The sequence below is a fragment of the Streptacidiphilus fuscans genome (assembly GCF_015690355.1).
GTDB lineage: Bacteria > Actinomycetota > Actinomycetes > Streptomycetales > Streptomycetaceae > Streptacidiphilus > Streptacidiphilus fuscans.
Map to the genome: position 1 here is coordinate 210,662 of NZ_JADPRT010000011.1, position 54,775 is coordinate 265,436.

A 54,775-nucleotide genomic window follows, 5' to 3' on the forward strand; every position below is an offset into this window, starting at 1 on the left:
CGTTCACCGCGGTGGCGCATGGAGTGGTCGCCGGGGTCCCAGCCGATGCCGAGCACCGGACAGCCACCGACCTCGGCGACGCCCGACAGCAGAGGGTGGCTCCAGCCGGCCCGGTTCAATCGGTGGTAGTCGGTGTGGGCGTTGACCGCGATCATCAGGCCCTTCCCGGGGCCGTCGCGAAGCCACGTCCGGAGCTTCTCTGCGAGTGCCTCCGCCTGGGGCAGCGGCAGGTCCAGCCACCCGCGCGGGCCGTATCCACCGTGGTGCCGAGGGACGCGTTCACCGCCGAACTCGGCGTGAACATCGCCTTCGTACTTGCCCCAGTAGGTGACGTCGGCCAGGCCGTCGATGGACTCTCTGTCCAGCCCGCTGAAGCCGTCGAGGGCCCGCGCGTCGCCGAGCACCATGCCGCACCGGTCCACCGGCAGGTCGCCCAGCACGAGCGGACCCGCCCCACGGTCCTCGGGCCACGGCAGACCCAGGTCGACCTCGAGGACCGAGATCGTCGGCTCGCCGTCGAACGGCGAGGGTGAGGTGAGTGCCCGTATCTGGAGCGGCTGATGCACGGCTGCTCGCACGACGATCGCCTCACCGCTCCACGGGCGGGGCTCTCCGTCCGCAGGCTCGTAGAGATGGGCGCCACCCGACTCCACAGCCGCGAAGGCGCGCTCGGACAGCGATCGGCCGGTCTCGGGCCAGAAATCGACCCAGGCCGCCATGCCCAGCACAAGCACACCCGAGGGAGCCGCCACGGCCCCGAGATCGACATAGCTCTCAGTCACCCGCCGATTGAAGCCGTCTCAGGCTCCGCGATCAAGCCGGCCAGGAGCCCTGTGTGCCACTGGTAGTCACCGACACCCGGCTCGATCCAGTTCAGGGGCAGCAAGTTGGGAAGTGCTACGGCGCGAACGGTCGAAGGTCGGCGCCCGGTCGCGTCGGCGCTTTGAATCGGCTCTCGAACCACCCGAAGCCGATTGGGGCATCCGGGCAGGCCGCCCGGAACTAACACGTTGTCGGTCCGTCCGATGTAGGTAAACCGTTCGCGGATGGGCGTCGGCGGCCTTCCCTCATGGGGTCTTTGTGGGGGCGGGCTGTCGGCGGACTGCTCGTGCGTGGGTCATCAGGGTGAGCGTGCTGTGGGGAGCCTGGTCGTCGATCACAGGTGTCGGCCCTGTGGACGCGGTGGGCCACGGCTTCGCATGCAGTGCCGAGGGTCTACGGGCGGTAAGGGGGTTCGAGGTGGCCGGGGTTGGCGAGGGTCTCGTCGGCGATGGCGTCGATGAAGGCCGCGGTGATGGGGTCGGGTCGGGTTCGGGTGTAGACGCTGAGCGGCCGAAGCACCGGCGGGCTTGGTTCGGCGAGCGATCCGTCGAAGTGTGCGGGGATGACGTTGCCGGGCACGAGGGTGATGCCGAGGCCTGCTCGGGCGAGGTTGAGTGCGGAGCTGGACTGCTCGGTGCGTACGGCGGCGTGCGGGGTGAAGCCGGCGGACTGGCAGGCCGCGTCGAGGATGTCGGCGAGTCCGCTGGGCGGGGTGAAGTGGACCCAGGGGGAGTCGGCGAGTTCGCCTAGTTCGACGGTGCGGCGAGGTTCCGGGAAGGCGCCGGGCGGGCCGGCGAGCCAAAATGCCTCGGCGCCGATCTCGCGCAGTGGCCCCGTCCAGTCGGGGGGTGTTGGTCCGACCGCGACATCGGCGCGGCCCGCTTCCATGGCGGCGATGAGGTCGTCGGTGTGCCGGAACTCGACGAGGCGGACGGCGACATCGGGGTAGGTGGTGCGCCACGCTTTCAGGGCGGCGGGGAGGATGCCCACGCTGAGGGAGTAGAGGGTGCCGACGTGCAGTTCGCCGGCGTCGACGCCGGCGGCGCGCAGGCCGGCGGTGCGGGCGCGTTCGGCGTGGGCGAGGCTGGCGCGGGCGTGTGGAAGGACGATGCGGCCGGCTGGGGTGAGTCGCACGCCGCGGGTGAGGCGTTCCAGCAGCGGCCCGCCGAGCTGGCGTTCCAGGCTCTGGATCTGGTTGGACAGGCCCGGTTGGCTCACGTGCAGGTCGGCGGCGGCCTGGGTGAAGGATCCGGTGTCGACGACGGCGACGAAGTACTCCAGCTGGCGCAGCGAGACTGTCATTCATCCAAGTTATCGGAGTCAGACTAGACATTTCTTGGACTGATGGCTTCCTGCTGGTCACGCTTGAGCCATGGATACCGAACAGACCCGGATTCTCGCTCACCCCCGGCCCGTCCGCCCGTTCGCGCGCGCCGCCGTCGGCATCGCCCTCATCGCCGCGGTCACGGCCGGGGCCGCTGCCTGCGGTACCGGCACGACCGCCGCCGCTGCGCCCGGCAGCTCGGCCGCGCCCGTCGGCTTGAGCTCCTCGCAGACTTCCCTGCGCGGGCCCGACCCCTATGCCTACCTTCCGAAGGTGCCCGCCTTCCGTCTCACGAGCACGACGGTGCGCAACGGACAGCCGCTCCCGGCCGCACAGCTGTCGAAGATGTTCAAGGTGCCCGGCGGCCAGGACATCTCGCCGCAGTTGACCTGGTCGGGCTTCCCGAAGGCCACGAAGAGCTTCGTGGTCTCGATGTACGACCCGCAGGCACCCACCGGCAGCGGCTTCTGGCACTGGGTCGTCATCGACATCCCCGCCACGACGACCTCGCTGCTGCTCGATGCGGGCGCGCCGAGCAGCCGGACCCTGCCGCCCGGCGCTGTGCAGCTGGCGGACGACGCGGGTGTCCACCAGTACGTCGGCGGCGCCCCGCCCGCCGGCAGCGGCACGCACGACTACTACATCACCGTCACGGCCCTGGACGTGTCCGCGACCGGCCTGCCCAGCACGGCCAGCCCCGCCTACGCCGGCTTCGCCATCGGCCCGCACACCCTCGCCCGCGCCACCATCGTCTGCCCGACCCGAGCGTCGGGCAGCTGACTCCTCTTCACGAAGGCATGACCATGGACGCGATCAACGTTCTCGCGCTGCACGGCTACCACGGCAGCGCCCAGATCCTGCGCCGCCAGCTCCACCCCGTGGCCGCCGCCCTGCCGGCCACGATCAACCTCACCTACGTCGACGCACCCTCCCTCTCGCGCGGTGACTTCGGCTGGTGGCACGAGGGATTCAGCGGGTGGGAGCGCACCCGCGACTGGGTGATCGACCTCGCCGCCCGTCAGCACTTCCACGGCGTCATCGGGTTCAGCCAGGGCGCCGCCCTGGCTGGCCTGCTGACGGCCGTCCAGGAGACGGCCCCGGACCCCGGCGCGGAGGAAGCAGGCAGGAGGCTGGGATTCGGCTTTGCCGTCATGATCGGCGGGTTCACCAGCGACGCCCCTCAGCACGGACAGCTCTTCACCCGGCCGCTGACCACTGCCTCGCTGCACGTGACCGGCGCGGCGGACTCGATCGTGCCGATGCGCGACTCGCTGCGCCTGGCCGACCGGTTCGCGGACCCGGTCGTGCTGCGGCACGGCGGCGGCCACGTCATCCCCGCCGATCGCGAGGTCGTCGGCCGCATCGTGGACTTCGTCTCCGGGCAGGCCGCCTCTCGGCTTGGCGCGTCGGCCCGGAGCGGTGGGCGGGGCGATGCATGAGGAGTGGGTCGAGACCCCGGTCGGGCGGGCGCGCGTGGACTGGTTCCCCGCCGCTCACCACCGGGCGACGCTGGTGCTCGGCCACGGCACCGCCACCGGCGTGGAGGCGGCCGACCTCCAGGCCCTGGCGCACGCATTGCCCGCGCGCGGCGTCACGGTCGCACTGGTGACCCAGCCCTACCGGATCGAGCACAACCCGTCGGTGGCCGATCCCGCCTCCCTCGACCGGGCGTGGGCGGCGGTGTGGGCCCGAATCACCGCGGTGACCAGTCCAGGGCCCGTCATCGCGGGCGGGCGCAGTGCGGGATCGCAGGTGGTGTGCCGGACCGCCAAGGAATTGGGTGCCGCCGCTGCCCTGGTGCTGGCCTATCCGGTGCGCGGTCCCGGCAGTCCTGGTGAACTGGCCTCGGTCACACTGCCGACACTGGTGGTGCAAGGGGGCCGCGATCCGTTCGGCACCGCGGCCGAACTACCGGCGCTGCCCGGGCACATGACGGTGGTCGAAATCCCCCGGGCGGATCACATGTTCCTCGCGTCCTCGGACTCGGCCTCGCGAGGCAACCTTGAGGCGGTCGTGACCTCGGTCGCAGTCTGGCTCGATGCCGTCCTTGGCACCGCAGGAGGACAAAGGTAGGAAGGGCTACGTTCCGTCCGGTGAGACCTCGACCACCGTGTAGGTGAAGGTGGCCGCCGACATCTGGTCGAAAGACGGAAGGATCAAGGCGGTCGCCACCGCCAGCGGCCTCCACGACTGCGTGCAACCATCCAGGCCGCGGGCGACTGGCGCGCGATCATTGCTAGAAGGCGTGACGCGGCGATCTGCGGCACCCGGGTCCGGCCAGGTCGAGGGACAGAACACGAGAGTCAAGCTTCTCAAGCGCGCCGGATACGGCCGCGCCAGCTTCGACCTCCTACGCAAACGCATCCTGCACAGGACCTGAACCCGATCACAAGATCAGCGACAGAGCCCGTAATTCCCCGCAGGGAGCGCCAACTTCCCCGCCCACACGTTCGAGGGAGGTGCGGATTGCCTTCCCGCAGCACCGCCATGCGCTCATCCAGCAGGGCAATCCCCGACTGACGGCGCCCTCCGTCACAGATCAAGGGATCTCGCCCAGTTGCTTAGCAGCTCACGCGTGCAGGGTGCCGTCCAAGATCGTGACGGCGTTTCCGGTGAGGTGGACGCGGTCGCCGCGGAGAGCCGTGCGTACCAGGCCGCTGCGTGTGGACGTCTGGAGGCCGGTGAGCTCTTGGCGGCCGAGTCGTGCCGACCAGTACGGGGCGAGCGTGGTGTGGGCGCTGCCGGTGACCGGGTCCTCGGGGATGCCTCTGGCCGGTGCGAAGAAGCGGGAGACGAAGTCGTGGCCCTGGGTGTCCTTGGCGGCGGGGGCAGTGACGATGATGCCGCGTAGTGCGTTTCGGGTGGTCAGGTCGGCCACGGCGTCGAGGTCCGGCGTGAGGACCCGGACCGTGCTCTCGTCGGCGAAGATCGCGAGCAGGTCGCCGAGGCCAGCGGAGTGGAGGGCGGCCTCGGGGATGGCCCCCAGGGCCGTCGCGAGCCCGTCCGGTATGGGCACCGCGGTGGCGGGGACCGCCGGGAAGTCGAGTGTGATCGCGCCCTCCGCGTCGGCGTGAGCGGCCAGGACCCCGTGGTTCCGGCTCTGGAATCGGACGGTTCCCACGAGGCCCTTCTCCGCGCGCAGCGCGTGCGCGGTGGCGAGCGTGGCGTGGCCGCACAGGCCGGCCTCGACCCGCGGGGTGAACCAGCGGATCGCCCACTCGGCCTCGGCGGAATCGGGCAACGGAAGGGCGAAGGCTGTCTCGGAGTGGTTCATCTCGGCCGCGATCCGCTGCATCCAGGCGTCGTCCGGCCACTGCCCGGTCGGCAGCAGGCACACGGCGGCCGGGTTCCCGGAGAAGGGACGATCAGTGAAGGCATCAACGACGAAAAGGCGCATGTCAGGACCTTAACGGTGCCAGGACCTAGGCCACCAAAGGCGATCCAAAGCCGGCGGACTCACGTGGCCTCGGCACGGCGCGGGGGGCGCGTCCATCCTCGCGATGAGCGTGGGACTCCCGAGTTTTGGTTTGCCCGTGCGAGCCCGGCGATGAGGTTCGCTCGCCCGGCCGTCTCCTCGATTACCACGTGCTCCCGGTCGGCGTGCGCGCCACCGCCGGCCGTTCCCAGGCCATCGAGCGTCGGTACCCGAGCACGGCGGTGAAGTTGCCGTCGCTGCCACCGTTGACCACCTGGCCACCCCGCAGCACCCACGAGACGGCCGATCACGCGCCAGCCACAAGCGCGCACGGCACCGCGACCGGCGGCCGGTGGTGCCACAGGAAGTTCAAGAACCCCTTCATGTCCCGCGCGATGGCCAGCTTCGTATTCACTGAGAGGCTCACTGTGCCCGGCGACAGTACGTAGCCGTTCAGGTCAACGTCGTACTCCCCGGAAGGACTGATCAAGAACGGCGTATCCTCCTGGATCCCCTCACGGTCCAGCCACGTCCGCACGTCCAGCGACGTCAGCGCGACCAGTAGCGGCCGAGGCTCTGCAGGCATGGGCCGCTGACGCTACGTCACCCCAAGCTGCCATGGAAGCTCCACACCAGAAGAAACGACCTTCAAGCGCTTCTGGTCACTGTCCGGCTACGCATAATGCAAGACCAGGAGGTTGTTGACCGCGCGGAGCACGGCCAGACTCCCGCTCCCGCATGGTGACCTTCGTGATGGCCACGAGGCCGGCGTCCCGCATCACGTCCCGCAGCAGCGCGTAGGGCTTCGTTCTTTGGGGCAAATCGCTGTCGCGGCCCGTTGGGCGGCTGGTTTTCACAGCTCAGTGCCGGTGCTCGCAACTCTACTCAATGCAACAGGTGTTGTGCGATCGCCGGGTCGAGTGGACCGGGGCGCGCGATGCTAGGGTCGCGGCCGTGACTGAGCCGGGCACGGGTTCTGGAATGAGCGAGCGTGACTGCGTCATGAGCGCGCTCGGGCTGCGCGCCGTGCTGGCTTACCTCGATCGCGACGCCGTGTCGCTCGCCGCCGTTCTCGAACAGGTGGGGGCGTGGGACGATCTTCCCGAGGTGCCCCCGTTCCCGGCGGACGCACCCCGGTACCTCGTCGCAGTCGCCCGTGTGCACCAGTTGACCGAGCACTGGAGGCACGCGGGGGCCCAGGCCGGGCGGACCGCGCCCGGCCCCTCACCGCTTGCTGTGTTCAACGTGGGCCGCCTTGCCAGCCGGCTCGCGCCCGCGCCCTATCGGGACGGAGCCCAGTGGATGTGTTCGGACTCGGGTCGTGCCCGGCTCGCTCAAGACTTCGCTGGAACAGTCGCGGAGTTCGGCCCACAATCGCTCCTGGGCGCCTCAGCACTGGCCGCACGTACGGCCAATCGGCTCTTCGCCACCGAGCACGTGGTCTGTCTCAAGCTGGTCGAGATGATCCGCGCCTACGAGGCCGAGGCCAGCCGGACTCCCCGCAGTGAGCGGAGCGGCGCGGCCAGCGAGAACGAAGCGAGGGCATATCTCGGGGTCCTCTTCCCCAATGACGCGTTGATGTCTGCACCCGGGCACCTGCCGCCGCACGAGGCCGACATCATCGCCTTGCTCCAGCGCCACCTGAGTGAAACCCGCGCAGCAGGCACCACTACAGAGCAAGCTGATCTCCTGCGTACCTGGGTCAAGTCGATCCGCGGATTCCATGCGCTCCAGGCCGGTACCGGCGGCGCCTACCACACACCGCCCACCTCGCATCCACCTCGCTCACCGATCCCGACCTGACGCCGTTACGCGGCCCGGCGCACCAACCGCGCTAGGCAATCAAGATCGACTCCGACTATCGCTCGGTGGCGGCTTCCTCTGCGGTGCTCTCTGTTCACCGCCAGGACGGGTTGCGGCTCGGCAGCCAGGGGCCGAAGAGGGATTCGTAGTCTCCGGCCTCGCTCGTGAGGACGAAGTCAGGCGTCGTGGCGGACACCGCGGCGGTCATCGAGATGGCGAGGACCGCCGCGAAGGGCGCACTCCTGCGCCGGGGCCGGTGAACCCTGGACGTCTTCAACCGCCTGCTCCTGTTGTTGTGCACGCGCCAGCTGACTGTTCATCAGTTCAGCACGGTCATGAGGTTAAGCAGCAGAAGCTCGGCCGGAAGGGCCCCGTACGGACCAAAGCGGACTCCGTCGCTGCGCTGCACTGGGACGCTCTTCGCCGTGGCGATCAAGCCTTGGTGGCGCGTCGGCGGGCGGGCCGTCCCCGGGGCGCCGGGTTTTCGTCGCCTGCCCGAAAACTGCTCAGAACTGGCGTGGCCCGCCGTTCCCAGATGGGATGGCGGGCCACAGCTCCGGGGCAAGAGACCGGGAATTCCTCGCTCTTCACTGCGTAGAACGTCGCCTTGGCGGGCCTGGCGGTGGCCCACTCGACGGTGTCGGCCATCGTGGGGCGGCGCGCACCTACCGGGTCTGACGTCGCCTGGCATTCGGCGTGAGTGTTTCCCCGGTTGCCCTCACTCAGAATTGGATTGGCGGACTTTCTCCGCCGTACCAGTAGGTGGGGCTGGTGAAGTAGGCAATGGCGTAATAGGTCCCCGAGGGGAGGTTCCACATCTCAGGGGTTTCCTGGAAACCGCCGTCACCAAAACCAAGGCCGTTCCCTTGTTGGACTGAACATGAGCGGCTGTTGGGGACCAGATTCTGGTTGGCGTCGACGAGTTCCACGCACAGGTTGATGGACGTGTTGTTAGTGCCCCATGTATGGACCTCGCCCCAGGTGCCAGGGTCCTCGTCGTGGCTGACGCATGTCTCGACTTGGAGACCGTCGGCAGAGATCGGACTGCGGCAAAAGCGGCCGTCCGTGGCGCTGGCGGTGCCGGATGCGAAGAGGCTGGCACTGAGGGCGAGCGTAAGCACTGCCAGTAACGCAGCTAGGCGTTTCTTCAAGACCACTCCTTTTCAGTCAGGGCTTGTCGATCTAGGCCCGTGAGCGGCGCAGTGCGGGGGATTTCCCACAGACCCGCTCAGACCCTCACTAATCTAGGGTCGGCGACGCATCGTGTGGAGTGACAAATTGCACGGTGAAGCGGGGGTTCCGGTGCTGGATTGCACAGCGAGCCGACGCAAGGGGTTAGCTCGGGGACCTCGTGGTGATTCCGTGACCGCAGAGAGTTCGCTGTCGACCCGGGTACCGCCTCTGATGTGTCCGCTGGCGCACTGGCGGGCACAACCTGCGGATACACGACTCGGCCTCGTGTCGGGCGGCTCGGACAGGGCGGAGCCTTGGGGTGGCGGCCGGTCGCAGGTGCGGACAGCAGCAACGGGGTGGGGATGAGTTGGTCGGGCGGCCCGGACACGCGGCGGGTGCAGACGGCGATGTTGGGGGACGAGTACTCGGATGTGACGGTGGTGCTGCCGTTCGACGCGATCTAGGTGGACGTTTGTGAAGGCGCGCCTGGGGGCGTCGTTCTGGTGCGGAGTCCTGCTTGGTGGCTGCGGTCACCGCCTGACGGTCAAGCACTACACCGACCTTCTCTGAACTACTGAGCCGTGGTGTCCTCTGCCGAAGATCCTGGGCTGCCTGACAGGTCGGTGTCAGCAGCCGCGACCGCACCTGAGATCATCCCAGGCCATGTTCATAGCGAAGCGGAGACAACAGGCCATCGCTGGCGTCGAATCGCACGTGCGCGACTTCTTCGCAGGTCACGGACAGGTTCAAGCGCACGACTATGACCTTGGGCCCGGCCGTCGCGAAGCCGTTCCTGGGCTGCGCGTCATCGCGGCTAGTCCAGGGCCACGTGCCAATGCCTGGACATACGTCACCGCCGGGTGCTGGTCAATGGTCGAGAAGAATGGGCACGGTTTGGAGTTCGCACTGACCGCTCCGGCCGGCGACGTGAGCTTCGTCGACCTGCTCGCGAAGATCGCCTACTACCACGCGGGACACCACCTCGATCTTGAACACAGCATGCCCATCGGCGAGCCGTGGATGCCTGGTTCATCCTGCGACCATCTGCTCATCAGCCTGCCCTATATGCATGGCCCTGACCTGGAACGCTGTCCGCTTCCGAACGGACATGCGCGAATCCTCTGGGCCCTCCCGGTGACAGCGGCCGAGATCGCGTATCGCCGTGAGCACGGGCATGAAGCGCTGGAACAGCTCTTCGACGAGCACGAGATCGAGCCCACGGATCCCAAGCGCGCGTCAGTCGTCTGAGGCGCACGCCGTCGGGGCCATCCCCGTGCCCGCGGGGATGGTCCCAGGGCACGCAACGCCAACTACCTCACCAACACCGGCCGCACCGTGCCCCCGGGAAATGCCCGACGACGCACCCAGACCCGTATGCGGCTGCTCGGCTGCGGCTCAGTCCGCGTGACGTGGTGGCGACCTGGTGGCGACTTTGAGGGTCCCGCCGCTCTCGGTCGTGGACGGCGGGACCCTTGTGCGAATTGGCCTGTGGGGGTTGCGGTTGGGCGCGTTTTGCCGTCTGTGCAGTGAACATCGTGCGGAACTGGATACCTCGGCCTCGCCTCAGGAGCGGCCGGACTCTTGGGCGGTGTTGAGGACGTTGACCCCACGGAACAGCGCGGAGGGACAACCGTGGGAGACAGCAGCGACCTGGCCCGGCTGGGCCTTGCCACAGTTAAAAGCCCCACCCAGTACGTAAGTTGACGGTCCGCCAACCGCTTCCATGGAACTCCAGAACTCGGTTGTGCTGCCCTGGTAAGCCACGTCCTTGACCTGTCCTGCGAGCCGGCCGCTCCGGATCCTGTACGCCCGTTGTTGAGTAAACTGGAAGTTGTAGCGCTGCATGTCGATCGACCAGGACCGGTCGCCGACGATGTAGATGCCGTCCTCGACGCCCGCGATCAGGCCCTCGGTGTCCGGGCCGCCCTCGGCCGGTCGGAGGGAGACGTTGGCCATCCGCTGCACCGGCACGTGCGCGGGGGAGTCGGCGAAGGCGCAGCCGTTGGAGCGGCCGAGGCCCTTCATCCTCGCCATCCGCCGGTCCAGCTGGTAGCCGACCAGGGTGCCGTCCTTGACCAGGTCCCACTGCTGGGTCCGCACGCCCTCGTCGTCGTAGCCGATCGTGGCCAGCCCGTGCTCCACGGTGCGGTCGCCGGTGACGTGCATGACGTCGGAGCCGTAACGCAGCGAGCCGAGCTTGTCGAAGGTCGCGAACGAGGTGCCCGCGTAGGCGGCCTCGTACCCGAGCGCGCGGTCCAGCTCGGTGGCGTGGCCGATCGACTCGTGGATGGTCAGCCACAGGTTGGACGGGTCGACGACCAGGTCGTAGCGGCCCGCCTCGACGCTCGGCGCCTTCATCTTCTCGGCCAGCAGCTCCGGCAGCTGGGCGAGTTCGGCGTCCCAGTCCCAGCCGGTGCCGCGCAGGTACTCGAAGCCGCGGCCGACCGGCGGGGCCAGCGTCCGCATCGAGTCGAACGCGCCTGACGCCTCGTCGACCGAGACCGCCTCCAGCTCCGGGTGCAGCCGGACCCGCTGCTGGGTGGTGGTGGTCCCGGCGGTGTCCGCGTAGAACTTGTTCTCCTGGACGGCCAGCAGCGACGCCGTCACGTGCGAGACGCCCTGGGCGTCCAGCAGCCTGCGGCTCCAGTCCGCCAGCAGCGCCGCCTTCTCCGCGTCCGGGACGTCGAACGGGTTCTCCTCGTACGCGGAGACCCAGCTGACGTCGCCGTAGGACGGCTCCTCGGCCAGCTCCACGGTCTCCTCGCTGAGCCCGCCGGACAACCGCGCCACGGCGACCGCCTGTTCCGCGACCCGGGCCGCCGCCTCCGGCGTCAGGTCCACGCCCGCGGCGAAGCCCCAGGCGCCGTCGACGACCACGCGCACCGCGTAGCCGAGCTGCAACGCGTCCGAACCGCCCGCGGGCCGCGCGTCCCGCAGCCGCAGCGAGGCGCTGCGCACCCGCTCCAGACGGAAGTCCGCGTGGGCGGCGCCCAGCGCCTGCGCCCTGGTCAGGGCCGCCTCGGCGAGCCGCCGCAGCGGCAGCGCGAGGAACGCGCCGTCCACGCCCGGCGGGGTCGGAGTCTGCGACATGGGTCTCCTCGGTGAGGTGGGATCAACCGCTAACAGCATCCTGCCCTGATTCGGGGTCGGAGGTGCTTGTAACTGTCGGAAGCCGACAGTTACCCGCGCGCCGCGCTGTGGAGGGTCGATTCGCTCCCGCCCGCGCTCAGCGGATAGCGTCGCACTGTCCGCCCTTGGAGTGGACAGTCCCCGCAGCGCGGAGAGTCCCGCAGTTGAGAGAGGTATGCCTGTGAGCCGGTCGGTTCTGGTCACCGGAGGCAATCGGGGCATCGGCCTCGCCATCGCCCGGGCTTTCGCCGAGGCGGGCGACAAGGTCGCCGTCACCTACCGTTCCGGCGAGCCGCCGGAGGGTCTGCTGGGCGTCAGGTGCGACATCACCGACGGCGAGCAGGTCGACCAGGCGTTCAAGGAGATCGAGGCCGCCCACGGCCCGGTCGAGGTCCTGGTCGCCAACGCCGGCATCACCCGCGACACCCTGCTGCTGCGCATGTCCGAGGACGACTTCACCTCCGTCCTGGACACCAACCTCACCGGCACCTTCCGGGTGGTCAAGCGCGCCAGCAAGGCCATGCTCCGCGCCCGCAAGGGCCGGGTCGTGCTGATCTCCTCGGTCGTCGGCCTGCTGGGCTCGGCGGGCCAGGCCAACTACGCCGCGTCCAAGGCCGGCCTGGTCGGCTTCGCCCGTTCGCTCGCCCGCGAGCTGGGTTCGCGCAACATCACCGTCAACGTCGTCGCCCCGGGCTTCGTGGACACCGACATGACGGCGGTGCTCGGCGAGGAGCGCCGCGCCGAGATCGTCTCGCAGGTGCCGCTGGCCCGCTACGCCCAGCCGGAGGAGATCGCCGCCGCGGTGCGCTTCCTCTCCTCCGACGACGCCGCATACATCACCGGAGCCGTCATCCCCGTGGACGGCGGATTGGGAATGGGTCACTGAACACCATGAGTGGAATCCTCGAGGGCAAGCGCATCCTGATCACCGGGGTGCTGATGGAGTCCTCCATCGCCTTCCACGCCGCGAAGCTGGCGCAGGAGCAGGGCGCCGAGATCATCCTGACCGCGTTCCCGCGTCCCAGCCTGACCGAGCGCATCGCCAAGAAGCTGCCGAAGCCCGCGAAGGTGCTGGAGCTGGACGTCTCCAACGACGAGCAGCTGGCCGGCCTGGCCGAGAAGGTCCGCGCCGAGCTCGGCGACCGCCTGGACGGCGTCGTCCACTCCATCGGCTTCGCGCCGCAGGACGCCCTGGGCGGCAACTTCCTGAACACGCCGTGGGAGTCCGTCGCCACCGCGATGCAGGTCTCGGCGTTCTCGCTGAAGTCGCTGACCACGGCGCTGCTCCCGCTGATGACCGAGGGCGGCTCGGTCGTCGGCCTCACCTTCGACGCGCAGTTCGCGTGGCCGCAGTACGACTGGATGGGCCCGGCGAAGGCCGCGCTGGAGGCGACGTCGCGCTACCTGGCCAAGGAGCTGGGCAAGCAGGACATCCGCTGCAACCTGATCTCCGCCGGCCCGATCGGCTCGATGGCCGCGAAGTCCATCCCCGGTTTCGCCGACCTGGCGAAGACCTGGGACACCCGCTCCCCGATGACCTGGGACATGTCCGACCCGGAGCCGGCCGGCCGCGGGATCGTCGCCCTGCTCTCGGACTGGTTCCCGAAGACCACCGGCGAGATCATCCACGTCGACGGCGGCCTCCACGCCATCGGCGCGTAAGCGCTGTCAGGGGCGCGAGGAACTGCGCGAGCAACCACCCAGTGCGGATGGCCCTGCTCTCCCCCAGCCTTCGGCCGGGGGTACCCCCATGGCGAGTCACCACACAGGGTGGCTTGTCGCGCAGTTCCTCGCGCCCCTGACGTTTGCAACGAGCCCTCCGTGCAAAGGCCTACCGGCACGACTGGAGCGCGGACGCCGCCTCCGCTGACGCGCGGTCGCCGTCGCCGGCGCGGATCGCGTCCAGGATGCCGTCGTGGCTGACGTACCGGCTCTCCTCCAGGACCGGGCCCACGACCGAGCGCAGCTCCTCCCGCATCACCTCGCCGAGGTCGGCGTAGAGCGCGGAGAGGACCTCGTTGTGGGACGCGGCCGTCACCGCCTGGTGGAACGCCGCGTCGTTGAGCACGAACGCCTCCACGTCGCCTGAGCGCCAAGCGTCCTCGCGGCGCCGCAGCGCCGTCTCCAGCAGCCGGAGATCCTGCGCCGAGCGGCGCGACGCCGCCAGCCGGGCCGCGGACGCCTCCAGCGCCTGGCGGAGCTCGGTGACCTCCGCCTTGTCCGCGTCGGCGAAGCGCCGGTGCATGACGCCGGCCAGCTCGCTGGTGGCGAGCACGTACGTGCCCGAGCCCTGACGGATGTCGAGCAGGCCGTTGTGGGCCAGTGCCCGGACCGCCTCGCGGACGGTGTTGCGGGCCACGCCGAGGCGTTCCACCAGCTCGGCCTCGGTGGGAATGCGGGAGCCCACGGGCCACTCACCCGAGGTGATCTGGCTGCGCAACTGCGCGATCACCTGGTCGGCCAGCGGCTCGCGCCGGGGCGAGGTCAGTGCCATGTCGCTCCTGTCGGCTCGTTCTGAGTGCGGAACATCATCCCGCGTTCGGGAGGGGAGCAAAACCCGCTCCCCAGATTCATCCCATCATTGTATGATCCAGCCATGCCTGCCGACCAGACAGCCGCTCCCGCATTGCCGAACGTCGAGCCCACCACCACGGCCCGCACCACCACCTTCACCCCCGCCCCCGCACCGGTGCGCGTCAAGGCGCGCTGGCTGTTGGCGCTCGCGCTCGCCGTCGCCGCGTTCAACCTGCGGCCCGCCGTCGCCTCGCTCGGGCCGCAGCTGGACACGGTGCGGACCAGCCTGCACATGAGCGCCGGGCTCGCCGGACTGCTGACGGCCCTGCCGTCGCTCTGCTTCGCGCTGTTCGGGCTGGCGGCGCCCAAACTGGCCCGGCGGCTCGGTCCAGCGGTGACGGTCTGCCTGGGCATGGCGGCCGTGACGCTCGGGGTCGCCGCCCGCTCGTTCGCCCCGAACAGCGCGGTGTTCCTGCTGCTCAGCGCGCTCGCCCTGGCAGGCATCGCGGTGTCGAACGTGCTGATGCCGGTGCTGGTCAAGCGGTACTTCCCGGACCGGCTCGGACCGGTCACCGGCCTCTACTCGATGTCGCTGGCGCTCGGCACCTCGGTCGCGGCGGCCCTGGCGGTGCCGCTGACCACCGCGCTGGGCGGCGGCTGGCGGGTCGGGCTCGGCGTCTGGGCGCTGGCGGGCGGGGTCGCGCTGGCGCTCTGGCTGTTCCAGGCGGCGACGCTGCGCCGCGACGGCGCGGGCGCCCCGGCCGCGGGCACGGCGACGGTTCGGATCACCCGGAGCCGGACCGCCTGGCTGCTCGGCGTCTTCTTCGGTCTTCAGGCCACCGCCGCCTACGTCACCATGGGCTGGCTGCCGCAGATCTTCCAGGACGCCGGGGTCTCCGCGACGCAGTCGGGCGTGCTGCTCGCCGTCACCATGGCCGTCGGCGCCCCGCTCTCCTTCGTGATCCCCTCGCTGGCGACGCGGATGCCGCACCAGGGGCCGATCGCGGCCGTCCTCGCCGCCTGCGGGCTCGCCGCCTACGCGGGCCTCGGCTTCGCCCCGGCGGCCGCGCCGTACGTCTGGGCGCTGCTGCTCGGCATCGCCAACTGCACCTTCCCGCTGGCGCTGACCATGATCGGCCTGCGCTCGCGGACCAGCGAGGGCGTGGCCCGGCTCTCCGCCTTCGTCCAGGGCATCGGATACCTGATCTCGGTGCCGGGCCCGGTGCTGATCGGCGTGCTGTACCAGCACGAGCACGGCTGGGGCCACGCGTTGATCCTGATGGCCGTGCTGATGACGGTCCAGCTGTTCCTCGGACTCGCCGCGGGACGACCCCGGCAGATCGAGGACGAGGGGTGAGTGGCAGACTTCTGGCCATGCCTGTTCTCGAACCGAATCCCACCGGTGGCAACAAGAAGCTCCTGCAGATGTTCGGGCTGATCGGCCTGATCATGGTGGTCATCGCGATCATCGCCACCATCGGCGCGAACTTCGGGTGAGCTCCTGCCGCTTCGTCCGCTTTCTGCGAAGCTGACAGACATGAGCGTCGACACGTCCCGCACGATCATCGTCCTCCGCCACGCCAAGGCCGACTGGCCCTCGGGGGTGGCCGACCACGACCGGCCGCTGGCCGACCGTGGACGCAAGGACGCCCCCAACGCCGGCCGCTGGCTGGCCGTTGCGGGTATCGTCCCTGACCTGGCCCTCTGCTCGACCGCCGCACGTACCAGGGAGACCTGGAAGCTCTTCGCCCACGAGCTGCCGGAGCGCCCGCGCACGGTCTACGAGGACCGCCTCTACGAGGCCGCCCCGGGTCAGCTGATCGAGGTGCTGCAGGAGCTTCCGGAGGACGTCCGGACGGTGCTGCTGGTCGGCCACAACCCCGGCGTGCAGGGCCTGGCGGAGATCCTCTCCGGCGAGTTCGAGGAGGACACCCTCGGCCGCCTGCGCTCGACCGGCTTCCCGACCTCGGCGGTCGCCGTGATCGACGCGCCGTCCCCGTGGAAGGGCCTCGAACCCGGCATCGGCAAGCTCCGCGCGTTCTACGCGCCGGCGGAGGTGGACTGAGCTGCACGCCCGGCGTATGCCGGTCGCACCTGTGAAGGCCCCCGGCTCCGGCTGGGGGCCTTCGCGGCTCCGCCGTGCTCCGCCGTGCTCCGGGTTCACCCGTGCGGCAGAACGCGTCCGGCCTACCGCGCGGCGGCCAGCTCGTTGATCTCGGGGCTGGCCAGCACGCGCGGACCGGCGCCGTGCAGGTCGACGACGGCGAGCATGGCGCGGCCCAGGTTCTCCGTCGTGGTGACGTGTCTCGGCGCCAGCCGGGAGACCAGCGGGTAGGCGGGCCGGAAGGCCGCGTACGCGGCCCGGTACCAGCCGGTTTTCGCCCGTTCGCCGTGCATCGGCTGGATCCAGCCGGGCCGGAACAGGTACGCGATCAGCCCCTCCTGCGCCAGCAGCGCGTTCTCCGTGGCGCCCTTGACGCGCGCCCAGGCCACCCGGCCGCGCTCGGTCGCGTCGGTGCCTTCACCGGAGACGTAGGTGAAGGTCAACCCGGGGCTGGCGAAGGCGAGTTCGCGGGCCGCGGCCATGGTGAAGTCGTAGGTGATCCGCCGGTAGGTGTCCGCGTTCTGGCCCACGCTGGAGACGCCGAGGCAGAAGAAGCAGGCCGCGGCGTGCTCGAAGTGGTCGTGCAGCGCGGAGAAGTCGGTGAAGTCGTCGTGCACGACCTCGGTCAGCTTCGCAGCGCCCTGCGGGACGGGCTGCGTGAGCGGCCTGCGGACCACGGCGACGACCTCGCCCACCCGCTCGTCCCGCAGGCACTCGCGCAGCACGCCCTGCCCGACCATCCCCGAGGCGCCGAACAGGACCAGCTTCATGCTCATACAGGAACGCTACAGCGCGCCCTTGCCGTCGGCGTCCGTCCCGGCCGGACGCGGTTCCAGCACGGTCACGTCGGCGGGCCGCTCGCGCAGCGCGTCGAGCTCCGGGCCCAGCTTCGCCAGGACCGCTCCGGAGGCGTGGGCGTCGAGGTGGGCGCGGGTGGCCCACTTCTCCAGCACCACGATCGAGGTGCCGTCGGTGTGCAGGGCGTAGAGCTCGCAGCCGGGCTCGGCGTGGACGGCGTCGATGTGGCGCGCGTACGCGGCGAGCGCCTCCTCCAGCTTGCCGGGCTTCGGGTGGACCACGGCGGTGACGACCACGGACATCTGCGGCTCCTTCGCTTTCGCTGTGCGACTTCGCTGATCGGTGCTCTCCCTGGCCAACCCTGCCGCCCCGGGACGTGTTCCCGTGCCGACTACTGTGGCCGCATGGAGATCTGGATCAACCCCCGCTGCAGCAAGTGCCGCGTCGCCGTCGACCTGCTCGACGAGGCCGGGGCGGAGTACACGGTGCGCCGCTACCTGGAGGAGCCGCCGACCGTGGCCGAGCTGGAGGCGGTGCTCGGGCGGCTCGGTCTGGAGCCGTGGGACATCACCCGCACCGACGAGGCGGTGGCCAAGGAGCTGGGCATGAAGGACCGTCAGGTCTGGCCCCGGGAGGCGGAGTCACGCGGCAGGTGGGTCGCCGCGCTGGCGGAGCACCCGGTGCTGATCCAGCGCCCGATCATCACCGCCGACGACGGCACCACGGTCGTCGGCCGCACCGAGGAGGCCCTGGCCAAGGTCGTACCGGGCAAGTAAGCCGGGGAGGAAGCCGGGGGAAGTAGGCCGGGGCGGTGCCAGGAAAAGTAATCCGTGGCGGTCGCTCCCGGCCGCTGGCAGGATCGCCCGATGACCACCTCCTTGCCGTCGGACCTCCCGTCCTCGGACACCTGCCTCGCACCGGACGGAACCCACCTCGCCTTCCACCGGGAGGGCAGCGGCCCGCCGCTCGTCTGCCTCCCGGGCGGGCCGATGACCGCCTCCGCCTATCTCGGTGATCTGGGCGGCCTCGCCGCCCACCGCACCCTGGTCCGGCTGGACCTGCGCGGGACGGGCGCGTCGGCGAAGCCCGTCGACAAGGCCAGCTACCGCGTCGACCGGCAGGTCGCCGACGTGGAGGCGCTGCGCGAGCGGCTGGCCGAGGAGGATCCGGCAGCGGAGCGGATCGACCTGCTGGCCCACTCCGCCGCCGGTGACCTCGCGCTCCACTACGCCGCCCATCATCCGCAGCGGGTGCGCTCGCTGGTGCTGGTCACCGCCCGGGCGCGCGCGGCTGGGATCGACTTCCCGGTCGAGCAGCGCCGCGAGGCACTGCCGCTGCGCAGCGGCGAGCCCTGGTACGGCGAGGCGGTGGCCGCCTTCGAACGGGCCATGACGGGAGCGGCGACCGACGCCGACTGGTCGGTGCTCGACCGTCTCGTCTACGGCCGTTGGGACGCCGCCGCCCAGGCCCACGCCGCCCTGGTGGCCGAGCTGTTCGACGAGGAGGCCGCCCAGGCCTACCTCAGCCCCGGCGCCTTCGACGACGCCGAAGCGGTCCGGGCGACGCTGTCGGAGCTGGACGTCCCGGTGCTGGTCCTGGCGGGCGAACTCGACCCGTCCCCGCGCCCGTCGGCGGCGGCGCAGGTCGCCGGGATCTTCCCGCGCGGCGAGCTCGTCGTGCAGCCGGGCTCCGGCCACAACCCGTGGATCGACGGCCCGGAGGAGTTCGTCCGGACCGTCGAGGGGTTCCTCGCGCGCCGCCCCTGAACGGGCTTCCGGGCGAGGGGGTGGATCAGTCCGGATCAGTCCGCCGTGGCGATCAGCGTCTCCAGCTTCACGTCCGGGTTGCCCCGGACGAAGCTGTTGAGCTGCCACTTGTCGCCGAAGAGCGCCAGCATCGCGTTGTCGCTGCGGCGGGTCAGCGGCTCGCCGGTGACCAGGCGGGAGCGGTCCAGCACCGCCGCGCCCTCGGCGTCGGTGACGCGGGCGACGGAGTAGGGCAGGCGGTCCAGAGAGATCGGCGACGAGAACTCGTGCTCCATCCGGTGCACGACGACGTCGAACTGCATCGGGCCGACGGCGGCCAGGACGGGGGCCTGGTCGCCGCGTCGGTCCGAGACCAGCACCTGGACCACGCCCTCCTCGTCCAGCTGCGAGATGCCCTTGCGGAACTGCTTGGAACGGCTGATGTCCTTGGGCCGCGCCACCGCGAAGTGCTCAGGAGCGAACGCGGGCAGCGGCGGGAACTGGGCCTTCTTGCCGACGTAGAGCGTGTCGCCGACGCGCAGCGCGGTCGCGTTGATCAGGCCGACCACGTCGCCGGGGTAGCAGGTGTCGGCCACGGTGCGCTCGGCGCCGAAGACCGTGTGCGCGTACTTGGTCGCCAGGGTCCGGCCGCTGGCGGCGCGGGTGACGTTCATGCCGCGCTCGAAGACGCCGGAGCAGACGCGGACGAAGGCGATCCGGTCGCGGTGCGCCGGGTCCATGTTGGCCTGGATCTTGAAGACCACGCCGGAGAACTCGTCCTCGACGGCCCGGCGGGCACCGCCGACCATCTCGCGGGCGTCGGGGGAGGGGGCCAGGTCCACGACGGCGTCGAGCAGCAGCTTGACACCGATGTTGGTGAGCGCGGAGCCGAAGAAGACCGGGGTGATCTTGCCCTCGCGGAAGGCCTGCGGGTCCCAGCCCGGACCGGAGTCGAGCGCGAGCTCCAGCTCCTCCAGCGCGGTCGGCCACAGCTCGCCCTCGACGGCCTCGGCCGCGGCGGCGTCCATCCGCTCCTCCTCGGCCTCGTGGGTGCCGCCGGGGACGCGGGTGAACTTGATGAACTCCTCGGTGTCGGCCGCCTGGACCAGGCCGCGGAAGTTGCCCGCGTTGCCGACCGGCCAGACCTGCGGGACGGGGGTGATCTCCAGGATGTTCTGGATGTCGTCCAGCAGCTCAAGCGCCTCGCGACCGCGGCGGTCCCACTTGTTGATGAAGGTGATCACCGGGACGCCGCGGTGGCGGCAGACGGAGAAGAGCTTACGGGTCTGCTCCTCCAGACCCTTGGCCGCGTCGACCAGCATGATCGCGCAGTCGACCGCCGAGAGGACGCGGTAGGTGTCCTCGGAGAAGTCGGCGTGACCGGGGGTGTCGACCAGGTTCATCACGTGGTCGCGGTGCCCGAACTGCAGGGCGGCGGAGGTGACCGAGATGCCGCGGTCGCGCTCCAGCTCCATCCAGTCGGAGGTGACGCCGCGTCGGCCACCCTTGCCGTGCACCGCACCGGCCGAGGTGATGGCCTGCGCGTGCAGCGCGAGCGCCTCGGTCAGCGTGGACTTACCGGCGTCGGGGTGCGAGATCACCGCGAAGGTGCGGCGACGCGAGGCCTCGTCAAGGACCTGGGCAGCGGTGGCGGGGGAGTCGGTGCTCACGTCGTTCCTCAGGTCCTTCGGCAGTCAGGCAACCGCACCACTCTACCGGGCGCGGCGGCCCGACCAAGAAGATGATCAATCCCGCACGGTGGCTAGAAGACGACCAGCGACCGTCCGCCCTTGCCTTCCTTCATCCGGTCGAAGGCGGCCGGGATCTCGTCGAGCGTGATCCGGTCGGTGATCAGCGCGTCCAGGTCCAGCCGGCCGGCGCGGACGTGCTCGGCGAGCAGCGGCACGTCGCGCTCCGGCACGCCGTTGCCGTAGACGCAGGCGGTCAGCGTCCGGGCGAAGTGGAAGACCTCCAGCGCGGAGAAGGAGACCTGGTCGTCCTTGCCGCCGATGCCGACCACCGTCGTCCGCCCGCCCCGACGGGTCGAGTTCCAGGCCGTGCGGATGGTCGTCGACCGGCCGACGCACTCGAAGGCGTGGTCCGCTCCGTGTCCGCCGGTGAGCTTGCGGACTGTCTTGGCGGTCTGCTCGTCGGCGAGGACGAACTCGGTCGCGCCGTGGCGGCGGGCCAACTCCTCCTTCTCCGGCGTCACGTCCACGGCCACGATGGGGCCCGCGCCCGCGATCCGCAGCGCCTGCAGCACGGCCAGGCCGACCCCGCCGAGCCCGAAGACCACCGCGGACTCGCCCTCCCGCACCCGCGCGGCGTTGTGGACCGCGCCGTACCCCGTCAGCACCGCGCAACCCAGCAGCGCGGCCGAGGTCAGCGGCACGCCCTCCGGCAGCGGGATGATCGCGTTCTCGCGGACCAGCGTCTCCTCGGCGAAGGCGGCGACGCCGAGCCCGGGGAAGACGCCGGTGCCGTCCTTCAACGCGGCGTAGGTCTCGACGGAGGCGGCGTACGAGTTCTCGCAGAGCCACGGCTCGCCGATCTCGCACAGGTGGCAGTGTCCGCACGCCGGAGCCCAGTTGAGCACGACGGAGTCGCCCTCGCGCACCTTGGTGACGCCCTCGCCGACCGCGACGACCGTCCCCGCGCCCTCGTGCCCGAGGACGACCGGCGTCGCCGCGCGCAGCGTCCCGTTGGAGAGGGACAGGTCGGAGTGGCACACGCCCGCCGCCGCGAGGCGCACCCGGACCTGGCCCGGACCGGGCGCGGGCAGCTCGATCTCGGTCAGTTCCAGCGGGGCGCCCACGGCGGTGAGCAGGGCGGCGCGGACGGTCGTCGTCACGGGAACAGCCTCTCGTGTGGAAGGGATTGCGGCCTGGAGGTGCGCAAGGAGCTCAGAACTGCAGGGACTTGGTCTGCAGGAACTCCTCCAGACCGAACCTGCCGAGCTCGCGGCCGACGCCGGAGCCCTTGTAACCGCCGAAGGGCGCAAGCGGGTTGAACCGGCCGCCGTTGATGTCGATCTGCCCGGTGTCCATCCGGCGGGCGAAGGCGACCGCCGTCTCCTCGTCGGCCGCCCACACGCCACCGGCCAGGCCGTACTGGGTGCCGTTGGCCAGCTCCAGTGCGTGCTCCTCGTCGCGGTAGGGGAGGATGCACAGCACCGGGCCGAAGATCTCCTCCTGAGCCACCGTCATCTCCGGGGTGACGTCGGCGAGCACGGTCGGGCGCACGTAGAAGCCGGTGTCGCAGCCCTCCGGCGCGTCCGTGCCGCCCGCGACGAGCCGCGCGCCGGCGTCCAGGCCCGCCTGGATGTAGCCGCGGACCCGCTCGCGCTGCTTGGCGTTGACGACCGGGCCGAGCCGGGTCGCCTGGTCGGTCGGGTCGCCCGGCACGTACTTGGCGGCGGCCTTGGCGGCGACGGCCACGGCCTCCTCGTACTGGTCCTGGTGGACCAGCAGTCGCGTCCACGCGCTGCACGTCTGGCCGGAGTTGGCGAAGACGTTGCCGATGTTGACGTTCACCGCGCGGGCCAGGTCCGCGCCCGGCAGCACGACGTTGGCGGACTTGCCGCCGAGCTCCAGTGCGACGCGCTTGATGCCGCGCCCGGCCTGCTCGGCGATGGACCGGCCGACGGCGGTCGAGCCGGTGAAGGAGACCAGGTCCACGTCCGGGTGCGCGGCGAGTGCGGCGCCCGCGACGCTGCCGACGCCGGTGACCAGGTTGAAGACCCCGGCGGGCAGCCCGGCCTCGTGGACGATCTGCGCGAACAGCCGCGCCACCAGCGGGGTGTCCTCGGCGGGCTTGAGCACGACGGTGCAGCCGGCGGCGAGCGCCGGGACGACCTTGGCGACGATCTGGTGCAGCGGGTAGTTCCACGGCGTGATCGCCGCGACGACGCCTGCGGGCTCGGCGTAGACGGTGGAGTTGCCGACGCGCTCGCTGAACTCGAAGTCGGCGAGGATCGACAGGTAGCTGCTCGCGACGCCGAGCGGCAGCCCGGCCTGCACGGCGGTCGCGAAGCCGACGGGCGAGCCGAGTTCGGCGGTCACGGTCGCCGCGATCTCGCCCTGACGGGCGGCGAGTCCGTCGCGGATCGCGGTCAGGTGGCGCAGCCGCGTCTCCTTGTCCGTCGCCCCCCACGCCTTCGCGGCGGCCCGCGCGGCGGCCACGGCGGCGTCCACGTCCTCGGCGGTCCCGGCGGGGACGGTGGCCAGCGGCTCCTCGGTGGCGGGGTTCAGCACGGTGATCGCGCCCCCGCCGAGGGAGGGGGTCCAGCCGCCGTTGATGTACTGGTCGCTGTAGGTCTCCACCGCGAGTCCCTCCGGGCCGGTCGTGAGGTTGGGTCGTGACGTTGGGTCGTGAAGTTAATTAGCGATGCTAGTTAAATCTCTCGCGGGCGCCGACGCAAGGCCCCACCTGGGTGCAGAGGGTCACGTTGCGCCTTCCGCGCGCCCGATCCCGTACCCACCTTCGGCGATGAACTCCCAGGCTGACCCCATAGACTCGCAGAATGCGATCGGACACCCGGGAAGGGGCCCCCGTGAAGGCCAAGCGCGTGCCGCGGGCACAGCGTGAGCAGCAGATGCTCGACGCGGCCGTGCGCATCTTCTCGCGCTCCGGGTACCACGCGGCGTCGATGGACGAGATCGCGGAGGCCTGCGACGTCTCCAAGCCGATGCTCTACCTCTACCTGGGCTCCAAGGAGGAGCTCTTCGCCGCCTGCATCCGCCGCGAGGCGGACCGGATCATCAGCGCCTTCGCCAGCGCCGCCGATCCGTCGCTGGACCCGGGGGAGCAGCTGTTCCGCGGGCTCACCGCGTTCTTCGGCTTCGTCGCCGAGCACCGGGAGAGTTGGATAGTCCTCTACCAGCAGGCCCGCGCCCAGGGCGAGCCGGTCGTCGAGGACGTCACCGCCGCCCGCCACGAGGTCGTCACCGCCGTCACCGCCCTGCTGCGCCGCGGGATCCGGGAGGCGGCCGGCGAGCGCACCCGCGCCGACGGCGAGGACACCGGCCCGGACCGGGGCGAGGCCGCGGCGATGGCCCAGGTGATCGTCGGCGCCGCGGACTCCCTCGCGGGCTGGGTCCTCGACACCGGCCCCGAGCCGCCCGAGGAGACGGCCCGGCGCCTGATGTCGATCATCTGGATCGGCCTCGAACCCCGCCTCCGCGGCGCCCGCTACGAGGGCTGAGCCGGCAGGCGGACGTGCTCACCTCCCCAGCACCGCCATCGCCGCGTTGTGGCCGGGGATACCGCTGACGCCGCCGCCGCGTGGGGCGCCCGCACCGCACAGGAGCAGGTTGGACGCGTACGGGGTGCCGACTCCCCAGCGGCCGGCGCCCGGTGACGCCGCCTCGGCGGCCTCGGCGAAGGGGAGCACGAGCGGGCGGTGGAAGATGTTGCCGCCCGGGAGTCCCAGGTCGGCGTCCAGGTCCAGCGGGGTGCGGGCCTCGACGCAGGGGCGGCCGTCGGCGTCGACGGCGAGGCAGTCGGCGATCGGCTCGTCGAGCACCGCGTCCAGCGGGGCCAGCACCGCGCGCAGGGCGGCCTCCCGCTCCTCGTCGCGCGACGCCTCGGTGAAGAGGCGTGCGGGCTGGTGCAGGGCGAAGAGCGTGAGCGTCTGGTAGCCGCGCGACTGGAGCTCCGGGCCGAGGATGCTCGGGTCGGTCAGTGAGTGGCAGTAGATCTCCGACGGCGCCGGGCTCGGCAGCGAGCCGCCTGCCGCCTGGCGGTAGGCGGTCTCCAACTGCCGGTAGGACTCGGCGATGTGGAAGGTCCCGGCGAAGGCCGCGTGCGGGTCGACGGAGGTGTCGCGGAGCCGGGGCAGCCGGGTCAGCAGCATGTTGACCTTGAGCTGGGCGCCCTCGACCGGCGGCTGCGGCGCGGAGTCGCCCACCAGCCGGGCCAGTTCACGCGGCGCGGCGTTGCAGAGCACGTGCCCCGCGCCCAGGGTCCGCTCGGTCCCGGCCGCGTCGACGTAGCGCACCTCGGCGCTGCGGCCGTCGGCCTGGACGGAGGTCACCTCGCACCCCGTCAGCAGTTCGGCCCCGGCCGCCCGCGCGGCGGCGATGAGCGCGCCGGTCACCGCGCCCATCCCGCCGACCGGGACGTCCCAGTCGCCGGTGCCGTTGCCGATCACGTGGTAGAGGAAGCAGGCGTTCTGACGCAACGACGCGTCGTGCGCGGAGGCGAAGGTGCCGATCAGCGCGTCCGTCAGGACGATGCCGCGGACCAGGTCGTCGGCGAAGACGGACTCGACGGCCTCGCCGATCGGCCGCTCGAAGAGGGACTGCCAGGTCTCCTCACCGGCGGCGTCGGTGACCAGCTTGCGCAGCTGGTCGCGCTCGGGCAGCGGCTCGGTGAGGGTCGGGAAGACGGCCTCGGCGACCTTGCGGGTGCGGCCGTAGAACTCCTGCCAGGCGGCGAACTCCTTGTCCCCGCCGGTCAGCGCGCGGAAGCCGGCCGCCGTGGCCGCGTCGTCGCCGTTGTCGACCAGCAGGCCGCCGTCGGCGCCGTAGGGGGTGTAGGAGGAGTAGCGGCGGCGCTTGAGGTCCAGCTGCAGCCCGAGGTCGCCCGTGATCTTCCGGGGCAGCAGACTCACCAGGTACGAGTAGCGCGACAGCCGGGCGTCGACGCCCGGGAAGACCTGCGCGGAGACGGCCGCGCCGCCCGCGTGGTCCTGGCGCTCCAGGACGGCGACCCGTCGCCCGGCGCGGGCGAGGTAGGCGGCGGCGACAAGTCCGTTGTGGCCGCCGCCGATCACGACGACGTCGTAGCGGGAACTGGCGGGGGCGGGCGCGGATGCGGCGTTCGTGTTCATGGGGACGGTCCTACCAGGGCTTTCCGGCGTGTCACCAGGTTCGTGCCGGTCATCGGCAGCCGCAGGATCAGCCGGTTTTCGTCTGGACGGAGGAGCCGCAGCGGCACGCCCTCAGCGCGGCATACGCAGCTGCAGCCAGCAGGAGAGCCGGTCGTCCGGGTGGTCGAGGTCGATCGCGAAGAGCTCGTTCGCGCGCCGGAGCCGGTACTTGAGCGTGTTCGGGTGGATCGTCAGCTTCGCCGCCGCCTCGCCGACGTTGCCGAGCGCGTCGAGCCAGGCGGTGACCGAGTCGGCGAACGAGGTGCCCTTGGTCCGGTCGTGCTCCAGCATCGCGTCGATGCCGGGGTGGCGCAGCCGGGGACGGCGGGCCAACTCGTCGGCGACGTGGGCGAGCAGCACGCGGGCGTGGGTGTCCTGGAGCGTGGCGAAGCCCGGCGCGTTCGGGTCGGCGGTGGTGACCCGGAGCACGTCGTCGACCTCGGCCCGCAGGTCCGGGAGCTCCTCGGGGCCGTAGCCGATCCGGGAGGCGGCGGCGCGCAGCGGCGTCTCCACGCTGAGGTCCAGCACGGCGGCGGCCTGCTCGCCCAGGCGGCGCGCGGTCGCGAACGCGGAGACCGCCTCGTCGAGCGGCAGCAGCACGTAGACGGTGCGGCCGACGGTGGCCACCGAGGCCTCCGCGTGGACGGCCGGCCAGTGCCGGGTGGACGCCGCGGCGAGCCGGACCAGCAGGTCGTCACCGGCGGCGTCGCCGCCGCCCGACTCCGGCGCGACCGGCGCGAAGCCGAGCAGCGCGAGCGGGCGCTGGCCGGGCAGGCCCAGCTCGAAGCGGACCTCGCGCGCGGTGCGCCTGCCCCGGAGCGCGGCGCGTAGCGCGTCCTCGCGCGCCTGGAGGTCGAGCTCGGCGGCGCTCCGGCGGCGCAGCATGTGCAGCGCGGCCAGCCGGGCGCCGTCGACCATGGCGCGCTCGCCCTCGGCGTCGATCGGCTTGTCGCCCTCGATGGCCCAGATGGTGCCGAGCGGCCGGTGCCCGGCGCGGATGGCGACGGCGGCGCGCGGCAGCTCCGCCTCGGCCAGCACCGGCAGCCGGACCACGCCCGGCGCGACCATGACCTCGCGGTACTGGGCCAGCTGCTCGGGCTGGTGGTTCGGAACCCGGCGCTCCAGGATGCCCTGGCGGCGGTGCTCGTCGATGCGCTGGTCGGGCAGCGTCGAGTAGGCCAGGACCCGGTGGTCCAGGTCCTCGATGGCCACGGCCCCGCCGGTGACCGCCCCGATGGCGTCGGCGAGGGCGTACAACTCCTCGCTTGTCCCACTATGGGTCGGCAGATTCGCCATCTTCATGCATCGATCTTAGGCGAAATCGCCAATGACTCGACATGACGTGGGCCTGAACATAAGGCGAGCACTTTTCGGGGGAGTGACGACAGAAGCAAACAATGCGGAAGAACCCGCATGACACGGGACAGACGCGAGGAGATGCCCATGGCGGCGCAGCGGGATCCAGGGGCTGATCTGGTGGGCCTCTTCCCGCCCGGCACGACCCTCGACGGATCGGGCGCCCTGGTCCTCGGCGGCGTCCCGGCCCCGGAGCTCGCCGCGACCTACGGCACCCCCGCGCTGGTCGTCGACGAGGTTGCGATCCGTGCCCGAGCCCGCCGCTACGCCGACGGCCTGGCCGCGCGCTGGCCGAACTCCCGCGCCACCTTCGCGTCCAAGGCCTTCCCCTGCACCGCCGTCTACCGGCTGCTGGCCGAGGAGGGCCTGGGCATCGACGTCGCGGGCGGCGGCGAGCTGACCCTGGCCCTGGCCGCCGGGGCCGACCCGGCCGGACTGGTCGTCCACGGCAACGCCAAGACCGAGGAGGAGCTGCGGCTCGCCGTCGAGGCGGGCGCGGGCACGATCGTCGTCGACAACTTCGACGACATCGACAAGCTGGAGAAGATCCTCCGCGACACCGCGAACGCCACCACCGGCGGCGAGCAGCCCGTGCTGGTCCGGGTGACCCCGGACATCCGCCCCGACACCCACGAGGCGATCTCCACCGGCCAGAACGGCTCCAAGTTCGGCCTGCTGCTGCCCCAGGCCCGCGAGGCCATCGCCCGGCTGCGCGGCAGCGACCGGCTCCGGCTGGACGGCGTCCACGTCCACGTCGGCTCGCAGATCCTCGACACCGCGCCGTTCGCGCAGGCCGTCGAGGCCGTCGCCGAGCTGGGCGAGTTCGCCGTCTACGACCTGGGCGGCGGGCTCGGCTCCCGCTACACCTACGCGGACCGCCCGCCGACGGTGGAGGAGTACCTGGACGCGATGATCGACGTGGCCAGGCGGCTGCTGCCCGCCGACGCGCGGATCCTGATCGAGCCGGGCCGCTCCATGGTCGCCGAGGCCGGGGTCTCGCTCTACCGGGTCGTCTCGGTCAAGCGCGGCGGGGGTCACACCTTCGTCGCCGTCGACGGCGGCATGGGCGACAACCTCGAAGTCTCGCTCTACCAGCAGCGTTTCGAGGCCGCCGTGGCCACCCGGCCGACCGGGGAGGGCGAGCTGTGCCGCCTGGTCGGCCGCCACTGCGAGTCCGGCGACACCCTGAGCGCCGGAGTCCCGCTGCAGGACCCGCAGGTCGGCGACCTGATCGCGGTCCCGGTCACCGGCGCGTACACCTACGCGCTCAGCAACAACTACAACGGCGCCCGCAGGCCCCCGGTGGTCTTCGTCAAGGACGGGGCGCACCGCGCCGTCGTCCGCCGCGAGACCTACGCCGACCTGATGCGCCGCGACCTGCCGTAACCCCCACGCCGTAACTCCCCACGAAAGTCCGAGCCGAGGGCTCACCCCCACCCACTTCCCGTCCCGTACCTCACGTCCGGGAACGGCGAACCACCCGCCCTGCCCAGCGAAAGGCCCTGTGCCCATGCCCCCGAACGATGTGAGACTCCGTCAGCAGATGCTGCGGCGCAAGCCGGTGTCGGCCTTCCTGGCCGACTCCGAGCAGGCGGAAAGCCAGCAGGGCGGCGGGCTGCGCCGGACCGTGGGCACCTTCCAGCTCACGATGATCGGCGTCGGGGCGACCATCGGTACGGGTATCTTCTTCACCCTCAGCACGGCCGTCCCTGAGGCGGGCCCGGCCGTCATCCTCTCCTTCGTGATCGGCGCGATCACGGCCGCGCTGACCGCCCTCTGCTACGCGGAGCTCACCTCGGCGGTGCCGGTCTCCGGCTCGTCGTACTCCTACGCCTACGCCACCCTCGGCGAGTTGGCGGCCTGGGTGGTCGGCTCCTGCCTGCTGCTGGAGTACGCGGTCTCCGGCTCGGCGATCGCGGTGAGTTGGGGCCAGTACCTCAACGACCTGACCAACCGGCTCTTCGGCGTCACCATGCCCGCGGCGATATCCGCGCCGCCCGGCGACGGCGGCTACGTCAACCTGCCGGGCGTGGTCCTGGTGGTGCTCTGCTGCCTGCTGCTGATGCGCGGCTCCAAGGAGTCGACGCTGGTCAACACGATCATGGTGCTGATCAAGCTCGCCGTGCTGGTCCTCTTCGTGGTCATCGGCATCACCGGCTTCCACTCGGCCAACCTGCACCCCTTCGCCCCGATGGGCTTCGCGGGCATCAGCGCCGCCGCATCCTCGGTCTTCTTCTCCTTCATCGGGTTGGACGCCGTCTCCACCGCCGGTGAAGAGGTCAAGAACCCGCAGAAGACCCTGCCCCGCGCGCTGATCGGCGCGCTGGTCGTGGTCACCGCCTTCTACTGCGTGGTCGCCCTGGTCGGCGTCGGCGCGCAGAAGTGGACCCTCTTCAACGGCCAGGACGCGGGCCTCTCCGCGATCCTCCAGCGGGTCACCGGCCAGAACTGGCCCGGCGCACTGCTCTCCGCGGGTGCGGTCATCTCCATCGTCTCGGTCACCCTGGTCGTCATCTACGGCCAGACCCGCATCCTGTACTCGATGGGCCGCGACGGCATGCTGCCGCCGGTCTTCCGCAAGGTGAACCCGCGCACCGGCACCCCCGTCGGCAACACCCTGATCGTCGGCGCCTTCATCGCCGTGCTGGCCGCCTTCGTGCCGCTGGACTGGCTGGCCAACCTGACCAGCATGGGCACCCTGGTCGCCTTCGCCGTGGTCTCCATCGGCGTGATCGTGCTGCGGGTGCGCGAGCCCCTGCTCAAGCGCGGCTTCAAGGTCCCGGGTTACCCGGTGGTCCCGGCGCTGTCCGTGATCTTCTGCCTCTACCTGATCTGGAACCTGCCCGCCAACACCTTCCTGCTCTTCGCGGGCTGGCTGGTGCTGGCCCTGGCGGTCTACTTCGGCTACAGCCGCAAGCACTCGCGGCTGGGCCGCGCGAAGGGTGACGACCAGCCGCTCGACGCAGGGCCGGTCATGGCCGACTGAGCTGCGGTTCCGTACGACCGACGTGCAGCCACCCGTCCCGGGTTCGTGGTAGCCCCACCTCCCGGAACGGGTGGCTGCGCCCTCGTCCGGCCCTGCCCGTGCTCGGCAGGGTGGAGGCATGACTTCCCCCTCAGCCACCCCAGCCCCCGAGGCGGCCGTCGAGGCCCGCGATCTGACGCGCCGTTACGGCGGCCGGGCCGCCGTCGACGCCCTCACCTTCCAGGTCCGACCCGGTGTGGTCACCGGCTTCCTCGGCCCCAACGGCGCGGGCAAGTCCACCACCATGCGGCTGCTGCTCGGCCTCGAACGCCCCGACGCGGGCGAGGCGTTGATCAACGGCCGCCCCTACGCGGAGCTCTCCCGCCCGCTCGCCGAGGTCGGCGCGATGCTGGAGGCCAAGGCCTTCCACAAGGGCCGCACCGCCCGCAAGCACCTGCTCTGCCTGGCCCAGTCCCAGGGCCTGCCCGCCACCCGCGTCGACGAGGTGCTCGACCTGGTCGGCCTGGCCGACGTCGCCGACCGGCGGGCCGGCGGCTTCTCGCTCGGCATGGCCCAGCGCCTCGGCATCGCCGCCGCGCTGCTCGGCGACCCGCGCATCGTGATCCTCGACGAGCCCGTCAACGGCCTCGACCCCGAGGGCATCCTCTGGATCCGCACCCTGATCAAGCGCCTCGCCGCCGAGGGCCGCACCGTGCTGGTCTCCTCGCACCTGATGAACGAGATGGCCGTCACCGCCGACCACCTCCTCGTCATCGGCCGCGGCCGACTCCTCGCCGACTGCAGCACCGCCGAGTTCATCCGGCGCCACACCGACCCGGACGTCTACGCCGCCACGCCGGAGGTCGCCCGGCCCGCGCTGCTGGAGGAGGCGTTCATGCGCCTGACCGCCGACAGCGTCCAGTACGCCGCCGCCTGAGTCGGCCTGAGCCAGAGAGGATCCGTCGACATGACCACCGTTGCCGCCCTTCCGACCGGTCCGGCCGCCACCCGGCACACACCGGACTTCCGCGACCTGCTGCGCAGCGAGCGGACCAAGTTCACCAGCCTGCGCTCCACCTGGTGGTGCCTGGGCGTGCTGACCGTGCTGGGCATCGGCTTCAACATCCTGGTGCCCGCGCTGCTGACCGGCAGCTGGAACTCGATGGGCCCGAACTCCCGGCAGGAGTTCGTCCACGACACCCTCGGTCTGGTGCTCCAACCCGGCGCGCAGTGGGCGCAGATCGCCGCCTGCGTGCTCGGCGTGCTCTTCGTCGCCTCGGAGTTCTCCACCGGGATGATCCGCTCCACCATGCTGGCCACGCCGCGCCGGACGCCCGTGCTCGCGGCCAAGGCCACCGTCTTCGCGGCCGTGCTCTTCGTGCTCGGGGTGCTGGTCGCGGTGCCGTCGCTGCTGATCGGCTCCTCGATCACCGCCGCCCACGCCTCGCTCCCGCTGGCCGACGCGACGACCCTGCGCGGCGTGCTCGGCTTCGGCGTCTACCTGGCGCTGACCGGCGTGCTGGCGCTGAGCATCGGGACGCTGATCCGGCACACCGCCGGAGCGGTGGCCACCGTCCTGGGGCTCCAGTTCGTGCTCCCGGCAGCTTTCCAGGCCCTGCCGGGGAACGTCGGCGCGCACATCGCGCAGGCGCTCCCGGCCGCGGCCAACGTGATGCTCGGCAGCGGGCACAACGTCTCGGACGTCTACGCGCCGTGGCAGGGCGCGCTGATCCTGCTCGGCTGGACGGCGGTCCTCTACGCCGCCGCGCATCTGATGCTCCGGCGACGCAACGTCTGAACGGGCCGCGGCGCCGTCGTTCCGCAGCTCACGCGATCAAGGAATGAGCGAGACTGTGCCCATGTCCGCGCCCCCGCCCGCGCCGCAACCGGCGCCGCAGCCCGCGCCCGTGCGCGCCCGGGACGTCGCCGCGCGGGCGCTGCGGGAGCCGTTCGCGCCGCGCACCTGGCGGGAGCTGCTCTACTCGCTGCTGAGCGCGCCGTTCGCCCTGGTCGGCCTGGCGGTCGTGCTGGTGACCTGTGTGCTGGGCCTGCTGTCGGGCGGGGTGCTGCTGCTGCCCCTGCTCCCGCTCGTGCTGGCGCTGGACCGGGTGCTGGCCGGCGCGTACCGGGGCATCGCGCGGGTGCTGCTCGACGTCGAGATCCCGGTGCCGCCGAGACCGCCGGGCGGGGGCGGCCTGCCCGGGTTCCTGGCGCGCAACCTGGCCGACGTGTCCGCCTGGCGGGCCGTCGGCTATCTGGCGATCCGCGTCCCGCTCGGGCTGGTCCAGTTCCTGCTGGGCTTCGCCTGGTGGTGCTACGGCGTGATCTTCCTGCTCTACCCGCTGATCTGGCAGCTCCAGGCGCACACAGCCACCCACTCCGGCACCCGCTCCGGAACCCACCCCGGCAACCCGGGCCTGGGGGTCGGCGGCTTCGCCTTCGACACCTGGCCGCGCGCGTTGCTGGTGGTGCTGTTCGGGGCGCTCGTGCTGCTGGCCTGGCCGTGGGTGGCACGGGGGCCGTTGGCGCTGGACAAGGCGCTGATGCTCCGGCTGCTCGGCCCCTCCCAGGCGCAACGGCGGGTCGCCCAGCTGGAGGAGACCAGGGAGCTGGTCATCAACGAGGCCGCCGCCACGCTGCGCCGGATCGAACGCGACCTGCACGACGGTGCGCAGGCCCGGATCGTCGCGCTCGGCATGCGGCTCGGACGCGCCGGGTCGCGGCTGACCAGAGGCGAGCCGGAACGGGCCGCCGAACTGATCGCCGAGGCCCGCGCCGAGACCCGGGAGATCGTCCAGGAGCTGCGCGAACTCGTCCGCGGCATCCATCCGCCCGCGCTCGACTCGGGCCTTACGGCTGCGCTGACCACCCTCGCCGCACGCGCGCCGCTGCCCACCACGGTCCGGGTCGCCGTCACCGGGCGACCGCAGGCGGCGGTCGAGACGATGCTCTACTTCGCCGCCGCCGAGCTGCTCGCCAACGCGGCCAAGCACGGTGCGGCGCGCTCGGCGTCGATCACGGTGCTGGAGGGCGACGGACGGCTCCGGCTGCTGGTGACCGACGACGGCCGGGGCGGCGCGACGCTGTCCGGCGCGGGCTCCGGCCTGCGCGGCCTGGCGGAACGGGTCCGGGTCGCCGGCGGCTGCCTCGTGGTGGACAGCCCGCCGGGCGGCCCGACGACCGTCACTGTCGAGCTCGACCGGCACTGACCGGCACTGATCAGCACGGAGAAGCCCCTGACCAGCACAGAGAAGACACGGAGAAGAGGAGGAGTGGGCCGGATGCGCATCGTCGTCGCCGAGGACACCGCGATCCTGCGGGTGGGCCTGGTGCAACTGCTGGAGGACGAGGGCCACGAGGTGGTCGCCGCCGTCCCCGACGCGTCCGCGCTCCTCGCGGCCGCCGCCGCGTACGCGCCCGACGCCGTCGTCAGCGACATCCGGATGCCGCCCACCCACACCGACGAGGGCCTGCGCGCCGCGATCGAGCTGCGGCGGCAGCGTCCCGGCCTGCCGGTGCTGATCTTCTCCCAGTACGTGGAGACGCAGTACGCCGCGCGGCTGCTGGCCGGCGGCTCGGCCGGCGTCGGCTATCTGCTGAAGGAACGGGTGCTGGACACCGCCGACTTCGTCGACGCGTTGGAGCGCGTCGCCGCGGGCGGCACCGCGCTGGACCCGGAGGTGGTCACCCAGCTGGTCGGCGCCAGCCCGGCCCGCGGTTCGCTGGACCGGCTCAGCCCGCGCGAGCAGGAGGTGCTGGGCCTGATGGCCGAGGGCCGCTCCAACGCGGCGATCGCCGAGCAGCTCGTGGTGACCGAGCGCGCGGTGGAGAAGCACGTCGCCAACATCTTCCTCAAGCTGGACCTGCCGGTCTCGGGCGCGGACCACCGCCGGGTGCTGGCCGTACTGCGCTATTTGGGCGCTTGAGCGGGGCGTGAACACGCGATCATGGGGCGCGCAAGCACAGGTCGCGTCAATATCACTCGTTCGGGGGGCAGTAGCGCGCCGGAGCGCCGGGGACATGTGAGCGTTGCAGAACGTGTCCGAACCAACGGAGGCTTCACCGTGTCGCTGCAAACCGCTCGCGTCCGTACGTCCCTCGTCGCCGTGACCACGGCCGGCGCGCTGCTGGTGCTGCCCGCCTGCTCGTCCAGCAGCAAGTCGGCCAGCAGCAGCGTCAACGCCGGTCAGGCCGCCGCCGCCGCTGCCGCTTCGCCGAGCACCAGCGCGGACCGGGTCAAGCTGGCCAAGACCAAGTTCGTGCTCAACGCCTCGCTGGCGGCGGGCGCGGCCTACCAGTGGATCTACAAGCCCTTCAAGGCGGGCACGTTCAAGAAGGGCACCAAGGGCCGCACCGCCGCGCTGATCAAGGGCGGGCTCGCCGGTGCCTTCACCTACAACCGGCTGAAGGCCGCGCTCAACGACGCCAAGGGCGATCCGACGCTCTCCAAGGCGACGGACGCGCTCTCGGGCGCGGTGGACAACCTGAAGAGCCTGCCGTCGAAGATCAAGGGCGGCAACGCCTCCGACGCCGACGTCAACCAGGTCAACAGCGTGGTCGACGGCTTCAAGAGTGCCGGCGCGGCCAACGGTCTGAACGTGACCAACCAGGTCCCGGCCGCGAGCCAGCTGACCCAGATGGTCAACAGCTGACCGGTCCCGCTGCCGACCCGCCGGCGACCCGCTTCTGCCCAACTCCAGGTGCCCGTGCGCGTGATGGGAACGGTGGGTGAGACCCATCTCTCGTCCCGGACGGGCACCCTTGGCACATGTCGGGTGCCGCGCAGCCGTATCCTGCTCTGTACGTGCCCCGGTGATCCCGGGCGCGGGCGCGAAAGGGGCTCGAGTGGATTCGGCGGGCAGGATCGGCGCCTGGTGGCGTAGGTGGGTCCGTCCGGGCGGTCGCCCGGCCGAGGCGGATGCCGCTGCGGAGCGCGCCAGACGGCTGGGCACTCTGCTCGACGCCGCACGCGCCGGTTTCCCGGTAGCCCCGGCCGCGCACGCGGTCGACTTCCGATGTTCCTGTGAGCGGGTCGGCTGTCCGGCCCCGGCCCAGCACCCGCTCTCCTTCGCCTGGAAGACCCAGGCCACCACCGACCCGGACCAGATCGCCCGCTGGCTCAGCCGCGACCCGGACGCCAACGCGATCACCCCGACCGGCCGGGTCCACGACGTCCTGGACGTCCCCGCCGAGGCCGGACGCCTCGCCCTCGACCGGCTCGCGGAGGCCGGCGTCGCCGCCGGACCGGTCGCCTCGGTGGGCCAGGACCGCTGGCTCTTCTTCACCACGACCCGTTCCCCGCTGGACGAGGACGAGTGGTGGACCTCCGAGCTCGACACCCTGCCTGAGGACGACCAGGTCGACCACCCCGGCCTGCGCTGGCACACCCGCGGCAGCTACGTGCTGCTGCCGCCGTCCCGCCTTGTCGACGGCGCCGACGCCGGGTGGATCCGCAGCCCCGACGAGCCGCTGCCGGACCCGGTCCGCCTGCTCGACGTGCTCACCGACGCCTGCGCCGCGGTCGGCGCCCCGGCGCTCGGCGAGCAGTGGATGATCCGCTGAGCGCCTGAAGCCTGAGCGCCTGAGCGCAACGAGGGCCCGCGGTCACGGCAGGGTCAGGATCTCCGAGCCGGTCTCGGTGACGACCAGCGTGTGCTCGAACTGGGCGGTGCGCTTGCGGTCCTTGGTGACGACCGTCCAGCCGTCGTCCCAGACGTCGTGGTGGTAGTCGCCCAGGGTCAGCATCGGCTCGATGGTGAACGTCATGCCCGGACGCATCACCGTGGTCGCGTAGGGGCTGTCGTAGTGCGGGATGATCAGCCCGGAGTGGAACGACGTGTTGATCCCGTGCCCGGTGAAGTCCCGCACCACGCCGTAGCCGAAGCGCTTGGCGTAGGACTCGATCACCCGGCCGATCACATTGACCTGCCGTCCCGGCTTGACCGCGGCGATGCCGCGCCGCGTCGCCTCGCGGGTCCGCTCGACCAGCAGCTTGGACTCCTCGTCCACGTCGCCGACGAGGAAGGTGGCGTTGAGGTCGCCGTGGACGCCGTGGATGAACGCGGTCACGTCCAGGTTGACGATGTCGCCGTCCTGCAGCACGGTCGAGTCCGGGATGCCGTGGCAGATCACCTCGTTGACGGAGGTGCAGATGGACTTGGGGAAGCCCCGGTAGCCGAGGTCGGACGGGTAGGCACCGTGGTCGCACATGTACTCGTGCGCGATCCGGTCCAGCTCGTCCGTGGTCACGCCCGGCGCGATCACGGCGGCTGCGGCGTCCATCGCCCGGGCGGCGATGCGCGAGGCGATCCGCATCTTCTCGACGGTCTCGGCCGTCTGCACCTCGGGACCGGTGTAGGGCGTGGGTGCCTTCTTGCCGACGTACTCGGGCCGCGGGATGTGGGCCGGGACGGTACGGGTGGGCGAAAGGGTTCCGGGGACGAGAAGCGCCATGGTGGTCATCCTAGTCAAGCGGGAAGCATCACCATGGACGCAGCGATGCAGCACGGACGACAGCGATCACCCATGACGCTGACGCAGCACGAGCAGGAGGACGCGATGGCGAAGCAGCCGACGGGCAAGCCCGGCGAGTGGTTCTGGTGCCTCAAGCACGCCGCGGTGGAGGAGGGTCCGGAGTGTCCGGCGCGCAACCGGCTCGGCCCCTACCCGACGGCGGAGGCCGCCTCGCACGCGCTGGAGCGCGCCGCCGAGCGCAACGAGGAGTGGGACAACGACCCGCGCTGGCAGTGATCCGTCGAGCAGTGACCCGCTCGGGACGTGACGTATACGGTCCATCTCGGGCGAATCCCTGATGCCCCCCTGACGGGGGTGGCGCAGCTGTGGCAGGGTGTCCCCACACAGGGGCGAGCCGGGGGAACGTACGTGGCACAGCGCAGTCAGCAGCGGCGGAAGGGCGCGCGCCTGGGTGCGGTGCTGACGGCGGCCGTGGCGCTCGCCCTCGCCGCGCTCTCGCTCAACGCGGCGCAGGGCGCCACGTCCTACGGCATGGGCCCGGTCAAGTCGGACTGGCCGCTTGCGATCCTGGTCGTGCTGATCCTCGCTTTCGTGCTGGTGGGGCGGTTCCGCGCCTGGCAGGACCGGGCGACGGAGGCCGGGCCGGTCCGCGAGAGAATCGATTCGCTGGTCGTGCCCGGGGTGGTGCTGGCCGCGGTGGTGACCACCGTCGGGCTCATGCTGCTCGGGACGCACACCCCGGGGGTCGACGAGTTCCCGGTCCAGCCCGGCGTGATGCCCAGCCCGAGCCAGACCCACGGGCCGGCGCAGGCCCAGGCGCCGGTGACCCAGCCGGGCCGGTCGAGCGGCGGAGCGCACCTGCCGTTCTCGCTCTCCACCCTGCTGCTGGCGGTGCTGGCCCTGGCCGGGATCGCGCTGGTCGTGGCGCTCGCCGTGATGGTGAGCCGTTGGGTCTCCGTCAGCTCCGGCGGCGGGCAGCTGCCGGGTACCGCGGTGGTCGTGGGGGAGCCGCAGGAGGCGCTGGCGGAGGCGGTGACGGCCGGTCAGCAGGCCCTCGCCGGAACGGACGCCCGCGCCGCGATCATCGCCTGCTACGCGGCCATGGAGACCTCGCTGGCCGAGGGCGGCATCGGCCGCCGCACCGCCGACACCCCGGCCGAGCTGCTCGAACGGGTGGTGCTCTCCGGCGCGGTCGACGAGGCGTCGGTGCGGACGCTCACCGACCTCTTCCGTGAGGCCCGCTACTCGACCCACCCCATGGCCGAGCACCAGCGCGACCAGGCCGCCGCCGCGCTGGACACCATCGCCGCCGAGCTGGCCCGGGCCGCCGCCGAGGGCGGGATCAGCCTGCCCGACGCGTCCGAGGAGACCGGGAAGTCCGAGGAGGCCGAACTCCGATGACCGATCAGATGCCTGACCGTCTGCCCGCCTGGGCGGCCCCGGTCGTGCACGCGGACGGGGACGCCTACGGAGATGCCTACGGGGACGAGGACGGGGGCGTCACCGACCGGTCGCGGCTGTTCGGCGTCGACGGGGTGCCGCTGCTGATCCTGCTGGGCTTCGGGGCCGTCTGCGTGGCCCTCCTCGGGCTGGTCGGCGGCATCGCCGGGGCGTCCGTTGGCGGGGCGGTGCTGGTCGGCGCGCTGTTCTGGGGGACGCGCTGGGCGCTCGGCGCCTCCGGCATGGACAGCGGCTACCGCCGCCGTACCCGGCTGGCCGTCGGCCGCGAGCCGACCCTGCGTTACTGGGGCCTCGCGCTGACCGACGCGGCCAACACGGCCGAGGGCTACGGCCTGCACCTCTACCCGCTGCTGCTGCGCCTCTACGAGGTCCGGCTCGCCGAGCGGCACGGCATCTCGCTGCGGGCACAGCCGGAGCGCGCCGCCGCGGTGATCGGCCGCGAGCTGTGGCCGTGGCTCGACCCCCGCGTGCCCCGTACGCCGAGGGCGCTGCGCGTCGCCCGCGCCGCCGGGACGCCGGACCTGCCGATCACCCGGCCGGTGCCGCAGGCGGTGCTCGAAGCGCTGGTGGCCCGCCTGGAGACGCTGTGAACGAGCTGCTCGAACGTCGCGCCCGAACGACGCGTCCGCCTGCCCGACCCACCTGAATCCCTGATCTGTGAATCTCTGAACTGCACCACCTGATCCGCCGAAGAGGAGCACCGTGAGCGGCCCCGAGACCGACCAGCTGACCCCCAGGCTGACCCCCAGGGAGGCGGGCGTCCGCGCCCACGCCGTCCTCGACGAGATCGAGCGCGCCGTCGTCGGCAAGCGCGCCGCGCTGGAGCTGGTGATGCTCGGCGTGCTGGCGGGCGGCCACGTGCTGATCGAGGACCTGCCCGGCCTCGGCAAGACGCTGCTGGCGCGGTCCTTCGCGACCGTGCTCGGCCTGGACTTCCGCCGTATCCAGTTCACCCCCGACCTGCTGCCCTCCGACGTGACCGGCGCGCCCTTCTACGACCAGCGCACCGGCGAGATGGTCTTCCGCCCCGGCCCGGTCTTCACCCACCTGCTGCTGGCCGACGAGATCAACCGCACGCCGCCGAAGACCCAGGCCGCGCTGCTGGAGGCGATGGCCGAGGGCCAGGTCTCCGTCGACGGCACCACCCGTCGCCTGCCGGAGCCGTTCGTCGTCATCGCCACCGACAACCCGATCGAGTACGAGGGCACCTACACGCTGCCCGAGGCCCAGCTGGACCGGTTCCTGCTGCGGGTGCGGATGGGCTACCTCCCGGTCGCCGACGAGGCGGCCATGCTCCGCCGCCGCCTCGACCGCACCACCCCCGAGGCGGTGCTGACCCCGCTCGGCACCCCGGCCGAACTGGTCGCCATGCGCGACGCGTTGGAGCGGGTCGAGGTCGACTCGGACCTGGTCGACTACGTGGTCGCGCTGATCGACGGCACGCGCGGCAACCCGCAGATCCAGGTCGGCGCCTCCCCGCGCGGCGGGCTGGCGCTGGTCCAACTGGCCCGCGCCCGCGCGGTGATGGCCGGACGCGACTACGTCGTCCCCGAGGACGTCAAGGCGGTCGCCATCCCCGGGCTGGCCCACCGGGTCACCCTCAAGCCGGAGTTGTGGGTGCGCCGGATCACCGCCGACGACGTCGTCGCCGGGGTCGTGCAGCGCGTCCCGACCCCGCGCACGACGCCGCGGACGGCCACACAGACGCCCGCGCAGCCGTCCTCCGGCGCTTCCGGCGTCCCGGCGGCGGGCAAGCCGGCCGACGCGCCGGTCGGGGCATGATCCACCCGGTAGCCCGGGCCCTGGACGGGCAGCCGCAGGGCGTCGGGCACGAGGAGACCCCGGCCCGGATCGAGGAGGGTGTCCGGCCGGGCGAACGCGCGCTGCGGCTCGGCTCGGTGGCGGTCGCCGCGGTCGTGGCCGCGCTGCTGACCGGCCAGCCGTGGCTGCTGGCCCTGGCGGCGGCGCCGCTCTGCCTGCTGCTCTTCGCCGCGCTCGCCCCGCACCGGATCACCTCCCGGCCCGTGCTCGCGGGCGGCGGGGTGCGCCGCTCCAGCGACCGGGTCTTCGAGGGCGAGCCGATCACGGCGCGCTTCACCGTCGCCTTCGCCGGGGCCGCCGACTGGATCGACCCGGGCGTGGTCCCCGGCGCGGGCGCGGAGCTGGTCTCCGTCGAGACCGACGGCGCGCAGCTGACGCTGGGTTTCGTCGCCCGCCGTTGGGGACGCTGGTCGCTCGGCTCCGTCGACGTCGACCTCTACGACCTGGGCGGGCTGCGCCGCCGGACGGTCCGCGTCGACCTGGGTCAGGTCGAGATCTTCCCGGTGCCCGCGGAGGGCGGTCTGACGCCCGTTCCGGTGCGGCTGCCGGGCAACCTGGGCGAGCACACCTCGCGGCAGCACGGCGAGGGCGTCGAGATCGTCGGTGTCCGGCCCTTCGTCTGGGGCGAGCGGCAGCGCAGGATCAACTGGTCAGCGACCACCCGCCGCGGCTCGATCCAGCTGCAGGAGTTCGCCTCGGAGCGGGCCGCCGACGTGGTCGTGCTGCTGGACGCCTTCGCGGACATGCGCGACCCGTCGACGGGCGGCTCCAGCCTGGACGAGTCGCTGCGGGTGGCCGCCGGGATCGTCCGTGCGTATCTGCGCAGCCACGACCGGGTCGGCGTGGTCTCCGTCGGCGGACGCCTGCACTGGCTCCAACCGGGCCAGGGCGACCAGTACTTCTACCGCCTGGTGCAGACCGTGCTCGACGTCCGCCGCGACCTCGCCTACGACACACCGGACCTGAACCGGCTGCCCCCGCCCGCACTGCCGCACGGCGCGCTGGTCCACGCGGTGACGCCGCTGGCGGACAACCGGATGATGGGCGTCCTCGGCGGGCTGGCCGAGCGCGGCAACCCGGTGGTCGTGGTGGAGATCCCGATCGGCGACCCGAGGGTCGACGGCGGCAACGTCCTCGAACAACTGGCGCTGCGGCTGTGGCGGTTGGACCGGCAGGCGCTGCGGTTCAGCCTGACCGAGAAGGGCATCCCGGTGACGCCCTGGGAGGGCGGCACCCTCGACCTGAGCTTCGCGCCGCTCATGCGCACCCGCATCCAGGGGAGGCTGCGATGACCACTGCTGACGGTATGTCATATTCCGGCGAGCGGTCGGGCTCCGTGGACCTGTGGGCGGCCCGCGCGCTGGGCGTGGCGCTGGCCTGCGCGGCGAGCGACCCGCTCTCGCTGGTCCGGTCCGGGCTGCCGAGCACCGACGGTTCCTTCGGCGAGCTCGCGGGCCGCGTCGTCGCGCTGGCGGCGCTGGTGCTGCTGTGCTGGTTCGGCGCACCGCCGGTGGTGGCCCGTCCGGTCAGCGGCGACGCACGCTGGCACTCCCGGTTGGCCCGCCACCGCAACACGGCGGTCGCGGTCGGCTTCGTGCTCGTCGCGGCGATCGGCTCGCCGCCGGTCTGGCTGATGGCCTGTGACGCGGGGCTGCTGCTGGCCTACCTGGTCTTCGTGGACGCCGTGGCGGGCGGCCCGCCGGGCGCGGCGCAGCTGCGCGATGGGTCGCTGCTGTTCTGCGCGGTCGCGGCCCAGGCGCTGGTCCTGGCCGGTGCGACCGTGTCGGTGGCCGCGACCGGTGCGTGGGCGCGGGTGGTGGCCGCGCTGCTGGTGCTGCTGGTCGGCGCGGCGACGGCCCTGGCCCTGCTGCGCGGGCGGGCCAGGGGCGGTCCCGGCGGTCCTGGCGGTCCTGACGCGGGCGGCCCTGCCCCGGGCGGTTCTAGCTGAAGACGGTGCGGTCCCGGTGCAGCTCCATCCGCGTCGGGACGCCGGACGGCCAGGGGCGGGCGTCCGCGCCGTGGTAGCGGGGACAGCCCAGGGACCAGACCAGGTTGCCGCTCAGCATCAGCTCCCAGGCCGTCAGATACGCGTCCAGCTCGGGCGTCCCGAGCTCGCGCAGCGCGCGGGCGGAGGCGAGGAAGTCCTCCTCGGCCCCCGCGATCCGGACGCAGACCGCGTCCACGGCCTGCTGCAGCGGCAGGCCCTCCTGCTCGCACAGGACGGTGACGGCGTTCATGGGCTCGCCGCCGAAGTGCTCCTTGCGGAACGAGAGCAGGTCGTTGACCAGGATGGTGTGCCGGAAGCAGGCGTCGTGGAACTCCTCCCAGGCCGGTAGTGCCGCAGCCTGACGTGCCGTCAGGTCGAGGTCCAGGCCGAGTCCGTGCTCGATGGCCACGCCGACCAGGTCGATCGCCGAGTCCGCGCGCCGGACCGCCAGATAGGCGGCGTAGCCGTCGATCGCGGTAGCGGTCCCCGACTTGCCCGCGCCCGCCGTGATCACCTCGGAGAAGCCGCTGACGAACCGCGCCCAGACCTTCGGTGCCACGCCCTGCCGCGCCCGCGTCAGCGTCCGGGCGAGCAGCAGCAGCGGGGCGGACGAGGTGCTCGGCGCGGCGTCCCGCAGCACGGCCAGGTAGTCGTCCGCGCGCGCCCGCTCGACCGCCTCGTCGTCGGCCACGTCGTCCAGCAGGAACAGCGCGGAGGCGGCCACGCAGATGCCCACCAACCGCTCGGCGTCGGCGTCCGGCAGCACCCGGCACATCAGGCTGACGCCCTCGCACGGCCCGAACAGCCGCTCGCTGCCCGGCAGCTGGAGCCCGGACAGGGCCTGCCGGAACCACGCGTCGTGCTCCTGCCGCACCGCGTCGGCCCCCGGGTGCGTCCGGGAGGGGAGCAGCCGCCCGTGCGGGAGCATGAGGTCGAGCACGGGAGGCGTCACGGCCGTGACCGTCGGTGCCGTGGCTGAGCTCATGCGTTTCTCTCCTCGCGGGCGCGGCGGCAGGGGTGTCCCCAACTCTCCCCGGCCCAACGACGCCGACCCGGCACCGGCACGCCGGTTGAGCTGCGCGGGTTAGCGGTCGTGGATCACCAGCCCAGCGGCGGGGGCGGGGCGGTCAGGCGGTCCACCAGCTGGGAGAGCCGGTCCTTGACGCCGCGTCGCCGCCGTCGGGCGACCGGCTCCCCGGCGGCGGCGCTGACCAGGTGCTGGACCAGCTCGAACGAGGGTGTGGCAGGATCCGGACGGACCGTCAGCGCCTCGTGGGCCAGGCCGCGCAGCTCCGCGTCGTCGGCCTCCATGGCGAGCACCGTCGCGCCGATCCGGCGGGCGTCGTGGACGCGTTCCAGCAGGCCCTCGCCGGTCGCGTCCGGGGCGACGACGAAGACCGTCTCACCGCGCCGGGCCTGCTCCAGCCGGGACAGGGTCACCGAGAGGTGCGGCGGCGCGCCCGGCGGGACGCGGTGCCGCACCAGCGTCGGCGCGAGCCCCGGCAGGTCGGCGTAGGCGGCCTCGTCGGTGAGGTGGGCGGCCAGGTGCCACGGCTCCTCCTGCTCGGTGCCGACCAGCAGCAGCCCGCCCGGCGTCGCCCACTCGCGCAGCGCGCCGCCGAACCCGCGGGCCCGCTCCGGCCAGGCGGTGTCCGCAAGCAGTTCGCGCAGCATTGTGACCCTCACCGCATCCATGGCAGCCATGCTCCCGTACCGCGGGGACGGAATGGGAGGATCTGGCCATGAGTACATCTGATGCCGCGTCCGGTGACGCCACCTCCGCGACCCCTGCTACGGCCCCCGCTTCCGCCCCGGCCCGGTCGCCGTTCGACCTGCCGGACGTGTCCGGCCTCGTCGTCGGCGTGCTGGGCGGCACGGGTCCGCAGGGACGCGGCCTGGCGTACCGGCTGGCCAAGGCGGGCCAGCGGGTGCTGATCGGTTCGCGCAGCGCGGAGCGCGCCGCGGGCGTCGCCGCCGATCTGGGCCACGGCGTCGAGGGCGCGGACAACGCCTCCGTGGCGGCCCGCTCGGACGTGGTGATCGTCGCGGTGCCGTGGGAGGGCCACGGCGAGCTGCTGGCCTCGCTGCGCGCGGAGCTGGCGGGCAAGATCGTCGTCGACTGCGTCAACCCGCTGGGCTTCGACAAGCAGGGCGCCTACGCGCTCAAGCCGGAGGAGGGCAGTGCCGCGCAGCAGGCCGCCGCGCTGCTGCCGGACTCGCGGGTGACGGCCGCCTTCCACCACCTGTCGGCGGTGCTGCTGGAGGACCGCGAGGTCGAGGAGATCGACATCGACGTGCTGGTGCTGGGCGAGGAGCGGGCTGCCACGGACGTGGTGCAGGCGCTGGCCGACCGGATCCCCGGCATGCGCGGCGTCTTCGCGGGCCGGCTGCGCAACGCCCACCAGGTCGAGTCGCTGGTGGCCAACCTGATCTCGGTCAACCGCCGCTACAAGGCGCACGCGGGCCTGCGGATCACCGACGTGTGAGGCTGCCGTGCACCCCGGCAACGGGGGAGCGGTCCGGACGGGGGAGAATGGTCCCGTCCGGACCGTTCCCGTCTGCTGCACACCGCTGGAGTTCCCCCGATGCCCCGCTTCGCGCTCTTCGCCTTCGTTCTCGCCGTGCTGGCCCTGGCCGCTGCGGTGGTGTCGGTGCTGGCGCAGTTCTGGCTCGGGCTGGCCTTCGTGCTGCTGGCCGGCGTCGCCAGCAACGTCGGCTGGGTGCAGTGGAAGCGCGCCCGCGCCTGATCGGGAGCGGCCGCGCGCAGATCCCTGGGTCCGTCAGATCCTCAGTTCCGTCAGATCCCCAGGTTCAGGTGGATGATCTGGAACAGGCCCATGCCGTCGCTGGCGAAGTACAGCGTGCTGCCGAACCAGCTGAGGATCGTGCTGAGCACCTCGCCGAAGAACCAGCTGTTGATCTTCTGGTTCCACAGCAGCATAAAGACGATGATCATGCCGTAGGGCGCGATGTTCGCCAGTGAACGGCGGGTCTCGTAGGAGAGCCAGGGCTCGATGATCCCGTACCCGTCCAGGCCGGGAACGGGCAGCAGGTTGATGATGGACGCCATCAGCTGAAGCATCGCCAGATAGCCCAGCGCCGCGAAGAAGTCGTGGTGCGCCGACGGGTACCCGACGGCTCCCACGATCAAAAGCAGGGCCAGCGCGAAGACCACGTTGCTGAGCGGGCCCGCCGCCGAGATCAGGCTGTTCTTCGCCTTGCTGCGGATCTTGCTGCGGTCGATGAAGACCGCGCCGCCCGGCAGTGCGATGCCGCCCAGGATGATGAAGATCAGCGGCATCACGAAGCTGTAGACGGGATGCGTGTACTTGAGCGGGTTCAGCGTCAGGTAGCCCTTGGCGCCGACGCTGATGTCACCGCCGTGCAGCGCGGCGCGCGCGTGCCCGTACTCGTGCAGGCAGAGCGAGATCAGCCAGCCCGCGCAGACGAAGAGGAAGACCCCGACGCGGGAGTTGCCCCAGTCCGTCCAGAGGGCACCGCCTGCGGCGGCGAAGACGGCGAGCAGCACCCAGAAGACGACGCTGATCCGTCGTTCCGAGTGCTGGTGGCTGGCGAACGAGCTCATGGGGTGACAGGGCTCCGGTCGGAAGGTCGACGATGACGGCACGGAGTGCCGATGATGCCCGGTCGGCGGCCCGAACGCCAGGCCCGCCAGGTCCGGCGGCGAGCTCACCGCCGGACCTGCCGGGCCCTTGCCGCTGTCTGTGTCAGTGGAAGCTGTGCTCCTCGGCGGGGAAGGTCGCCGCGCGCACGTCGTCCACGTACTCACGCGCGGCCCGGCCCAGCTCCGCGCGGAGGTTGGCGTACTGCTTGACGAAGCGCGGCACGTGGCCGTCCGTCATGCCGGCCATGTCCGTCCAGACCAGCACCTGCGCGTCGCAGCCGACGCCCGCGCCGATGCCGACGGTCGGGACGTGCAGCTCCTTGGTGACCTGCGCGGCCAGCTCGGCCGGCACCGCCTCCAGCACGACCGAGAACGCCCCGGCCGCCTGCACCGTCTTGGCGTCGCGCAGCAACTGGTGCGACGCCTCGTCGCCGCGGCCCTGGACGGGGTAGCCGCCGAGCGCGTGCACGGACTGCGGGGTCAGGCCCAGGTGTGCCATCACCGGGACGCCGGCCTGCACCAGCAGCTCGATGGCGGGCGCCGAGCGCTCCCCGCCCTCCAGCTTGACCGCGTGGACGCCGGACTCCTTCATCAGCCGGACGGCGCTGCGCAGCGCCTGGGCCGGCGACTCCTGGTAGCTCCCGAACGGAAGGTCGGCGACGACCATGGCGCGCTTGGTCCCGCGGACGACCGCGGCGGAGAGGATCGCGATCTCGTCCATGGTGACCGGCACGGTGGTGTCGTAGCCGAGGTGGCAGTTGCCCATCGAATCGCCGACGAGCAGCACCGGCACGCCGGACTCGTCGAAGACGCCGGCGGTCAGCGCGTCGTAGGCGGTGAGCATGGCCCAGCGCTCACCCCGGGTCTTGGCGGCGGCCAGGTCCCTGACGGTCACCCGGCGGTTGGTGACCCCGCCGTACAGGGAAGCGGTGCCGGAGGCTTTCTGGGCAGGCGGAAGCGAACCGTTCTGCATGGTCTGTCTCCTGTGTCGTGGTCTCGTGGCGCCGTGCGGCGTCCCCGGATCACGTCCATGCTGACACGTCGTCGTGAAGGACGGGAAGGGGAGCGACCGGCCGTCCCGAGTCGTGTCGGTCACGCTCCCGGCAACGGCTCGGCCGCCGCTCGCCCGGCACTGGTCTGTCGCTGGTCCATCGCTCGCCCGCTGCTCGCCCGGCGCTCGGCTGGGGGTCGCTCGACGGTCGTAGGCCGCGGGTCCTGTGCTCGCTCATTCTTTCGGGCGATGTTTTCGATACGAGACGGTCTCGTATCGAAAAGCAGCTACGCTGACTGCCATGACGACCACCACCGCTGCTGCCGCCGCGCCGCCCCGGGTGCCCGAGGCCGTGCACCGGCGTCGTTGGCTGATCCTGACCGTCCTGGTCTTCGCCCTCCTCGTTGTCGTGCTCGACAACTCGATCCTCAACGTGGCGATGAAGACCATCGCCACACCAGCTCCGGTGGGCATCGGCGCCACCCAGAGCCAGCTGGAGTGGGCGATCAACTCCTACACGCTGGTCTTCGTCGGCCTGCTCTTCACGGCAGGCCTGCTCGGCGACCGGCTGGGGCGCAAGAAGGTGCTGCTCTTCGGCATGGTCGTGTTCGGGGCGGGGTCGCTGCTCTGCTCGATGGCCTCCAACCCGGCCGAGCTGATCGGCTTCCGGGCCGCGATGGGCTTCGGCGGCGCCTTCGTGCTGCCCGCCACCCTGGCGATCATCATGAACGTCTTCGAGCGCGAGGAGCACCCGCGCGCCATCGGCATCTGGTCCGGAGCGGTCGGCCTGGCCATCGCCATCGGCCCGATCGCGGGCGGTCTGCTGCTGGCCCACTTCTGGTGGGGCTCGGTCTTCCTGGTCAACGTCCCGATCGTGATCGTGGCGCTGATCGGCATGGTCCTGCTGGTCCCGGACTCCAAGGACCCCAAGCCCGGCAGGCTCGACCCGCTGGGCGTGCTGCTCTCCATGGCCGGCCTGGTCGCGCTGATCTACGGCATCATCAAGGGCGGCCAGGACGCCGACTTCACCGCGCCGGAGAGCTGGCTGCCGATGGCCGCCGGCGTGCTGGTGCTGGTCGGCTTCGTGGTGTACCAGCGGCGGGCCAAGCACCCGGTGCTCACCATCTCCTGGTTCCGCAACCGGCACTTCTCCGCCTCGGTGGTCGCCATCGGCCTGGCCTTCTTCGCGCTGATGGGCGTCACCTTCTTCGGCGTCTTCTACATACAGAGCGTGCGCGGCTTCAGCCCGCTGCAGGCGGGTCTGCTGCTCCTGCCGCTTGCGGTGGCGCAGCTGATCTTCTCTCCCCGGGCGCGGTTCGTGGTGGACCGGTTCGGCGTCAAGGCCACGGTGGCTCTCGGCCAGGCCCTGATAGCCGTCGCCTTCGTCGGATTCCTGCTGCTGGGTCGGAGCACGGGCATCTGGGTGCTGGAGGTCATCTCCTTCGTCCAGGGCACGGGCATGGCCCTGGTGATGCCGCCCGCGTCGGTCACGGTCATGGCCAGCCTGCCGCGCGAGAAGGCGGGCTCGGGCTCCGCGGTCAACAACACCTTCCGCCAGGTCGGCGGCTCGCTCGGGGTGGCGGTGTTGGGTGCCTTGCTCTCCACCACCTACCGCAGCGGTATCGGTGACCACCTGAACCACCTGTCGCCCGCGCTCCGCGGCCCGGCGGGCGAGTCGATCGAGGGCACCCTGGGTGTCGCCGAGAAGCTGGGTCCGGCGGGGGCCGGCCTGGTCGACCCGGCCAAGGACGCGTTCATCCACGCCATGCACGTCACCGCCTCGGGCGCGGCGCTGGCGGCGCTGCTGGGCCTGGTCGTGGCCGTGGCGTTCCTGCCCGGCAAGAGTGCCTCCTACGGCGGTGCGATGGCCCCCGCGCCGCGCGCCTCGGCGGAGGGGGACGCGAGCGAGGGGCACGCTGCGGAGGGCGACGCTGCGGTGGGCGACCCAGCCGAGTCGGAGTCGGAGTCGGAGTCCGAGTCCGCGTCCGCGGCTGAGGTCGCGAGCCGGATGCAGGCCGAGTGAGCGGGCCGGTGCGGGAGGATGGGAGGGTGAAGAGCAGCGCTGTCGACAGCCAGTTCGAGCAGATGATCGGCCGGGAGATCGGCGGACGGGCGACCACCCCGGCCAGATCCACCGCACCGGGAGCCGAGCCGGCCGACTGCCCAGCTCCCGCGCGTCGCGGGCGGCCCCGCACCGAGGGGGTCGAGGACTCGATCGTGGAGGGCATGCTGCGACTGATGGCCCGGGGCACCAGCCTGGCCGGCATGACCATCGAGGCCATCGCCGCCGAGGCCAAGGTGGGCAAGTCCACCATCTACCGTCGCTGGCCGGACCGTGAGGCGCTGCTGCTGCACCTGCTGACGGAGCTCGACGCGGAGGCCGGGCCGCTCTACTGCGAGCGGGGCACCCTGCGGGAGACGCTGATCTCCGTGGTGGAGTCGATCCGGCGGATGGGCGTCACGCGCCGGTCCGGCACCAGCCTGGCCCTGGTCGCCGCCGAGATCCGGGCCATCCCCGCGCTCTACGAGAAGTACAGCAAGGTGGTCATCGAGCCGCGCCGCGAGGCCCTGCGCTCGCTGATCCTCGACGCCCAGCTGCGCGGCGAACTCCGCGGTGACCTCCCGCCGGATCTGATGGCCGAGCTGATCGTGGGTCCGATGCTCTCGCTGACCGTGCTCCACCCCGAGTCACCGCTGCGCCTTGAGGACTCGGAGCTGTCCAGCACGATCGTCGACGCGGTGCTGACGGGCGTCGGCGTGAAGGCTCCTCAGGAAGCACTTACCTCCACCAAGGGAACCTGATTGCGATTGTCGGCGTCTCCTCACCCATAGGCTGAACCGCAGCAAACCGGCTAAAAGGTGAGGAACAACGCATGGCTTTCGTCGGCAAGGACCTCCACTGGCGCGGACGTGACGGCAAGGGCCGTTCGACCTGGCGCCGGGGCTGGGTCGTCGGCGTGCTGGCCCTGCTGGTCGCCTGCGTGCTGGCCTTCCACCGGCAGATCCCGGACCAGCTCGGCAACTTCGGCAGCCTGACCGAGACCTTCCTGCCGTGGGTCGGGCTGGCAATCCCGGTGCTGCTGCTGGTCGCGCTGCTGCGCCGCTCGGCGACCGCGCTGGCGGCGCTGCTCGCGCCCACGCTGGTCTGGCTGCTGCTCTTCGGCGCGCTGCTGACCGACAAGAGCGGCGGCTCCTACGACTTCACCGCCGTCCAGCACAACATCGACGCGTCCAACACCCAGGTGGTCAGCACCATGGACACGCTGATGCAGGCCAAGCCGGACGTCATCTCGCTGGAAGAGATCACCTCCGCCCAACTCCCGACGATCGAGCAGACGTTGGGCGGCAGCTACCCGCACCACGCGGTCGAGGGCACGGTCGGGCTCTGGTCGAAGTACCCGCTGACGGACATCAAGCCCGTCGACATCAAGATCGGCTGGATCCGCGCGCTCCGGGCCACCGTGCAGACCCCGCAGGGCCCGCTCGCCGTCTACGTGGCCCACATGCCGTCGGTCCGCGTCAACTTCGACAACGGTTTCACCGCCAACCAGCGCGACCACAGCGCCGAGGCGCTGGGCGAGGCGGTGAGCGCGGAGCCGCTGAAGAAGGTGCTGCTGCTCGGCGACATGAACGGCACCATGAACGACCGCGCGCTGGCCCCGGTCACCATGCAGCTCCAGTCCGCGCAGGGGAGTGCGGGTGCGGGCTTCGGCTTCAGCTGGCCGTCCCAGTTCCCGATGGCCCGGATCGACCAGATCATGTCCCGGGGCATCACGCCCACCTCGGCCTGGGTCCTGCCCCGGACGGGCAGCGACCACCGCCCGATCGCCGCGCACTTCGAGCTGTAGTCCCCGAGGCGACGGGCGCCTCAGGCCGACGCGCCCTCGGGGAGCAGCGGCCGCAGCGCCCCGAGGACCGCGCCGACGCAGATGTCGCGCATCTCGTCCCGGCTGCAGGTCTCCTCGGCGAGCCAGTCCACGACGAGCACCTGGACGAAGACCAGCCAGCTCTTCAGCACGCTCGACACCGCCGCGCGGGTGGTGGCGTCTGCCAGTGGCAGGACGGTGAGCAGCCGCGCGCGGAGGGCGTCCAGCTCGCCGGTCATGATCGTCTGGATGACGGGATCGCCGGCGAGGACCCGGTTCGCGGCCAGAACCGCGTTGCGGTTGGCCACGAAGTAGTCCAGGTGCACGTCCATGCCCTGGTCCAGCTGTTCGCGCAGGGAGGCGGCGGGGTCGATCCGCGTCTCGGCAAGCAGCCGGTCCGCCGCCTCCTGGTAGACGGCGGCGAAGAGCGCCTGCTTGCTCGGGAAGTGCCGGTACAGCAGAGCCCGGGAGACTCCCGCCCGCTGGGCGACCTCCTCCATCAGCACCTCCTCGTAGGGGTGCTCCGCGAACAGCCGGGCGCCCACGGAGAGGAGCTGGGCGCGACGGTCGGCCGGAGTGAGGCGCTGGCGGGGTGGCGGCACGCGGCCAGATTACTTGACACGCGTCTACTTGGCGGGCCTACCCTGGTGTCCAGGCTAGTAGACACATGTCAACTAAGGCTGGTGGTGCGTCATGGCCAGGACTCTCAAACTGCTCGTCCAGCTCATGGGGTGGGCCTGCGTGGCGATCGGGCTGTTCCATCTGGCCCTCGGCAACGCGGCGATCCCCGGCGCGGGCAACGCGGGGACGACGGTCGACAGTTGGGGGCGCTTCATGGGCGCGAGCTTCTGCGGCTACGGCCTGGCCTGGCTCTGGGCCGGTCGGCAGCGGCCCGTTCCGGCGGCTGCGGTGCGGTGGCTTGCCGCCGTCTTCCTGCTGGGCGGCCTCGGTCGGGTCCTCTCGCTGGCACTCCACGGCTGGCCGCAGTGGTTCCAGATCGTGCTCTCGGTGATCGAACTCGGTCTGCCGCCCGTCTACTTCTGGCTTGCGGACGCCGACGAGCGGGCGTCCGCCGACCTCACTGCCGCTCCCGCCACCGGTTGGTGATCGGCTGCCGCCGGTCGCGGCCGAAGTTCTTCGGGGAGATCTTCGTGCCCGGCGGGTACTGCCGGCGCTTGTACTCGGCCGTGTCCACCAGCCGGATCACCCGCTCGACCAGCGTCGGGTCGTACCCGTCGGCGACGATCTCCGCCAGGCCCCGGTCCTGTTCCACGTACGCCGAGAGGATCGCGTCCAGGACGTCGTACTCGGGCAGGGAGTCGGTGTCGACCTGGCCCGGCCGCAGTTCGGCGGAGGGCGGCTTGGTGAGCGTGTTCTCCGGGATCGGCGGCGTCTCGCCGCGCTTGGCCGCGGCCTCGTTGCGCCAGCGGGCCAGCCGGAAGACGAGGGACTTGTAGACGTCCTTGATCGGGCCGAACGCGCCGACCGAGTCGCCGTAGAGGGTCGAGTAGCCGACCGCCAACTCGCTCTTGTTGCCCGGCGCCAGGACGATGTGGCCCTCCTGGTTGGAGATCGCCATCAGCAGCGTGCCGCGCAGGCGCGACTGCAGGTTCTCCTCCGCCAGACCGCTGAGACCGAGCGCGGACATGTAGGCGTCGAACATCGGCGCGATCGGGACGGTCCGGAAGTGCAGCCCGGTGTTCTCCGCCAACTCCGCCGCGTCGTCCCGCGAGTGCTGCGACGAGTACGCGCTCGGCATGGAGACGCCGTGGACGTGCTCCGCCCCGACCGCGTCCACCGCGATCGCCGCGACCAGCGCCGAGTCGATGCCGCCGGAGAGGCCGATCAGCACCGAGGTGAAGCCGTTCTTCTCCACATAGGCCCGCAGCCCGCAGACCAGCGCGGCGTAGATCTCCTCCAGCTCGTCCATCTCGGGCGCCCGCCCCGGCGCGACGGGCTCCTCCGGTGCGGGCAGCGGCTCCTCGGACAGCACCGTGCGGCGGATCTCCAGGCCGTCGGCGACGATCCGGGTGGTGCCGTCGACGGGTGCCGTCGCCGCGGGCAGGTCGAGGTCGAGCAGCAGGCAGCCCGCCTCGAACTGCGGCGCGCGGGCCAGTACGGCGCCGTCGGTCGCGACGACCACGGACTGGCCGTCGAAGACCAACTCGTCCTGGCCGCCCACCAGGTTGACGTAGGCGAGGGTGCAGTCGGCCTCCGCCGCCCGCCTGCGGACCAGCTCCAGCCGCTCGGCGCCGCGACGCGCCTCGTAGGGGGAGGCGTTGATCACCAGCAGCAGCCCCGCGTCGGCCTGGCGTGCGGCCTGGACCCGGCCGCCGTCCTGCCAGATGTCCTCGCAGACGGCGAGCGCGACGTCGATCCCGTGCAGTCGGACCACCGGCAGCGTGTCGCCGGGGACGAAGTAGCGGAACTCGTCGAACACGCCGTAGTTGGGCAGGTGGTGCTTGGCCAGCCTGGCGACCACCTCACCCTTGTGGAGCAGCGCGGCGCAGTTCTGCGGCGAACCGGCGGGCAGTCCCCACGTCCTCTCCGGCCCCGGCTCCGGGGTGTCGGTCAGCGATTTGCCCAGATAGCCGACCACGACCGGGATGTCGCCGAGCCCCTCCGCCTGCAGCCGGGCCGCCAGCGCGACCAGCGTCGCGCGCGAGGCCTCGATGAAGGACGGGCGCAGCGCCAGATCCTCGATCGGGTAGCCGGTGAGCGTCAGCTCGGGGAAGGCCACCAGGTGAGCGCCCTGTTCGGCGGCGTGCCGGGTCCAGCGGACGATCAGCTCGGCGTTGCCGTCGAGGTCGCCGACGACGCTGTCGACCTGGTTCAGCGCGAGACGAAGGGAAGGCATGTCCCCACAGTAATCGTCTAACCGACGAGATGTCTGCCGGATCGCCCGGACAGGAGCATGGGGAGGCTTCGTTCGTGCACTGGCGACCGCTGATGACATGTGCCTGGCGGGAGTCGGAATCCTTCTGGAGTCCTTCGTTCGGGTGCGTTTGACTGTCCGAAGAGTCCGGGCATGCCGGTATTACTACTGAGTTATAGCTGTATTGACGGTATGTCCGAAATAAGGGTACGTTCGTGCTCCTGAAGATCGTTGCGATGTCGATCACGGGCGCGACGCCTGCAGAGGGGATGGACCACGTGGAGCAGCCGGTGGACCAGTCGGCCGAACGTCGGGTCACGGCCCCGTGGGCGGTACGCCGACCGCCCCGCTCGGACGCGGAACTGAGGGAGCGTCCGGCCCGCGGCGTGGTGCCGGGGTGGGCCGTCCTGCTGCTGATGCTGGCCGTCGCACTCGCGGCGGCGCTGGTCCAGGCGCGCGCCTCCGGTCTGCCGGGCTGGGTGCCGGGCGCCCAGGCCCTTCGCGACAGTGGCCCGACCCTGGCTCCGCGCACCGCCGTCGTGCTGCAGGGCCTGTGCGGGCTGGTCGTGGTGGTCGGGCTCTTCGGGCTGATGGCCAATCCGGTGGGCACCGCCCGCGTGCTCAGCCGCTGGGGCGGCTACCGGGGCACGGTCCGCCGCTCCGGGCTGGTCTGGGTGAACCCGCTGCTCAAGCGCCGCCCGATCGACGTCCGGATCCGCCACTGGCGCAGCGAGGCGATCGCGACCACCGACCGCGAGGGCTCGCCGATCACGGCCGAGCTGATGCTGGTCTGGCAGGTCAAGGACACCGCCCGCGCCCGCTTCGCCGTCGACGACCACGGCCGGCACCTGGCGGCCAGCGCCGAGGCGGTCTTCTGCCGGGTCGCCTCCACGCTGCCGTGCGACAGCTTCGTCACCCCGGGCCCCTCCCTGCGCGACGGCCAGTGGCTCGGCGGCGAACTGACCCGCCTGCTGGGCGCGGAGATGGCACCCGTCGGCATCGCCGTCTACTCCGTCCAGGCCGTCTGCCTCGACTACCGCGCCGACTTCGCCGCCGGGATGCGCCGTCGCCGCCTCGCCGAGCTGGACGCCGGCACCCGCGAGGTCATCGTCGGCGACGCGGTCGAGACGGCCGCGTTGACACTGCGTCAGTTCGAGCGGGACCAGGGCATGGCCCTGGACGCCGAGTTCCGCGCGCTGCTGACGCGGGATCTGGTGACCGCCTTCCTCGCGGTCCCGACCACGCCGAACCCGGCCGCCGCCGACGCGGACCGGACGGCAGTCGAGCTGCCGGCTGCGCTGTCGGCCGCGCCGCAGACCGAGCCGCAGACCGAGCCGCCGGTCCCCGGCTCCGCGACGGCGGTACCGCCGGAGGGCGCGGGCGGTCTCCCGCTCCTGCGCCGCGCGGACGTCCCGCTCTCGGCCACCGCCGTCTCCGCCGCAGCAGACCTTCCGTGACGCCAGCCCCTCAGTGACGCCAGCCCCTCAGTGACGCAAGCCCCTCAGTGACGCAAGCCCTTCCGTGACGCGTAAGCCCCCGTCCCGAAGAGAACGGAGCCCGTCCGCCATGAGCACCGCATTCGCCGAGTTGGACACGACCGGCTGCACCTGTGTCCACTGCCGCGCCCACAGCGCCCGGACCGCCCCGGCAGCTCCG

57 protein-coding genes (2 of these 57 cut by a window edge) are annotated in these 54,775 nt (G+C 71.7%); 35 read left to right on the top strand and 22 right to left on the bottom strand.

The window, feature by feature from the left end; translation table 11 throughout:
* Positions 1-782: the 5' portion of a hypothetical protein gene (locus tag I2501_RS25365; protein ID WP_196196506.1), read on the bottom strand. The gene continues 112 nt to the left of window position 1, outside the view; the window shows 782 of its 894 coding nt (coding positions 1-782); the start codon lies at positions 780-782; its stop codon lies beyond the left edge, outside the window.
* A 433-nt stretch (positions 783-1,215) separates the two neighbouring features.
* The gene (locus I2501_RS25370) at positions 1,216-2,124 is read right to left on the bottom strand and encodes a LysR family transcriptional regulator (protein WP_196196507.1); all 909 of its coding nucleotides are present in this window, start codon (positions 2,122-2,124) and stop codon (positions 1,216-1,218) included.
* A gap of 70 nt (positions 2,125-2,194) precedes the next feature.
* Between I2501_RS25370 and I2501_RS25375 the strand changes: the two genes are divergently transcribed.
* From I2501_RS25375 to I2501_RS25385, 3 genes are read left to right on the top strand one after another with little or no spacing between them, the layout of a single operon-like run.
* Entirely contained in the window at positions 2,195-2,926 is a 732-nt protein-coding gene (locus I2501_RS25375; protein WP_196196508.1) for a YbhB/YbcL family Raf kinase inhibitor-like protein, read from the top strand.
* Between the two features lie 23 nt (positions 2,927-2,949).
* A complete protein-coding gene (locus tag I2501_RS25380) occupies positions 2,950-3,585 on the top strand; it encodes an alpha/beta hydrolase family protein (protein ID WP_196196509.1) in 636 nt (211 codons plus the stop codon).
* A 34-nt stretch (positions 3,586-3,619) separates the two neighbouring features.
* On the top strand, positions 3,620-4,219 hold the full coding sequence (locus tag I2501_RS25385; protein ID WP_328806613.1) for an alpha/beta hydrolase family protein: 600 nt from the start codon (positions 3,620-3,622) through the stop codon (positions 4,217-4,219).
* 496 nt (positions 4,220-4,715) lie between these two features.
* Here the strand turns inward: I2501_RS25385 and I2501_RS25390 are convergent, their stop codons facing one another.
* Both I2501_RS25390 and I2501_RS25395 read right to left on the bottom strand, forming a co-directional pair.
* Positions 4,716-5,543 (bottom strand): PhzF family phenazine biosynthesis protein, encoded by an 828-nt coding sequence (locus I2501_RS25390; RefSeq protein WP_196196510.1) that lies wholly within the window; start codon positions 5,541-5,543, stop codon positions 4,716-4,718.
* Between the two features lie 325 nt (positions 5,544-5,868).
* On the bottom strand, positions 5,869-6,147 hold the full coding sequence (locus I2501_RS25395) for a hypothetical protein (RefSeq protein WP_196196511.1): 279 nt from the start codon (positions 6,145-6,147) through the stop codon (positions 5,869-5,871).
* Positions 6,148-6,515: 368 nt separating this feature from the next.
* Here I2501_RS25395 and I2501_RS25400 point away from each other — a divergent pair, with 368 nt between their 5' ends.
* The gene (locus tag I2501_RS25400) at positions 6,516-7,364 is read left to right on the top strand and encodes a hypothetical protein (RefSeq protein WP_196196512.1); all 849 of its coding nucleotides are present in this window, start codon (positions 6,516-6,518) and stop codon (positions 7,362-7,364) included.
* Between the two features lie 94 nt (positions 7,365-7,458).
* Here the strand turns inward: I2501_RS25400 and I2501_RS25405 are convergent, their stop codons facing one another.
* Positions 7,459-7,641 (bottom strand): hypothetical protein, encoded by a 183-nt coding sequence (locus I2501_RS25405; RefSeq protein ID WP_196196615.1) that lies wholly within the window; start codon positions 7,639-7,641, stop codon positions 7,459-7,461.
* Positions 7,642-8,086: 445 nt separating this feature from the next.
* Entirely contained in the window at positions 8,087-8,515 is a 429-nt protein-coding gene (locus tag I2501_RS25410) for a hypothetical protein (RefSeq protein WP_196196513.1), read from the bottom strand.
* Between the two features lie 685 nt (positions 8,516-9,200).
* Here I2501_RS25410 and I2501_RS25415 point away from each other — a divergent pair.
* Positions 9,201-9,785 (top strand): suppressor of fused domain protein, encoded by a 585-nt coding sequence (locus I2501_RS25415; RefSeq protein ID WP_196196514.1) that lies wholly within the window; start codon positions 9,201-9,203, stop codon positions 9,783-9,785.
* 315 nt (positions 9,786-10,100) lie between these two features.
* Here I2501_RS25415 and I2501_RS25420 read toward each other — a convergent pair whose 3' ends face one another.
* The gene (locus tag I2501_RS25420; protein WP_236047160.1) at positions 10,101-11,627 is read right to left on the bottom strand and encodes a TldD/PmbA family protein; all 1,527 of its coding nucleotides are present in this window, start codon (positions 11,625-11,627) and stop codon (positions 10,101-10,103) included.
* A gap of 220 nt (positions 11,628-11,847) precedes the next feature.
* Here I2501_RS25420 and fabG point away from each other — a divergent pair, with 220 nt between their 5' ends.
* Entirely contained in the window at positions 11,848-12,552 is a 705-nt protein-coding gene (gene fabG, locus I2501_RS25425) for a 3-oxoacyl-[acyl-carrier-protein] reductase (RefSeq protein WP_196196516.1), read from the top strand.
* 5 nt (positions 12,553-12,557) lie between these two features.
* Complete coding sequence (gene fabI, locus I2501_RS25430) at positions 12,558-13,328, top strand: enoyl-ACP reductase FabI (RefSeq protein ID WP_196196517.1); 771 nt, start codon at positions 12,558-12,560, stop codon at positions 13,326-13,328.
* Between the two features lie 169 nt (positions 13,329-13,497).
* Here the strand turns inward: fabI and I2501_RS25435 are convergent, their stop codons facing one another.
* The gene (locus tag I2501_RS25435; RefSeq protein WP_196196518.1) at positions 13,498-14,160 is read right to left on the bottom strand and encodes a FadR/GntR family transcriptional regulator; all 663 of its coding nucleotides are present in this window, start codon (positions 14,158-14,160) and stop codon (positions 13,498-13,500) included.
* 102 nt (positions 14,161-14,262) lie between these two features.
* Here I2501_RS25435 and I2501_RS25440 point away from each other — a divergent pair, with 102 nt between their 5' ends.
* From I2501_RS25440 to I2501_RS25445, 3 genes are read left to right on the top strand one after another with little or no spacing between them, the layout of a single operon-like run.
* On the top strand, positions 14,263-15,537 hold the full coding sequence (locus tag I2501_RS25440; RefSeq protein ID WP_196196519.1) for a CynX/NimT family MFS transporter: 1,275 nt from the start codon (positions 14,263-14,265) through the stop codon (positions 15,535-15,537).
* A 17-nt stretch (positions 15,538-15,554) separates the two neighbouring features.
* Positions 15,555-15,677 (top strand): SGM_5486 family transporter-associated protein, encoded by a 123-nt coding sequence (locus I2501_RS40335; RefSeq protein WP_268926978.1) that lies wholly within the window; start codon positions 15,555-15,557, stop codon positions 15,675-15,677.
* A 40-nt stretch (positions 15,678-15,717) separates the two neighbouring features.
* Positions 15,718-16,245 (top strand): SixA phosphatase family protein, encoded by a 528-nt coding sequence (locus I2501_RS25445; RefSeq protein WP_196196520.1) that lies wholly within the window; start codon positions 15,718-15,720, stop codon positions 16,243-16,245.
* A 122-nt stretch (positions 16,246-16,367) separates the two neighbouring features.
* Here I2501_RS25445 and I2501_RS25450 read toward each other — a convergent pair whose 3' ends face one another.
* Together I2501_RS25450 and I2501_RS25455 are read right to left on the bottom strand one after the other, a co-directional pair.
* Positions 16,368-17,060 carry an NAD(P)H-binding protein gene (locus I2501_RS25450; RefSeq protein ID WP_236047162.1) on the bottom strand — a complete coding sequence of 231 codons (693 nt, stop codon included), beginning with the start codon at positions 17,058-17,060 and terminating at the stop codon, positions 16,368-16,370.
* A gap of 9 nt (positions 17,061-17,069) precedes the next feature.
* Positions 17,070-17,384 (bottom strand): putative quinol monooxygenase, encoded by a 315-nt coding sequence (locus I2501_RS25455; protein ID WP_196196521.1) that lies wholly within the window; start codon positions 17,382-17,384, stop codon positions 17,070-17,072.
* 102 nt (positions 17,385-17,486) lie between these two features.
* Between I2501_RS25455 and I2501_RS25460 the strand changes: the two genes are divergently transcribed.
* Positions 17,487-17,858 carry an arsenate reductase family protein gene (locus I2501_RS25460; RefSeq protein WP_196196522.1) on the top strand — a complete coding sequence of 124 codons (372 nt, stop codon included), beginning with the start codon at positions 17,487-17,489 and terminating at the stop codon, positions 17,856-17,858.
* A 90-nt stretch (positions 17,859-17,948) separates the two neighbouring features.
* The gene (locus tag I2501_RS25465) at positions 17,949-18,848 is read left to right on the top strand and encodes an alpha/beta fold hydrolase (protein ID WP_196196523.1); all 900 of its coding nucleotides are present in this window, start codon (positions 17,949-17,951) and stop codon (positions 18,846-18,848) included.
* Positions 18,849-18,883: 35 nt separating this feature from the next.
* Here the strand turns inward: I2501_RS25465 and I2501_RS25470 are convergent, their stop codons facing one another.
* The 3 genes from I2501_RS25470 to I2501_RS25480 all read right to left on the bottom strand — a co-directional run bounded on the left by I2501_RS25470 (position 18,884) and on the right by I2501_RS25480 (position 23,149).
* Positions 18,884-20,497: a peptide chain release factor 3 gene (locus tag I2501_RS25470; RefSeq protein WP_196196524.1), complete on the bottom strand. Its 1,614-nt coding sequence runs from the start codon at positions 20,495-20,497 to the stop codon at positions 18,884-18,886.
* A 92-nt stretch (positions 20,498-20,589) separates the two neighbouring features.
* Positions 20,590-21,678, bottom strand: a complete 1,089-nt coding sequence (locus tag I2501_RS25475; protein ID WP_328806614.1) for a Zn-dependent alcohol dehydrogenase — start codon at positions 21,676-21,678, stop codon at positions 20,590-20,592.
* A gap of 52 nt (positions 21,679-21,730) precedes the next feature.
* A complete protein-coding gene (locus tag I2501_RS25480) occupies positions 21,731-23,149 on the bottom strand; it encodes an aldehyde dehydrogenase family protein (protein WP_196196525.1) in 1,419 nt (472 codons plus the stop codon).
* 200 nt (positions 23,150-23,349) lie between these two features.
* On the opposite strand from I2501_RS25480, the gene I2501_RS25485 reads away from it, so the two are divergent.
* Positions 23,350-24,030 (top strand): TetR/AcrR family transcriptional regulator, encoded by a 681-nt coding sequence (locus I2501_RS25485; RefSeq protein WP_196196526.1) that lies wholly within the window; start codon positions 23,350-23,352, stop codon positions 24,028-24,030.
* 18 nt (positions 24,031-24,048) lie between these two features.
* On the opposite strand, the gene I2501_RS25490 is transcribed toward I2501_RS25485, so the two are convergent.
* Both I2501_RS25490 and I2501_RS25495 read right to left on the bottom strand, forming a co-directional pair.
* Positions 24,049-25,659 carry a phytoene desaturase family protein gene (locus I2501_RS25490; RefSeq protein ID WP_196196527.1) on the bottom strand — a complete coding sequence of 537 codons (1,611 nt, stop codon included), beginning with the start codon at positions 25,657-25,659 and terminating at the stop codon, positions 24,049-24,051.
* A gap of 111 nt (positions 25,660-25,770) precedes the next feature.
* Positions 25,771-27,000, bottom strand: coding sequence for a PucR family transcriptional regulator (locus I2501_RS25495; RefSeq protein WP_196196528.1), 1,230 nt, complete (start codon positions 26,998-27,000; stop codon positions 25,771-25,773).
* Positions 27,001-27,141: 141 nt separating this feature from the next.
* Between I2501_RS25495 and lysA the strand changes: the two genes are divergently transcribed.
* From lysA to I2501_RS25535, 8 genes are all read left to right on the top strand, one after another.
* A complete protein-coding gene (lysA, locus tag I2501_RS25500; RefSeq protein ID WP_196196529.1) occupies positions 27,142-28,440 on the top strand; it encodes a diaminopimelate decarboxylase in 1,299 nt (432 codons plus the stop codon).
* 124 nt (positions 28,441-28,564) lie between these two features.
* Positions 28,565-30,040 carry an amino acid permease gene (locus I2501_RS25505; protein WP_196196530.1) on the top strand — a complete coding sequence of 492 codons (1,476 nt, stop codon included), beginning with the start codon at positions 28,565-28,567 and terminating at the stop codon, positions 30,038-30,040.
* 118 nt (positions 30,041-30,158) lie between these two features.
* Positions 30,159-30,956, top strand: a complete 798-nt coding sequence (locus tag I2501_RS25510) for an ABC transporter ATP-binding protein (protein WP_196196531.1) — start codon at positions 30,159-30,161, stop codon at positions 30,954-30,956.
* 30 nt (positions 30,957-30,986) lie between these two features.
* Positions 30,987-31,817: an ABC transporter permease gene (locus tag I2501_RS25515; protein ID WP_196196532.1), complete on the top strand. Its 831-nt coding sequence runs from the start codon at positions 30,987-30,989 to the stop codon at positions 31,815-31,817.
* Between the two features lie 61 nt (positions 31,818-31,878).
* Positions 31,879-33,228, top strand: coding sequence for a sensor histidine kinase (locus I2501_RS25520; RefSeq protein WP_196196533.1), 1,350 nt, complete (start codon positions 31,879-31,881; stop codon positions 33,226-33,228).
* A 72-nt stretch (positions 33,229-33,300) separates the two neighbouring features.
* Positions 33,301-33,945, top strand: coding sequence for a response regulator (locus I2501_RS25525; protein WP_196196534.1), 645 nt, complete (start codon positions 33,301-33,303; stop codon positions 33,943-33,945).
* 138 nt (positions 33,946-34,083) lie between these two features.
* Positions 34,084-34,671: a hypothetical protein gene (locus tag I2501_RS25530; RefSeq protein ID WP_328806616.1), complete on the top strand. Its 588-nt coding sequence runs from the start codon at positions 34,084-34,086 to the stop codon at positions 34,669-34,671.
* A gap of 193 nt (positions 34,672-34,864) precedes the next feature.
* The gene (locus tag I2501_RS25535; RefSeq protein ID WP_196196535.1) at positions 34,865-35,581 is read left to right on the top strand and encodes a bifunctional DNA primase/polymerase; all 717 of its coding nucleotides are present in this window, start codon (positions 34,865-34,867) and stop codon (positions 35,579-35,581) included.
* Between the two features lie 42 nt (positions 35,582-35,623).
* On the opposite strand, the gene map is transcribed toward I2501_RS25535, so the two are convergent.
* A complete protein-coding gene (gene map / locus I2501_RS25540; RefSeq protein WP_196196610.1) occupies positions 35,624-36,481 on the bottom strand; it encodes a type I methionyl aminopeptidase in 858 nt (285 codons plus the stop codon).
* Positions 36,482-36,544: 63 nt separating this feature from the next.
* On the opposite strand from map, the gene I2501_RS25545 reads away from it, so the two are divergent.
* The 6 genes from I2501_RS25545 to I2501_RS25570 all read left to right on the top strand — a co-directional run bounded on the left by I2501_RS25545 (position 36,545) and on the right by I2501_RS25570 (position 41,723).
* A complete protein-coding gene (locus tag I2501_RS25545; RefSeq protein WP_408022785.1) occupies positions 36,545-36,769 on the top strand; it encodes a hypothetical protein in 225 nt (74 codons plus the stop codon).
* Positions 36,770-36,901: 132 nt separating this feature from the next.
* Positions 36,902-37,894 (top strand): DUF4129 domain-containing protein, encoded by a 993-nt coding sequence (locus I2501_RS40725; RefSeq protein WP_196196536.1) that lies wholly within the window; start codon positions 36,902-36,904, stop codon positions 37,892-37,894.
* Positions 37,891-38,544, top strand: coding sequence for a hypothetical protein (locus tag I2501_RS25555; RefSeq protein ID WP_196196537.1), 654 nt, complete (start codon positions 37,891-37,893; stop codon positions 38,542-38,544). Before I2501_RS40725 ends, I2501_RS25555 begins: the two co-directional genes overlap by 4 nt.
* 112 nt (positions 38,545-38,656) lie before the next feature.
* The gene (locus I2501_RS25560) at positions 38,657-39,736 is read left to right on the top strand and encodes an AAA family ATPase (RefSeq protein WP_196196538.1); all 1,080 of its coding nucleotides are present in this window, start codon (positions 38,657-38,659) and stop codon (positions 39,734-39,736) included.
* Positions 39,733-41,067, top strand: a complete 1,335-nt coding sequence (locus tag I2501_RS25565) for a DUF58 domain-containing protein (RefSeq protein WP_196196539.1) — start codon at positions 39,733-39,735, stop codon at positions 41,065-41,067. The genes I2501_RS25560 and I2501_RS25565 overlap by 4 nt, the downstream gene beginning before the upstream one ends.
* 14 nt (positions 41,068-41,081) lie before the next feature.
* A complete protein-coding gene (locus I2501_RS25570; protein WP_196196540.1) occupies positions 41,082-41,723 on the top strand; it encodes a hypothetical protein in 642 nt (213 codons plus the stop codon).
* Here I2501_RS25570 and I2501_RS25575 read toward each other — a convergent pair.
* Positions 41,716-42,747, bottom strand: a complete 1,032-nt coding sequence (locus I2501_RS25575; RefSeq protein ID WP_196196541.1) for a terpene synthase family protein — start codon at positions 42,745-42,747, stop codon at positions 41,716-41,718. The genes I2501_RS25570 and I2501_RS25575 overlap by 8 nt on opposite strands.
* A 113-nt stretch (positions 42,748-42,860) precedes the next feature.
* Positions 42,861-43,457, bottom strand: coding sequence for a hypothetical protein (locus I2501_RS25580; protein ID WP_196196542.1), 597 nt, complete (start codon positions 43,455-43,457; stop codon positions 42,861-42,863).
* A 47-nt stretch (positions 43,458-43,504) separates the two neighbouring features.
* Here I2501_RS25580 and npdG point away from each other — a divergent pair, with 47 nt between their 5' ends.
* Both npdG and I2501_RS25590 read left to right on the top strand, forming a co-directional pair.
* On the top strand, positions 43,505-44,248 hold the full coding sequence (gene npdG / locus I2501_RS25585; protein WP_196196543.1) for an NADPH-dependent F420 reductase: 744 nt from the start codon (positions 43,505-43,507) through the stop codon (positions 44,246-44,248).
* A gap of 99 nt (positions 44,249-44,347) precedes the next feature.
* Complete coding sequence (locus I2501_RS25590; RefSeq protein ID WP_196196544.1) at positions 44,348-44,509, top strand: hypothetical protein; 162 nt, start codon at positions 44,348-44,350, stop codon at positions 44,507-44,509.
* 50 nt (positions 44,510-44,559) lie between these two features.
* On the opposite strand, the gene I2501_RS25595 is transcribed toward I2501_RS25590, so the two are convergent.
* Positions 44,560-45,348, bottom strand: coding sequence for a site-2 protease family protein (locus tag I2501_RS25595; RefSeq protein WP_196196545.1), 789 nt, complete (start codon positions 45,346-45,348; stop codon positions 44,560-44,562).
* 142 nt (positions 45,349-45,490) lie between these two features.
* Positions 45,491-46,360, bottom strand: a complete 870-nt coding sequence (panB, locus tag I2501_RS25600; protein ID WP_196196546.1) for a 3-methyl-2-oxobutanoate hydroxymethyltransferase — start codon at positions 46,358-46,360, stop codon at positions 45,491-45,493.
* Positions 46,361-46,679: 319 nt separating this feature from the next.
* Here panB and I2501_RS25605 point away from each other — a divergent pair, with 319 nt between their 5' ends.
* The 3 genes from I2501_RS25605 (at position 46,680) to I2501_RS25615 (ending at position 50,226) form a co-directional block, all read left to right on the top strand.
* Positions 46,680-48,401 carry an MFS transporter gene (locus I2501_RS25605; RefSeq protein ID WP_196196547.1) on the top strand — a complete coding sequence of 574 codons (1,722 nt, stop codon included), beginning with the start codon at positions 46,680-46,682 and terminating at the stop codon, positions 48,399-48,401.
* Positions 48,402-48,427: 26 nt separating this feature from the next.
* Positions 48,428-49,180 carry a TetR/AcrR family transcriptional regulator gene (locus I2501_RS25610; protein ID WP_196196548.1) on the top strand — a complete coding sequence of 251 codons (753 nt, stop codon included), beginning with the start codon at positions 48,428-48,430 and terminating at the stop codon, positions 49,178-49,180.
* A gap of 71 nt (positions 49,181-49,251) precedes the next feature.
* Complete coding sequence (locus I2501_RS25615; protein WP_196196549.1) at positions 49,252-50,226, top strand: endonuclease/exonuclease/phosphatase family protein; 975 nt, start codon at positions 49,252-49,254, stop codon at positions 50,224-50,226.
* Between the two features lie 20 nt (positions 50,227-50,246).
* Here the strand turns inward: I2501_RS25615 and I2501_RS25620 are convergent, their stop codons facing one another.
* Positions 50,247-50,846 (bottom strand): TetR/AcrR family transcriptional regulator, encoded by a 600-nt coding sequence (locus I2501_RS25620; protein ID WP_196196550.1) that lies wholly within the window; start codon positions 50,844-50,846, stop codon positions 50,247-50,249.
* 91 nt (positions 50,847-50,937) lie between these two features.
* On the opposite strand from I2501_RS25620, the gene I2501_RS25625 reads away from it, so the two are divergent.
* Positions 50,938-51,351 (top strand): DUF4345 domain-containing protein, encoded by a 414-nt coding sequence (locus I2501_RS25625; protein WP_196196551.1) that lies wholly within the window; start codon positions 50,938-50,940, stop codon positions 51,349-51,351.
* On the opposite strand, the gene I2501_RS25630 is transcribed toward I2501_RS25625, so the two are convergent.
* A complete protein-coding gene (locus tag I2501_RS25630; RefSeq protein ID WP_196196552.1) occupies positions 51,323-53,101 on the bottom strand; it encodes an NAD+ synthase in 1,779 nt (592 codons plus the stop codon). The genes I2501_RS25625 and I2501_RS25630 overlap by 29 nt on opposite strands.
* Positions 53,102-53,334: 233 nt before the next feature.
* Between I2501_RS25630 and I2501_RS25635 the strand changes: the two genes are divergently transcribed.
* Positions 53,335-54,576, top strand: coding sequence for an SPFH domain-containing protein (locus tag I2501_RS25635; protein WP_196196553.1), 1,242 nt, complete (start codon positions 53,335-53,337; stop codon positions 54,574-54,576).
* Positions 54,577-54,685: 109 nt separating this feature from the next.
* Positions 54,686-54,775: the 5' portion of a C40 family peptidase gene (locus tag I2501_RS25640; protein ID WP_196196554.1), read on the top strand. Its footprint extends 801 nt past the window's final position; the window shows 90 of its 891 coding nt (coding positions 1-90); the start codon lies at positions 54,686-54,688; the stop codon falls past the right edge of the window.

What these genes read in the sequence shown, in the direction of transcription:
- I2501_RS25525 (WP_196196534.1), top strand. Translation starts at nt 33,301, where the DNA reads ATGCGCATCGTCGTCGCCGAGGACACCGCGATCCTGCGGGTGGGCCTG.
- I2501_RS25370 (WP_196196507.1), bottom strand. Translation starts at nt 2,124, where the DNA reads ATGACAGTCTCGCTGCGCCAGCTGGAGTACTTCGTCGCCGTCGTCGAC.
- I2501_RS25590 (WP_196196544.1), top strand. Translation starts at nt 44,348, where the DNA reads ATGCCCCGCTTCGCGCTCTTCGCCTTCGTTCTCGCCGTGCTGGCCCTG.
- panB (WP_196196546.1), bottom strand. Translation starts at nt 46,360, where the DNA reads ATGCAGAACGGTTCGCTTCCGCCTGCCCAGAAAGCCTCCGGCACCGCT.
- map (WP_196196610.1), bottom strand. Translation starts at nt 36,481, where the DNA reads ATGACCACCATGGCGCTTCTCGTCCCCGGAACCCTTTCGCCCACCCGT.
- I2501_RS25455 (WP_196196521.1), bottom strand. Translation starts at nt 17,384, where the DNA reads ATGTCCGTGGTCGTCACCGCCGTGGTCCACCCGAAGCCCGGCAAGCTG.
- I2501_RS25575 (WP_196196541.1), bottom strand. Translation starts at nt 42,747, where the DNA reads ATGAGCTCAGCCACGGCACCGACGGTCACGGCCGTGACGCCTCCCGTG.
- I2501_RS25450 (WP_236047162.1), bottom strand. Translation starts at nt 17,060, where the DNA reads ATGAGCATGAAGCTGGTCCTGTTCGGCGCCTCGGGGATGGTCGGGCAG.
- lysA (WP_196196529.1), top strand. Translation starts at nt 27,142, where the DNA reads ATGGCGGCGCAGCGGGATCCAGGGGCTGATCTGGTGGGCCTCTTCCCG.
- npdG (WP_196196543.1), top strand. Translation starts at nt 43,505, where the DNA reads ATGAGTACATCTGATGCCGCGTCCGGTGACGCCACCTCCGCGACCCCT.
- I2501_RS25380 (WP_196196509.1), top strand. Translation starts at nt 2,950, where the DNA reads ATGGACGCGATCAACGTTCTCGCGCTGCACGGCTACCACGGCAGCGCC.
- I2501_RS25420 (WP_236047160.1), bottom strand. Translation starts at nt 11,627, where the DNA reads ATGTCGCAGACTCCGACCCCGCCGGGCGTGGACGGCGCGTTCCTCGCG.
- I2501_RS25495 (WP_196196528.1), bottom strand. Translation starts at nt 27,000, where the DNA reads ATGAAGATGGCGAATCTGCCGACCCATAGTGGGACAAGCGAGGAGTTG.
- I2501_RS25395 (WP_196196511.1), bottom strand. Translation starts at nt 6,147, where the DNA reads ATGCCTGCAGAGCCTCGGCCGCTACTGGTCGCGCTGACGTCGCTGGAC.
- I2501_RS25460 (WP_196196522.1), top strand. Translation starts at nt 17,487, where the DNA reads ATGGAGATCTGGATCAACCCCCGCTGCAGCAAGTGCCGCGTCGCCGTC.
- I2501_RS25580 (WP_196196542.1), bottom strand. Translation starts at nt 43,457, where the DNA reads ATGGATGCGGTGAGGGTCACAATGCTGCGCGAACTGCTTGCGGACACC.
- I2501_RS25565 (WP_196196539.1), top strand. Translation starts at nt 39,733, where the DNA reads ATGATCCACCCGGTAGCCCGGGCCCTGGACGGGCAGCCGCAGGGCGTC.
- I2501_RS25485 (WP_196196526.1), top strand. Translation starts at nt 23,350, where the DNA reads ATGCGATCGGACACCCGGGAAGGGGCCCCCGTGAAGGCCAAGCGCGTG.
- fabI (WP_196196517.1), top strand. Translation starts at nt 12,558, where the DNA reads ATGAGTGGAATCCTCGAGGGCAAGCGCATCCTGATCACCGGGGTGCTG.
- I2501_RS25515 (WP_196196532.1), top strand. Translation starts at nt 30,987, where the DNA reads ATGACCACCGTTGCCGCCCTTCCGACCGGTCCGGCCGCCACCCGGCAC.
- I2501_RS25595 (WP_196196545.1), bottom strand. Translation starts at nt 45,348, where the DNA reads ATGAGCTCGTTCGCCAGCCACCAGCACTCGGAACGACGGATCAGCGTC.
- I2501_RS25625 (WP_196196551.1), top strand. Translation starts at nt 50,938, where the DNA reads ATGGCCAGGACTCTCAAACTGCTCGTCCAGCTCATGGGGTGGGCCTGC.
- I2501_RS25555 (WP_196196537.1), top strand. Translation starts at nt 37,891, where the DNA reads ATGACCGATCAGATGCCTGACCGTCTGCCCGCCTGGGCGGCCCCGGTC.
- I2501_RS25630 (WP_196196552.1), bottom strand. Translation starts at nt 53,101, where the DNA reads ATGCCTTCCCTTCGTCTCGCGCTGAACCAGGTCGACAGCGTCGTCGGC.
- I2501_RS25465 (WP_196196523.1), top strand. Translation starts at nt 17,949, where the DNA reads ATGACCACCTCCTTGCCGTCGGACCTCCCGTCCTCGGACACCTGCCTC.
- I2501_RS25570 (WP_196196540.1), top strand. Translation starts at nt 41,082, where the DNA reads ATGTCATATTCCGGCGAGCGGTCGGGCTCCGTGGACCTGTGGGCGGCC.
- I2501_RS25505 (WP_196196530.1), top strand. Translation starts at nt 28,565, where the DNA reads ATGCCCCCGAACGATGTGAGACTCCGTCAGCAGATGCTGCGGCGCAAG.
- I2501_RS25390 (WP_196196510.1), bottom strand. Translation starts at nt 5,543, where the DNA reads ATGCGCCTTTTCGTCGTTGATGCCTTCACTGATCGTCCCTTCTCCGGG.
- I2501_RS25490 (WP_196196527.1), bottom strand. Translation starts at nt 25,659, where the DNA reads ATGAACACGAACGCCGCATCCGCGCCCGCCCCCGCCAGTTCCCGCTAC.
- I2501_RS40335 (WP_268926978.1), top strand. Translation starts at nt 15,555, where the DNA reads ATGCCTGTTCTCGAACCGAATCCCACCGGTGGCAACAAGAAGCTCCTG.
- I2501_RS25435 (WP_196196518.1), bottom strand. Translation starts at nt 14,160, where the DNA reads ATGGCACTGACCTCGCCCCGGCGCGAGCCGCTGGCCGACCAGGTGATC.
- I2501_RS25520 (WP_196196533.1), top strand. Translation starts at nt 31,879, where the DNA reads ATGTCCGCGCCCCCGCCCGCGCCGCAACCGGCGCCGCAGCCCGCGCCC.
- I2501_RS25605 (WP_196196547.1), top strand. Translation starts at nt 46,680, where the DNA reads ATGACGACCACCACCGCTGCTGCCGCCGCGCCGCCCCGGGTGCCCGAG.
- I2501_RS25615 (WP_196196549.1), top strand. Translation starts at nt 49,252, where the DNA reads ATGGCTTTCGTCGGCAAGGACCTCCACTGGCGCGGACGTGACGGCAAG.
- I2501_RS25415 (WP_196196514.1), top strand. Translation starts at nt 9,201, where the DNA reads ATGTTCATAGCGAAGCGGAGACAACAGGCCATCGCTGGCGTCGAATCG.
- I2501_RS25510 (WP_196196531.1), top strand. Translation starts at nt 30,159, where the DNA reads ATGACTTCCCCCTCAGCCACCCCAGCCCCCGAGGCGGCCGTCGAGGCC.
- I2501_RS25445 (WP_196196520.1), top strand. Translation starts at nt 15,718, where the DNA reads ATGAGCGTCGACACGTCCCGCACGATCATCGTCCTCCGCCACGCCAAG.
- I2501_RS25375 (WP_196196508.1), top strand. Translation starts at nt 2,195, where the DNA reads ATGGATACCGAACAGACCCGGATTCTCGCTCACCCCCGGCCCGTCCGC.
- I2501_RS25440 (WP_196196519.1), top strand. Translation starts at nt 14,263, where the DNA reads ATGCCTGCCGACCAGACAGCCGCTCCCGCATTGCCGAACGTCGAGCCC.
- I2501_RS25545 (WP_408022785.1), top strand. Translation starts at nt 36,545, where the DNA reads ATGACGCTGACGCAGCACGAGCAGGAGGACGCGATGGCGAAGCAGCCG.